We start from the raw sequence: 57,248 nt of genomic DNA, 5'->3' as shown, positions 1-57,248 counted from the left end.
CTTTTAAGCGTGCAACATCGTGATGAATGTAGTTGATGTCTGTTGACGTGCTCTGTGTTGGCAGTGGCTTAGTTTCATAATAGAAAAAGCTTTCTGCTTGAATTTGTTCGGCCACGCTGGGGCGGAAAATTCGGGAAATCCAAATGTATAAAATAATATTCAGACCCAGTGCCCACACCACCCCATGGGTAAGTGCGGCAAAGGATTCAAAACCGAGCAGGGCTTCAGGACGTAACCAGTTAATGCCCATTGGCCCGAAATTGAGAAAGCTTTCGGTAAAGTGTGAATATTCAGCAGGCAAACTGCGCAGTACAGTGGGTAACAGTAGGGTGTAGGCCCACATACCAAAACCAGCCAATAAACCTGCATAGACGCCTTGTTTACTGCCGCCACGCCAGTACAGACCACCTATGAGGGCAGGTGAGAACTGAGCCACCGCACTAAAGGCCAACAAGCCAAAGACTGAAAGTTGGTCAATGTCATTGAAAAAATGGAAGAACAAAAAGCCCAATAACATTACGGCTAAAATACAGACCCGACGGGTAAATTTAAGCACCAAAGGTAAGCGTTTATCGTGGCGGGACAGTAAATTAGTACGCCATAAGGCAGGCATGATCAAGTCATTACTGAGCATGATCGATAGTGCCACTGAAGACACCAACAGCATACCCGTAGAGGCAGAGAAGCCGCCTAAAAAGGCCAATAGGGTTAACCAGTCTTGGCCATAACTTAAAGGTAAAGACAAAACCGCTACATCGGGAATCGCTAAGTAACCTGGCGTTGCATGCAGCGCCCAACTGGCAATCGGGATAATAGCAATGATGGTTAAAACTAAATAGACTGCGAACCAGCGCCGTGCCCCGCGAATATGCTTTTCATCACGCAATTCGACCACAGCGACGTGGAACTGACGCGGTAAGCAAATGATCGCGAGTCCAGCCAACAAGGTTTGAATCCAAAATGTATCGGGCACCCCAATGAGTTGTACTTGATGGAAAGTCTCTGCGACATCTTTGGAAATTTGATGGATGTTTTCAGGTGCAGCAAACACGAAAAAGAGTGCGACACACAGCAAAGCAAACAGTTTGACAAAAGACTCGAAGGCAACCGCCAACATCAGACCACCATGTTGTTCTGTATTGGCAATCTGTCTGGTCCCGAAAATCATGGCTAAAATGGCCAAAATACCAGTGAGGAATAACACACCGTTGGTGGTTGAGGCGATACTGCCTGCGGTGGGCTCTAAAATCACCGCAGCACTGAGTGCAATAGCGCGTAACTGCAGGGCTAAGTAAGGAATAATCGCAATGACGGCGAGGATAGTCACCATTGAGGCCAAAGGCCCACTTTTACCATAGCGTGCAGCGACAAAATCGGCAATCGATGAAATAGCATGGTGCTGACGGACGCGGCCTAAACGACGCCAAATGTCATAGCCCAGTGCGACGAAAAGTAGTGGGCCAAGGTAGATCGGCAGAAAGATAATGCCTTCACGAACTGCTGCACCTGTTGCGCCATAAAAGGTCCAAGATGAACAGTAGACCCCTAAAGTTAAACTAAACAATAGCATGCGCCCACGCGTGCTCAGGCGGCTGGCGTGTTTCTCACCAAAAAAGGCGCAGATAAAGAGTAAGACGATATAGAGGGCCAATACCCCGATAATGAGCCAGCTGTTCATTTTACCTAAAGTTTTTCCATCATCTCGGCCATCATAGCGCATCTGGGATAGAGGCTGCTGAGCTTGTTTAAGATTTACAGACCAAAGTCTAAATTACAACCAATACAGAAGCTTGCTACTTTAGCAAATGTAATAATTCGAATTAAAAAATTGTATCTACGGTTGGATACAGACAGGAGTATGGTTATGGATGAGAGACAAGTAGAACAGATTCTACAAAATCCCAAATTCAAGGAAATGGTTAGTCGTAAAAGTAAACTGAGCTGGACACTGACAACCATTATGTTGGTTGTATACGTTGGTTTCATGTTGTTGGTCGGCTACAACAAAGAATTTTTAATGACTTCAGTCAGTGGTGGGGTGACCACGATTGGCATGCCATTGGGTCTAAGCATTATTGTATTGTCTTTTGTTTTGTGTGGTGTTTATTCGTATATCTCGAATAACAAACTCGACGCATTAAATGAAGAAGCAATGCGTGAAGTCGAAGCCATTGCGCAAGAGAAAGGACAGCACTAATGAAATGGAATTCATTGAAAGCGCTTGCAGTCGCTGCTACAGCACTGTTGGCTTCGAGCCTAGCACTTGCAGGCCCAGATTTGGGTGAGGCTCAACAGCAAGCTACAAACTGGCATGCAATTATCATGTTCGGTATCTTTGTCGGATTTACTTTGCTCATCACCAAATGGGCAGCAAAACAAACCACCAATACTGCTGACTTCTATACAGCGGGTGGCGGGATCTCAGGTTTCCAAAATGGTTTAGCGATTGCGGGTGACTATATGTCCGCAGCGTCATTCTTGGGTATTTCCGCAATGGTTTTCAGTTCAGGCTTCGACGGCTTGCTGTATTCATTGGGTTTCATGGTCGGTTGGCCAATCGTATTGTTCTTGGTGGCTGAACGTCTACGTAACTTAGGTAAGTTCAACTTATCTGACGTAGTGTCATTCCGTTTAGCAGAAAAACCAGTACGTACGCTTGCAGCAGTAAGTTCATTGGTTGTCGTTGCATTCTATCTGATCGCTCAGATGGTGGGTGCAGGTCAGCTGATCAAACTGTTATTTGGTTTGAACTACAACATTGCTGTAGTGATTGTCGGCCTTCTGATGATGGCTTACGTGATCTTCGGTGGAATGTTGGCAACAACTTGGGTACAGATTATTAAAGCTGTGATGCTTTTGTCTGGCGCGACATTCATGGCTTTCATGGTGATGAAAGGCGTAGGCTTCAGCTTCTCTGAAATGTTCACACAGTCAATTCAAGTTTTCTCTAAAGTACATGACATTTCTTTAGCAGAAGCGGGCAATATCATGGGCCCAGGTAAACTTGCAGCGAACCCAATTGATGCCATTTCTTTAGGTTTGGCTTTAATGTTCGGTACAGCGGGTCTACCACACATCTTAATGCGTTTCTTTACCGTTAAAGATGCTAAAGAAGCACGTAAATCAGTGGTTGTAGCAACGGGTTTCATTGGTTACTTCTACCTTTTAACTTTCATCATTGGTTTTGGTGCGATCCTTTATGTATCGAACAATCCACAGTTCCTTGATGTCGCGAAAATGGCAGTAACTGGCAAGCTAGAGCTTGTTGGTGGTAACAACATGGCAGCGGTTCACTTGTCTGATGCATTGGGCGGTGACTTGTTCATGGGCTTCATTTCAGCAGTGGCGTTCGCAACGATTCTTGCTGTTGTTGCAGGTCTGACCTTGTCAGGTGCTTCAGCAATCTCACATGACTTGTACGCAAACGTGTTCAAGAAAGGTCAAACGACTCCTGAATCTGAACTTCGTATGTCTAAAATCGCGACTTTAGGTCTTGCTATTTTTGCAATGATTTTAGGGATTCTGTTCGAGAAACAAAACGTTGCCTTCATGGTCGGTTTAGCATTCTCTGTAGCAGCATGTGCCAACTTCCCAGTGCTTGTACTGTCAATGTTCTGGAAAGGTTTAACCACACGTGGTGCGGTGATTGGTGGTGTGATTGGTCTAGTGACTGCAGTAACACTAATTATCTTATCTAAAGCCGTTTGGGTCGATACATTGGGTATTTCTGAAACGCCAGTGAACCCATTCAATGGTCCAGCAATCTTTGCAATGCCATTGGCGTTCTTCTGCTGCTGGTTGTTCTCTGTGACTGATAACTCAGCACGTGCACAAGCAGAACGTAAAGCATTTGATGCGCAGTATGTACGTTCGCAAACAGGTATTGGTATTTCAGGCGCTTCAGATCACTAATCTGAACCTGAAATAAAAAAAGCCCCATTCATTGGGGCTTTTTTTATGGTGTTGACGCTCCTAACTGTGTTGGCTTTGAATGCTGAAAGACCTAGATTGTGATATTCAGTACTCAAGCAGTACTCAAATTGTTGGGCAAAATGAATCGACTGACACGAATAAAAAGCATCGGTTTCAGTGGCTATTCATGCTAAGTTTAAAAAGCGAGAACAAGAACCAATCAAACTTGGCTTTAAAAATAACAGGCTGCATATGCAAGTATTTGTCGAATTTTGGAAAGGCTTCCGTCTACTGCCTTCAGCATGGTTACTGCTGTTGCAATTTATTATGCTGATTTTGGCGCTGTTGAGCGGCCATAGCTTGTCCTTACGTGTATTGGTTTGGGGCTTAGGTGTTTTGGTCCTGTTACTCATTGCCAAGGTCATTCGTCAAACTCCCGTGTTTACCATCCTCGGCTTGAGTTTTGTTGGTGGGGCATTGTTCTTTTCCTTACTGATTTTGCTGGGTGCGCGAGATCCGATGCTGTTGGTGATTAGCCATGCCTTTGAGGCGATGGCCTATTTTATTGCGGCCTATGGCTTGCTGCGCTATATGTTTGCAGACCGTTATTTGACCAAAGATGAGCTATTTGCTGCAGGGGCAGTGTTTACGCTTATTGCATGGGGTTTTGCATTTTTATATAGCATTTGCCAGATTTTAGAACCCAATAGCTTTTTAAATCCCAATGTGGCGGGCGCACAGTCATGGCTCGATTTACTTTTTTTAAGCTTTAGTTTGCAGTCGGCGACAGGTTTGTCCGATTTAATGCCATTAACACCGCTGGCTCGTATGATTGCGATGTTACAGATGTTTTGTGGGGTGATGTATTTGGCTTTAGTCGTCTCACGCTTGATTGCCTTGCAGTATATTCAGCATCGACCCAATGATCATAAAGAAAATTAAACTGTTACAGGATTCGCACTGCCTTATTTTTAAACATAAATTATGATAGAACAGAATCGTTAAATTTTAAGCTATTCATTCTTCACTCTTTATTAGACTCGTCTAATTAACCATTTTGGTTATATCTTTGTACTAAAAATAATTTTCTGGGGGAATTATGCCTTCCATAAAGCCATCGCTGTTTGCAAACATCAAACGGAATGTATTTCTCAGCACTGTCGTGATTCTGGTGCTTTTTCTGGCCTTGATTCTTTTTGACCCAAGTGGTTTTGAGGCTTTAACTAAACATTTAAATCAATGGATTATTGACTCATTTAGCTGGTTTTACGTTTTATCTGTCGCGTTATTTCTGATCTTACTGATCTTTATTGCACTCTCCGATATGGGGAAAATCAAACTCGGCCCCGATCATAGTCTGCCTGAATATAGCAGTGGCTCTTGGTTCGCCATGCTGTTTACTGCAGGGATGGGGATTGGTTTGATGTTCTTCGGTGTCGCTGAACCCGTGATGCACTATGTCAACCCGCCCACGGGAGACGGGCAAACCGTAGATGCCGCACAACAAGCGATGCGGATCACCTTTTTCCACTGGGGATTACATGCATGGGCCATTTATGCGCTTGTGGGATTGTCACTGGCCTATTTCTCTTTCCGACATAATTTGCCTTTAAAGGTTCGCTCCGCTTTATATCCTTTGGTGGGCAAAAAAATCTATGGTGCAACGGGAGATGCGGTCGATACCTTTGCAACCTTAGGCACCATTTTCGGGGTTGCGACCACACTTGGTTTTGGGGTGACCCAAATTAATTCGGGACTGAATTATTTATTTGGTATCCAGCAAAGTATTGGTATTCAGGTCGGGCTGATTATTTTTGTCACTTTTTTAGCTTCGCTCTCAGTCGGGTTTGGTTTGGACAAAGGTATTAAACGGCTATCTGAATTGAACTTGGTGCTGGCAGTGGTTTTACTGCTATTTGTGTTTTTTGCCAGTTCTTCTATTTATATCTTACAAACCAGCATTCAAAATGCAGGGCAATACGTATCCAATCTGTTCACGATGACCTTCAACCTCTATGCCTATCAACCCAATGGTTGGATTGGCGGTTGGACCATTATGTATTGGGCTTGGTGGATTTCGTGGTCGCCTTTTGTTGGAATGTTTATTGCCCGAGTGTCTAAAGGTCGAACCATTCGCGAGTTCATTGTCGGGGTGTTATTCATTCCTACAGGTTTTACCCTGATTTGGATGGGCTTCATGGGGAATGCAGCGCTGTTCAGTATTATTCAAGATGGTCATACTTCTTTAATCTCAGCGGTACAACAAGACTCATCCGTCGCACTGTTTGAATTTTTGACCCATTTACCTTTCTCTCAAATATCGAGCCTGATTGCGACCGTTCTGGTGGTGCTATTCTTTGTGACTTCAGCCGACTCAGGCTCATTGGTGATTGATTACTTAACCGCAGAAACAGAAAACTCACCCTTGTGGCAACGGCTATTTTGGACCATTTTGATTGCGTTACTGTCGATTATCTTACTGATGGCAGGCGGACTTTCGGCCTTACAATCGGCTACCATTATGAGTGCCTTGCCCTTTACTTTGATTATGTTGCTGGTCTGTTGGGGCTTACTGAAAGCACTGCGTTTGGATGTCACCAAAATGCGTGCACTACAAGATGCACGAATCACGCCACGTGCGATTCAAAATCCACGCAGTTGGCAACAGCGTCTAGGTCTGATTATGCATTATCCACATACCCAGTCTGAGGTCGAAGAGTTCATTGGTCAGCAAGTACAACATGCATTTTCAGCGGTACAAAAGGAATTTCAGCGCCGTCAGCTAGACGTGACCATTCAACCGATTGAGCATGGCTTGCAGTTACGCGTGGATCACCATAATGAAATTAACTTCATCTATCAGGTGGTTGCCCGTGAAACCCAGCCACCCAGTTTTATGGCAGATCGACTTGAAGAACAGCAGTTTTATCAAGCTGAAGTTTTCTTAAGAGAAGGTGGGCAGAATTATGATGTGATGGATTGGACTTTAGATGATCTATTGCAAGATATTATTGACCAATATGAGCGTCATTTACATTTCTTAAATTTAGTCAGAGCCACAAACTAAAAAAAGGACGCTTTAAGCGTCCTTTTTTTCTATTCAGTTTCTAAATTGAATTAGAAGCGGAATTTAGCGTTTACGCCAACAGTTTGTGTATCGAGATTCTCAGTATTGTCTTTAGCGTTAGCATTTACATAGCTTGCGCCTACAGCAACTGCTGGAGTGATGAAGTAGTTAACGTTTGCACCCCAAGCTGAATCTGGAGTACCAGCAAAGCTTGATTCAACATAAGAAGCGCCAACACTTAACGCAGGAGTTAAGTAAAGGTCAGTTTTAAGTTGGTAAGCGGTGTCTTCACCGTAAACAAGACCAGCTTCTAAGCCGAGCGCCATGTTTGTACCGTCGATGTTACCTACGTATTTAGTACGTGCAGTAACCGCGTCTTGATCTTCACCGATCGTAGCAGCTTCACCAACAGCTTTAACAACACCATTGCCCATTACGTTGAATGCATCAAGCGCAGTTGTGTCAGCAACGCTAGTATAACCGACAGCAACCAAGAAGTTTGGCGCAGCTAAAGCACCCACTTCAAGTGCATAACGGTCGCCATTGTCATCAGGAGTTTCGCTGTTTTTACCATCGAAATGCGTGTGGCTATAAGACGCACTTGCATATGCTGGAACGAATTTAGTAGGAATATACGCTTCAGCTTTAGCGCCGTAGTTGTGTGCGATGAAATCAGTACCGTCAGTGCCTAATTCAGCATAGTTATATGCCAAAGAAACATTTGAAGCTTGGTTTAAAAAAGCAGCTTCAGCTAAAGGACCTTTAGATGAATCAACATCTTTAAAGTAGAAAGTACCTTGTAAACCGCCAGTAAAATCTTTGTCATTTGCATCAGATGCATCGATGTATTCAGATTGACCTTGTACTTCGAATTGGTATGCTTGAGCACCGGTCATGGCTAATAATAAAGCAGTGGCTAAACCGAGTTTTTTCATGATATTTACCAGATTGTTAACATTGGATTAAACTAATGCTATTCTATTGTAACAATTTATTAAGTCAATGAGCTCTAATGGTATTATATTATTGAGTAATTACTCTAGCTATGTTAGAGGTTAAAAATTGCTCAATTGAGTGTATCCATGTCAACCAAAAAAAACTTACAGCAGAACAATAGGGTATACCTATTTAGAAAACAGAGAATGTAGGAAAATGAATTGTACTGAACTTGGGTTTTAATTGGTAAATTAGATTGAATATATGGATATAAACGATAAAAAAGTTAAATAAGGCACCTCAAATATAGGCGTTTTTGTGTCCTAAATCTAAAAAACGCCTAAAATTAGCGCAAAAAGCTCGTTTTTTGCTTGCATAATGTACATATCCTCTGAGTATTTGTGATAATTTTCACGCTAATTATAGCGTTGTGTTAATCCATAGTGCTTTAGTTGGCTTTACAAGTGAACGGATTTATTTCATAATGATTTTAGCGAATCATTTAACAATATTGTTGTTTTCTGAGAAGCTAATTCTCCTCAAACAGTTTTTGTTTATCTGCCCAACTTTCCCCAAGGTTGGGCTTTTTTTTTATTTAAATTTTCGAGATCTTATTTTTTTCTGAATAAAAATATATTGCAATTTAATGCATAATAATGGTGCGAATTTGAGGCTATATTTTTCATTAAAAACTTTTATTTGAGCAAAAAAAAACCAACCTCTAAAAGAGGTTGGTTTTTTCAGCCAAAACTTGTGGGAAAATTAGAATATCTGCTGAGGATATACTCTAATTCGCCCCAATACTGTGCATTATGCACTTAAATGTTGCATGTGTAAATATAGGCACTTTAAAAAATGGGAATTAAAAATATTGAATGAAATTCACACTAAACATGAATATTATTAAGGATGGATTGACTCAGCTTTCATAGGTGCGTGAAAGTTTAGCCATGATTATTTGGGGATGATGAAATCTTAAAACGATGCAAAACAAAGAATTAATCACTTAAATACACGATATACTAGATCTCTTGCGAAAGTCATTATTGCAAGTTTATCCGGTTTACGAGTGCAGCAATTAAGTTAATGCGTAAACCGAATCTTTTCCGTCTATTTCGATAGCGTTCACTTAATATTCTAAATGTTTTCAATTGACTATTAATGTGTTCGATCACAACTCGTATTTTTCCAATCATTTTATTGTACCTTTTCTCAACATCAAATAAGGGTAAATTCTTCTTTTTCTTTATTGGCATCAATAATTTAAAGCCATCTTGCTCTAATCCGTAGTACCCTAAATCGGTCATAACATATTCACAATGTTTGAATTTCTTAACCGTTTTTCTTGCCAATTTAATATCATGCTGACTGCCATTCGATATATCTAGCCCTATGATTTGTTTGCTGTTCGGATGATAGATCACTTGTGCTTTTAGCGTATGTTTCTTCTTTTTACCACTGTAGAACTTACTCTGATTTTTTTTTCGGACGTTCTATTGAACATTCTGTCGCATCAATAATGACCCAGTTAAAGTGTTCGTCTGCTGTGGTAATGCTTCGTTTTGGCAGAGTAAAACGTCTTGATTTCATCAATGCATCTTCAACCTTTTTAATGGTTCGATTCACATTACTTTCAGCGATATGGTAATTTGCCGCTAATTCCAGTTGAGTGCTGTAGTTCCGTAAGTAATTGAGAGTTAATAACAACTGATCCTCTATATCTAAAGTATGAGGACGACCTGATTTCTTTTTGAGTGATTCTGCTTTTTCTAAAACCTCTACCATTTCAGTAAAAACTTGTCGAGGTACGCCAACCAAGCGTTTGAATTCAGAATCTGAAAAACGATTTAATTTCTGATATCTCATGAAATTTATATTGAGGTGGTTTTTACTTTCGCAAGAGATCTACTGTTCGTATAATAAACAGTTAATTTAGTTTTCTTTTATTTAGGAATGGGGGCGTGGTTGAAGTATGCGAGAAATACGCTCTGAGTATTTGAGTCAAAAGCTGTATATTGCAATGAGCATTATTATTTTGTCATTGTGCAGCTTATCCATTCCGTTGATGGTCAAAAGTTATCGCGATTACATCAAAACCAACCAAGCTTTAACTGAAATACAAGCCCTACAAGCTGTTGCAGACTTGGCCAATAAGATTTCACGAGAGCGTGCGCCAGCCAACAAACTCATGTCGAGTAATCAACAAGATTTTGCCCAGCATGTGCTTGAGTTAAAACTGTATCGGCTCACGGTAGATGAGCAGATGCAAAAGACTTTAGAGGTTTTAAAGCATTCGAACCTCCCAAATTTAGATTTAAGTTTATTTGACCGTTTAGATGAAGCTTTAATGCAAGGCAGACAGCAGGTGGATGCTTATGCAGCTCTGCCACGTGAGCAGTGCAATGCAGAAAAAATGGATCAGGCCATTTTAGAAATGTTTAATGCTTGGGAGCATAGTCACGATGTCCTAAAAGATGTGATTGCAGTTTCGGGAGGCAAAGACACCGCGATTTCAAACTTTTATACCCAAATTTTATTATTGGCTGACTTACGCGATCAGGCTGGTCGTGCTGCATCCAATGTGATGGCGCATGTAGCTTTTAAACAACCGATTCCTGAAACCAATTTAGCGCGTTCTTTACAGACTCGGAAGCAAGTGATGTATTTGTGGGCACTCATTGATACCTTACAGCCCGAGCGTGATAAAACCGAAGAATTTAAAGTGCTGCATCAAGCGGTTTATAACGAGTTTTTAGCCAAAGGGCTATTGATTGTTGAGCGCTTGATGAATGAAAGTATTTACCATCGACCGTACTATTTAACGGGGACACAGTTAACTGAAGCAATCGTTGATAAATTTTCGACCGTGGTGGAATTGCAAAATTATTTACTCAAATATAGCGTTGAAAAAGCCATCATTGAAAAGCATAAAGCACAAAATATTTTGCTCATAACGGTGGGTATTTCACTCATTTCAATTTTTGCCGCACTGTTTACCATGATCTATGCGCGTAAGAGAGTGTTTAGTCCACTCATTCAAGCGCGTGAAATTCTGTTTGATTTATCCCATTCCAGTATTCGCCCCAACCCGATGGATACCAAAGATCAACCCGCCAATATGTATTCTTTATTTACAGCAATTCAGCAGTTAAAACAGACGCTTCAGCAGCGAGATGCGTTGGAGTTTCGACTCAAGAATATTGCGCATTTGGATTCATTAACCGGGGTTGCAAACCGTTATGCGTTGAATGAATACATTAAACTTTTGGAAAATCAGCCGACTCAGTTTTCGGAGACTTGTTTAATGGTGATCGACATTGATCATTTTAAACAGGTCAACGATGTGTATGGGCACCTGATGGGGGATCAGGTGATTCAGTTTGTGGCTGAAAAATTAAAAGAAAATATTCGGACATCTGACTTGTTGGTACGTTACGGTGGCGATGAATTTATAGTACTGATTGAAAATGTTGGAATGGAGCGCGCTTTAAAAATTGCAGAAAAGATTCGTTCTGAGATTTATGAAGCGAAGTCAGTTGATAATGTACGCTGCCCTGATTTGAAAGTTAGTATTAGTATTGGGGTGGCAATTGGTGCGACCAGTTGGATGGCACTGATAGAAAAAGCCGATCGTGCTTTGTTTCAAGCTAAAGAGCAGGGGAAAAATAAGGTTGTGGCTTATTCAGTCGATGAAGTGAATGAGTCATATTATATTTGAAAGAATTAGATCAAAATAAATAAGTAAATTAACCTGAGTTCGATGAAATCCACTTAACCTTTTAGCATATTTTGGAAAGTTGGCTTATTGGGGTTCAAACAATAAGCCACTACAGCAGCCATGATATTCACCATGAAGTTATTTACCGAACGATGACGTGAATGTTCAAGTTGATGTAAATTTTTTAATTGATCATTCACGGTTTCGATCAATCCTCTTCTGCAAAGTAATTGTTTTTCTTCTTCAGTTTGGATGGGTTTATTTTTCATATTCCGACGTGATGGGGTCAATATTTTCAGTCCTCTTGCTGCTAAAGCTTCGGCTTTTGCTTTGCTCAAATAGCCTTTGTCTCCGAGTAGGATCCCTTTTAATTCTTGAGTTAAAGATTCTAATATAGCAACATCATGAACATTTCCCGATGTCAGCTTGAGATTAATAATTTCACCTAAATTATTGATAACGAGATGTAATTTAAAACCATAAAACCAACCCGTACTACTTTTTCCACGACCGGCCAAGCCTTTAAATACACGATGCCTTTTAATCCGAAGATTATGGCAAACTACCAATTTAGTGGAGTCAATGATACTGATTCCCGTATCTTTTCCTTTCACCTGATGGAAGAAACTACTCAGAGCTTGCAAACAACGGGGCATGATTTCAATAAATCGGTTGTAGCTAAGCAGTTTAGGAAAAGCAGATTTCCAGTATGGAACGATCATTTGGCAATAAAAATATTTGAAGAATCTAAAGCCGGATTGATGAAATAAAATGACAATGGTCATTGCTTCAGACAAGCTTAAAGCTGACTTTTTCAACCTGGTTTTTTGATTAGAAATTAAAGCTTTCTCTAAAGATTCATTAAATATTTTGCAGAAATCATCCAAAATACAAAATAATTCGGTAATATGATCCATTGAGAAGCCTTGTTTTATAACATTTTGTCTTGAGAACCAATATGTTACAAAAACAGGGCTTTTTTTCTACTCTTTTTTTATATCGAACTCAGGTTAAATTAAATAACAGTACAAAAGAATAAATGAAGGGCAAATGCGAACAGACTGTATTTTTTGTCAGATGACACGAAATGAAAGACCTTGCCATATTATTGATAGTAATGATGAATTTATGGCATTTCTCACGATATTCCCCAATACTTTGGGTGCAACAGTGGTGATCCCCAAAAAACATTATTCAAGTTATGCATTTGATTTAGATGATGAAGTTTTAACTGGATTGATGCTATATACCAAGAAAGTTGCGAAAAAGTTAGATGAATTCTTTGATGATGTTGGTCGGACTGCTATGGTATTTGAAGGTTTTGGTGATCTACCATCAACTGTAAGGTTTGGTTTAAATTTTGTTGCACACTTGAATATGGATCTGTTTTTCCTACTAACTCTTTGAGGCATTTAAGGCTTTATAATAATCTTTCTTAGCATGCTTAGCGTGCATTAATTGAACTTTTTTATTAAAGGTCCAAGAGCTTCTTCTTTCAAGCTCTTGCTCGATCTTAGTTATTTTATTCCAATATTGCTCAGAATAACCTTTCAATGGAGATTGATTGGCTAAAAAGAGTAATTCACCTAATGTTGTAAACGCTGAAAGCCAAATATCGATATCAACAATGGTAATTTTCTCGATTTTTGCGCTAGTTTCATGTGTTAAAGCACTATTGTGTTTGTTAAATGTACAAGTCCATTGGCCGTGTGCAATTTTATTACGTAATTCAGAGGGTTCTTGAAGATAGCGGTTGATAATTTGTTCAATCTTTTTTCGACTATTTGGTAAAAAATTTGACTTTTTACCAATACTTTTTCTTGTACTAATTATCAAAGTCTCTTTCCAAGCTTGAATAATAGATTGACGTTTTTGAACAGTAAAAATTTGATCAATTTCTTGTTTTGTGAATCCACATGGAGTGTATATAAGTTTTAAAAATATTGCTTCCGAGTATGCAGTATAAACAGGAATTGCTAATTTTGTGAGTAACTTAATTTTTGATAAAGTCTCAGAATCAAGAGAACCCTCATTAAGAGGTTTTTTAGTTATTAATTTATTAATTTCATTATGTATTAATTTATATGCAGCTTTGGTAGAGCTTACATTTTGGCAAGCTGCCTTAAAAAAATCATGATTGTGATGTTGTATAAATGGAGTCATATATAGATTTTATGAAATAAAAAATTTTAACCGCTTGGAATCGAACCAAGAGCTCTAGTAAAAGATTACTAGCATGTTGACCATACTTACACCACAGTTTCGCCAACATAATACATAAGAAGAATACTAAATAAAATATTAATAAATTTTTTTTATTAAATAAATATAGATCTTTATTTTGACTAAGTGAAAAACCCCCTTCTTATTTAAGAAGGGGGAATTAATCACTTCAACATCGGCTTCAAAAACTTCGCAGTATGTGAAACTTTATTCTTCGCAACCTGTTCAGGCGTTCCTTCTGCAATAATCATCCCGCCACCTGCGCCCCCTTCTGGGCCTAAATCAATTACCCAGTCAGCAGTTTTGATCACATCCAAATTATGCTCAATCACCACAATAGTATTGCCCTTATTGCGTAGCTCATGAAGGATATCTAACAGTTTAGCAATGTCATGGAAATGTAGACCAGTAGTGGGTTCATCCAAGATATACAACGTTTTACCCGTATCACGTTTTGCTAATTCACGTGCCAATTTCACACGTTGCGCTTCACCACCTGATAGAGTCGTTGCTGACTGACCTAAACGAATATAGCCTAAACCCACTTGATTCAGCGTTTCTAAACGACGATGAATGACAGGAATAGCATCAAAGAAATGCATAGCATCTTCAACCGTCATATTCAGTACATCTGAAATATTTTTGCCTTTATAACCGACTTCTAAAGTTTCACGGTTATAACGTTCACCATGACAGTTATCACAAGGCACATACATATCAGGTAAGAAGTGCATCGCAACTTTGATCATGCCGTCACCTTCGCAGGCTTCACAACGACCACCTTTTACGTTAAACGAGAAGCGACCCACAGCATAACCACGTGCTTTGGCTTCAGATGTTTGCGCAAACAATTCACGAATTGGGGTAAACAAACCCGTATACGTTGCAGGGTTGGAGCGAGGTGTACGACCAATCGGGCTTTGATCAATATCAACAACCTTATCAAGGAATTGCAGACCATCAATCGAGTCAAATTTCTCAGCCGTTAATGTCGTTGCACCATTAAGCTGTGTCGCTGCTAAAGGCAATAAAGTACGGTTAATCAGCGTAGATTTACCTGAACCAGACACACCCGTGACACAGGTCATCACACCCAAAGGAATGGTTAAATCCACATTCTGTAGGTTATGACCCGCAGCACCCATCAATTTAATTTGTTCTTCAGGCTTTGGTGGTGTAGTACGTTTTTTCGGTACTTCAATTTTCAGTTTGCCTGATAAATATTGACCCGTGAGAGATTCACTATTCGCAAGAATTTCATTATACGTCCCTTCAGCAATCACATGACCACCATGAATACCAGCACCAGGACCAATATCGATAATATGATCAGCTGCACGAATCGCATCTTCATCATGCTCAACGACTAAAACGGTATTCCCCAAATCACGTAAGCGGACTAAGGTTTCCAATAGGCGATCATTATCACGTTGATGCAGACCAATCGATGGTTCATCGAGGACATACATCACCCCCATCAAACCTGCGCCGATTTGCGAAGCCAAACGAATACGTTGCGCTTCACCACCAGACAATGTTTCTGCTGAACGAGAAAGACTTAAATAATTCAAACCCACTGATACTAAGAAATGTAAGCGCTCTCGGATTTCTTTAAAAATCTTATCGGCAATTTCGCCTTTTGCGCCATCAAGATTTAAATCTTGATAATAACTTTCCGCATCACCAATCGACATTTTGGTAATTTGAGCAATAGTTTTGTCTTTAACTCGAACATGGCGTGATATTTCATTCAGACGTGATCCACCGCAGGCATCACATGCTGCATTAGACAGGTACTGTGCTAAATCATCACGAACATAGTTACTCTCAGTTTCACGATAGCGACGTTCTAAATGTGGCAAAACTCCTTCAAAAGGTTGCACACGATTATGCTTACGACCACGCTCATCGATATAACTTAAATCAACTTTTTCTTTGCCTGTACCGTAGAGAAATTTCTTTTTGGTGTCGGCATCCAGTTCATTCCAAGGCGTATCCAAAGAAAAGCCAAAATGTTCAGCCACTTTTTCAATCATGCTGTAGTAGTACGGGCGTTGTCTGTCCCAACCACGAATCGCGCCTTGGCTAATCGAAACCTCAGGACTTGGAATGAGTTTTTCGGCACTAAAATGGCTACGGGTCCCTAAACCATCACAGGTTGGGCAGGCACCAAAGGGATTGTTAAATGAAAATAAACGGGGCTCAAGTTCCGCAACAGCACGGTCACATTCAGGACATGAGTGTTTAGCCGAAAAAACCCGATCTGGGTGTTCACCGTTCATCCACGAAAGAATGGCAATATCACCGCCCAAACGTAGAGCCGTTTCAAAAGATTCTGCAATGCGGTTGCCGAGGTCATCACGAACTTTAAAACGATCGACGACCACTTCAATGGTGTGTTTTTTCTTTTTATCGAGTTCTGGAATTGGGTCTAGATCAACAATCTCACCATCGACACGCGCCCGTACAAAACCTTGACTTTGTAGCTGTTCAAACAGGTTGGAATATTCGCCTTTACGCTCACGCACCACAGGTGCAAGCAGCATCAGCGCTGTTCCTTCATCCAATCCTTTTACCGCATCAACCATTTCCGATACGGTCTGTGCCACCATCGGCAAATCATGCTCTGGGCAAAATGGCGTACCGACACGTGCGTAGAGTAGACGTAAATAGTCATAAATTTCGGTAATGGTGCCCACCGTAGAGCGTGGGTTATGGCTGGTTGACTTCTGTTCAATCGCAATCGCAGGACTTAAGCCTTCAATTGAATCAACTTCAGGTTTTTCCATTTGTGATAAGAACTGGCGCGCATAGGCCGAGAGCGATTCGACATAACGACGCTGGCCTTCGGCGTACAGCGTATCAAATGCAAGCGATGACTTACCTGAACCAGAAAGTCCCGTGATCACCACGAATTTGTCGCGGGGAATATCAAGGTTCACATTTTTTAAGTTATGGGTACGTGCGCCTCGAATACGGATATGACTTTGGCTCATAAAACTATCTCGAAATTGTGCAGATGAAGGAGGTATATGATAACGACTTATGCTTTATTCAAGTGTTAAACATGATTTTATAGCGACAAATCATGTCGGCCAAAAGAAAAGTGATGCTGCTAAACTGTAGCTAGATTTCAGTGTTGAAACAAGTCTCAAGCTATCGATATTGGCTGCGACTGAAGATAGAAAGATGTTTACGCATTGCGTAAAAAAGAGTGGATCTCCCATTCGGCGTAGCGCAAAAGTTGAATCATGGCTGTCTATTTTTTGTTTGCCGTACGCCTTCAGGGATAGAGTATTGTCATGGTTGCAGTATTTAGCATGCTAGCGCATAACGACGTTCAAAGATTGAATCGACCGTCTCAAAAGCAAAGGGACGGATAATGTCATGATGGAGACGGGCATAGAAATTGACTTTATGCTCAAGAGTTTGTAAGAAGGCATCGTAGTCATCTTCAAAGTCTGGCAGGTCGAGTAAGTCTTGTTCTCGACTTAAAACACAATGATATTTTTTAATAAAAGCCAACATCAATTTTTGAATATGTGGATTGGTATAATAAATGAGGTAGGTCGCGGCAGAACCGCAGTGTAAACAGCCTTTTTCAAGGTATATTTCTTCGTTATTTAGCCAGCAGCATTGTACGGTAAAAAATGCACGAATGGCTTCAGTACCTAGAGTATCAGGATGCATGAGAACGGCCCTCGAAAGTTAATTGTGTAAATGATAATTATTATTATTATTAAAGTTTAGTTTTAAATGCTTAAAATAGCAATCGCGCCATCTGAAAAATACGAGATTTGGTCAATAAAAAGCCCTGAAGAGTTCAGGGCTTTTTGGATCATTTTCGCTTTTAAGCGTGGTCTAAACCGAGCCATTGTTGCTGTTTATAAGCGCTGTCCCAGAACAACCATTCGAGTTCAGCCCCTTTACGGTAGGCTTTATGCATTTTCTCAATGGTGTCTGCATCGCAACGCGCAGCCACTTTATCGATGGTTGCAATCACATTACGCACAGCTTGGTTGAACTCTTCACCTGCGTAAGTATCGATCCAGGCTTGGTATGGATTGTTGGCGATAGAGTTACCCACAATGTCTTTACCGACTTCAGCATAAATCCAAAAACAAGGTAAGAGCGCTGCTAACACCACAGGGTAGCTTTCAGACCATGCTGTTGCCGTTAGAAATGAAGTGTAATGGTGACATGCCAAAGTCAGAGGTGTTTCTTCAAACTGTTGTTTTGAAATATCAAAATTTTTCATAAAGCCATCATGCAAACTGCGTTCCACCACAATTGCTTCTTTAGCCCCTTGGCTAAACTGAATAATGTCGTCAGCCTCATACGCTTTGGCACCACACACCGCTAAAGCACGACCATAAGCCACCAAGTAGTGCGCATCTTGAATCACATAATGACAAAATGCTTCTTTATTAAGTGTGCCTGAAGCCAATTCTTGGTTAAAAGGTAAAGCCAGTGTTTTTTGATATAAGTCGACATTACGCTGCCAAACGTCTTGAGAAAAAGCCATGATTAGATCCTAAGGGAAGCCAAAATATGGGCAAGACTATAACAACAGTTTACGCAGAACAACAAACCATCTCCGTACATCGGTGAGATAAGTAAAAATTAACGAAGATGTTTTGGTTTCAGGCGCAAAAAGCGTCATAATTGCGGCCATAAAACTCAACCTGTTTTTTAAGTTTTCGTTCATCTCCAAATTTTTTATAGGTCGATCTGTCATGATGAAACATTTTGGTTTCTCTATCATTTTTACGATCGTGTGTCTTGCGTTGTCTGCGTACTGGGGTTTTACCCATGGACCAGAAGCGGGCTTAAAGACCATGTTTACTGCTTTGACCATCACTGCAATTTTAGCAGTGATGGAAGTCTCTTTATCTTTCGATAATGCCGTGGTCAATGCATCTGTTTTACGTGGTTGGGATCATTTCTGGAAAACGTTGTTCCTGACTGTGGGTATTTTAGTCGCTGTATTTGGTATGCGTTTAATCTTCCCTGTTGCAATTGTGGCTGTAACTGCAGATATGGGCTTTGTTGAAGTCGTACAACTGGCTTTGAATGATCCAAAAACCTACTCGCAACGTCTGATGGATCATCACCCTGAAATTGCTGCGTTTGGTGGTGCATTCTTGTTGCTCGTGTTCTTAAACTTCTTCTTAGATGAAGAGAAAGATACACACTGGTTCCGCTGGTTAGAACGCCGTTTGACCAACTTAGCCAATGTTCCTGCAATGTCAGTCTTCCTTGCACTGATTGCACTTTTGGTGATGGCGGCTAATGTCGATGAAGCCAAACGTCTGGTGGTGACCATGGCGGGAATCTGGGGCATCGTGGTTTATATTGGCGTACAAGTCTTGAGTCATTTGTTGGGTGGTGAACCTGAAGTTGATGAAGATGGCAATGCAGTTACGCATGATGCCAATGGCGCAACCACAGGTGTGGTCAAAGCAGGTATTGGTGGTTTCTTATACCTAGAAGTACTTGATGCATCGTTCAGTTTTGATGGCGTAATTGGCGCGTTTGCCATTACTTCCGATGTCGTGATTATTATGTTGGGTCTCGCGATTGGTGCGATTTTCGTGCGTTCGATGACGATTTACTTGGTAGAAAAAGGGACTTTGGATGCCTATGTCTTCCTTGAGCATGGTGCACACTACGCAATTGGTGCTTTAGCATTCATTATGCTGGCAAGTGGCACAGGTCTACATGTACCAGAAGTTGTCACGGGTTTAATTGGTGTGGCCTTTATTGTTTGGGCTGTTATTGCTTCTATTCAATACAAAAAACATCAAGCCGCTTAAAGCAGATTGCTTTAAACCGTGGAAAAGCGCAGCTCAGGCTGCGCTTTTTGTTTTTCAGATCAGGAAGGCTTTTATTAAACATAAAATTCATGCCGCTAGTCGGATTGAATAGCCTATAATCTTGATCCAAGATTAATTCAATACAGTCTGTCCTCGTTTATGATGAATGCTTTAGAACGTCGTTCAACTTTTGCCTTAAGCAGTATTTTTGCCTTACGCATGTTGGGTTTGTTCATGATCATCCCTGTATTTTCTGTGGCAGGGCAGACCTATGAATATGCAACGCCTGCGTTGCTCGGTTTGGCTGTGGGGATTTATGGCTTAACACAGGCCATTTTACAGATTCCTTTCAGCTTGATTGCCGACCGTTATAGCCGTAAGCCTTTGGTGGTTTTTGGGCTACTCCTATTTGCTTTGGGTGGTGCAATTGCAGCGATGTCAGACACCATTTATGGGGTGATTATTGGCCGTGCCATTGCGGGTGGGGGGGCAGTGTCTGCCGTGGTGATGGCACTACTGGCGGATGTGACCCGTGAAGAAAATCGTATGAAAGCCATGGCAACCATGGGCATGAGTATCGGGGTTTCTTTTGCTGTCGCTTTTAGTTTGGGGCCGTGGCTTACCGGTTTAGTGGGGATTTCAGGATTATTCTGGGTAACGACCATCATGGGTTTGGCGGCCATTTCGATGTTATTTTTGGTGCCCAAAGTCACCCGCCATCATCGTAATTATCAGCAAGGTTATTTGGCTCAGCTCAAACAAGTCTTAAAAATGGGCGATTTGAACCGTCTGCATGTGTCGGTGTTTAGCTTACATTTATTGCTGACAGCAATGTTTATTTATGTTCCATCACAGCTTATCGATTTTGCAAAAATTCCACTAAATTCGCATGGCTGGGTGTATTTACCGTTGTTGGTGATTAGCCTATTTTTTGCCTTTCCAAGTATTGTGTTGGCTGAAAAATATCGCAAGATGAGAGGCATCTTTTTAACGGCCATTGGCGGCATTATTTTAGGCTTGGGCATCCTAATTTTTGGCTTTGAGTCGAAGTATATTTTGCTCACTGGTTTGGGCTTATTCTTTATTGCTTTTAATGTCATGGAAGCGCTGTTGCCGTCATGGTTATCGAAAGCTGCACCGATTCAGTCTAAAGCGACTGCCATGGGCGTAAATGCCAGCAGCCAGTTTTTAGGCGCATTCTTTGGTGGTGTCACAGGCGGTCAGTTGCTGCTGTTAAACAATACTGCCTTGGGTTGGAGCATCCTGACTGGACTGGCGATTGTTTGGTTATTGATTAGTTTTGGCTTGGCGCAACCGCGTTATTTGTCTTCGATGGTGTTGCGTTTACCTGAACATAAACAAACGGACGAATGGACTTCACAGCTTTTAGCGATTCGTGGTATTGAAGAGGTCGTGGTGATGTCTGATCAGCAAGTAGCGTATGTAAAAGTCGATAAGCAGCAAATAGATGATGCTACGCGACAAGATTTAACGCAGTTGTTGGGGAAAGAGGTAGCCATTTAAGCATAACTCTTATAAAGTAAATAATAGAAATAGATAGGAAGTAAACATCAGATGCGCGGTGTAAATAAAGTTATTTTAGTGGGCACATTAGGCCGAGATCCAGAGACGAAAACTTTCCCAAACGGTGGTTCGTTGACACAGTTTTCAATTGCAACGAGCGACTCTTGGACAGATAAAAGTACAGGTGAGCGTAAAGAGCAAACCGAATGGCACCGTATTGTGTTACACAACCGTCTAGGTGAAATTGCGCAACAATACCTACGTAAAGGTTCGAAAGTTTATATTGAAGGTTCACTGCGTACTCGTCAGTGGACAGATCAAAATGGTCAAGAACGCTACACCACAGAAATTCGTGGTGAGCAAATGCAGATGCTCGACAATAATCGTCAGCAAGGTGAGCAAATGCAAGGCGGAAATGATGGTTATGCACAACCACGTTTCAACAATAACCAAGGTGGTGGTTATAACAATAATAACAACCAAGGCGGTTATGGTGGCAATCCAGCAGCAGGTAATAGCAACAATCAACAAAGTGGTTATGCGAACAATAACCCAAGCGGTTTTGCACCAAAGGCGGCTCCTCAGTCAGCGCCTGCGGCAGCACCAGCAGATATGGATGATGATCTTCCGTTCTAACTTGTGCAATAAGTAAATGTTGTATTTTTGATAAAGAAAGAATCTGATTTTTATTAGGTTCTTTTTTTTATGACTCGGAAAACTTTGTATTTAAAAAGAACTTTATAGAATAAAAATGTTCAGCTAATACGAGTGACAGAGCATACTTTTCCTCTCTATAAAAAAGGGACCTCTGACGAGATCTCTTTTTAAAAAGACTAAATGCTAATAAATCATGATAAAGATTGCTGAGGATGAACCATATTTTTGATCGATAGCACATCAGCTAAAAGTTGATCAGACAATAGGTTTTCAGCTTTAATTAAAGCCAATACACTTTGACCAGTTTCATTCGCTTGTTTTGCAATACGAGTCGTTGTTTCATAGCCCAAATATGGGTTGAGTGCAGTAATAATGCCAATTGAATTATCGACATTTGCCTGACAGTGTTCAGCATTGGCACGGATGTTTTCAATACATTTATGTTGGAACATTTGCATCGCTTTGCCTAACAAATCGATCGATTCGAACAGTTTAAATGCAATTAATGGCTCCATCGCATTGAGCTGCAGTTGACCTGCTTCGGCCGCCATAGTAATGGCTAAATCATTTGCAATCACTTGAAAACACACTAAATTCATTGCTTCTGGAATAACTGGATTTACTTTACCTGGCATAATTGAGCTGCCCGGTTGACGCGGTTCCAAATGGATTTCATTCAGACCAGTACGAGGGCCACTAGACAGCAAACGCAGGTCATTGGCAATTTTTGAGAGTTTAGTCGCGGTACGTTTTAAGAAGCTCGATAATAAAACGAAATCACCCATATCTGAGGTTGCTTCGATTAAATCAGGTGAACTGCTGATCTGCTTTTGGGTAATTTCAGACAACGCTGCGATAGCATATTCACGATACTTAACTTCGGTATTGATCCCTGTTCCAATTGCTGTTCCGCCCAAATTTACAACACTTAGAGCAGACGGCATGATGTCATTGAGCTTGTTTAAATCATTTTGTAAGGTATTTGCAAATGCGCCAAATTCTTGACCCAAGGTCATTGGAACAGCATCTTGCAATTGGGTACGACCCATTTTTAAGATATGCGAAAACTCATCTGACTTGTTCTTAAAACTTTGAATTAAATTTTGAAACGGGCTGTTCAATTGCTCTATTGCAAAAATTAAACCCACTTTAATTGCCGTTGGATAGACATCATTGGTTGACTGAGACATATTAATATCATTATTTGGATGTAAATATTGATATTCGCCTTTTAAATGATCTAAATGTTCTAATCCAATATTAGCCAGTACTTCATTGATATTCATATTGGTGGATGTTCCCGCACCACCTTGAATCATATCAATTGGAAATTGGTCATGATACTTATAATTAATAACTTGTTCACATGCATATTGAATGGCATTGTATTTATTTTCTTCAAGTTTATTGAGTTTAAAATTGGCTTCTGCGCATGCAGCTTTAACCATTGCAAGGGCATTAATAAAAACAGGGAATTGATTGAGTTTATTTGGACTTAAATTAAAGTTCTCTAAAGCTCTTAAAGTTTGTACGCCATAATAGCAATGAGCAGGAATTTCTTTATGTCCTAATAAATCCTTTTCAACGCGTGTGTTAATCTTAATGTTCATTTAAATAGACTCTAATCTCGAATAAATCGATATTAAAGTGCGCACGGTTTTTTTTCTAATGTAAAAATATATTACTACATGCATTTTTTGCATAATAGATTATAATTGATCAAAGGATGAGTGAAGAATGAGTTATGACTTTAGAAATTCGATGGATTGAAGATTTACTTGCGTTAGAGCAAGAAAAATCGATATCTCAAGCAGCAGCTCTACGACATGTCACACAGTCTGCCTTTACGCGTAGAATTCAAAATATTGAAAACTCACTTGGTTTCCAAATTTTGAAAAGATATAGTAAAAATATTGATTTCACAGAAGCAGGCCAAGTTTTACTGGCTTCGGCAAAAAACATACAAAATCAACTAACTACAACAATAAAGTATTTAGAAAAGAATGTGAAACATGATGAGTTAACCGTCAAGTTTGCAGTGTCACACTCGCTCATTACCCAGTTTTTCCCCCGCTTTATTCATGAGTTAGCGATGGATATGACGGACTTAAAATTGGAAATTATTGCCTCAAATTTCAAACAGGGGATGCGCTTATTAAAAGATGGCTCGTGTGATTTTTTAATCAGTTATTGTGATCAAAAAACATTAGAACAATTCGATCGTTCTTTGTTCGGATTTTATAAAATTGTTGAAATGGAAATCCTCCCTGTGACAGCCTTAGATCATGACGGGACTGCCAAATATTCACTCGATCAGTCTTTTCCTTTGTTGTCTTATAGTAAACAAGCATATTTAAGAAACTGTGTGGATGAAGCGATTGAAAATAAGTTGGATTATAGAACTTTATATGAGACGGATAATGCAGGTGATTTAAAAGAGCTGGTGTTGCAAGGTTTAGGTGTGGCATGGCTGCCGAAATTATTGGTTGAAAGAGAGATTCAAGAAAATAAATTAAAAGTACTGGACGGTAAGCAGTACTATTTATTCCAAGATGTCTATCTGGTTAAGCATGAAATGTCATTTTCAAATCGAATTGATTATATTTGGAATATTTTAATTCAGAAAAATAAATAATTGGATTTTATGGATTATTTTATTTAATCATTGTGAGATATATTTTAATAATAAATAAGGTGATTTTTAAATAGTAAATAAAGGACTTTACTTACTATTTAAAAATCACCTTTTATTTTCTCTATAAATAATTCTAACTGTTATCGGCCAATTGGTTTGCAGGAGGAAGGTTGTTCACCATGATGCCTTCTTGCTCCGTAAACTCATCTTTATTGCCCTCAGTGCGTGCAATCACGGCCGTTGCAATACTATTTCCAATCACATTGGTTGCCGTACGGCCCATATCTAAAAACTGATCAATCGCCAAAATTAATAGAATACCAGCTTCAGGAAGCTTGAACATAGCCAGTGTGGAGGCAATCACCACAATGGATGCTCGTGAAACACCTGTAATCCCTTTACTCGTAATCATGAGGGTAAAGAGTATGAGCGCTTGCTGGGAAAAACTTAAATCAATGTTATAGGCTTGTGCAATAAATAACACGGCAAATGCCATATACATCATCGAGCCGTCGAGGTTGAAAGAATAACCTAAAGGGAGAACGAAACTGGTAATGCGTTTAGGCACACCGAATTTATCCAAAGCTTCCATGGTTTTTGGATAAGCCGATTCGCTACTTGCGGTCGCAAATGCCAACATGGTGGGTTCACGCACGATTCGCATCAATCTAAAAATATCTTTTTTCAAGAAGATATAGCCGAAAGCAATCAGGAGAGTCCAAAGCACCAGTAATCCGACATAGAACTGTCCAATGAAAATACTATAATCGATAATCAGCTTAGGGCCTTGGATAGTAATAGCGGAAGCAATGGCTGCAAAAACGGCGATAGGGGCAAATGCCATGACATAATCTGTAATTCGGAACATTACCTTGCAGAGTTCATCAATAATTTTACCAATGACGGTCACTTCACTTTGATGTTGCACATAGGCAAGTGCAGAACCAAAGAAAATTGAGAAAACCAAAATCTGTAATATCTCATTATTGGCCATGGCTTCAGCAAAACTACGCGGGAAAATATGCGTAATGAAGCTTTCTAAGCTCAGACTTGTCGCACTGACACCGATATCAACCGCTGTTTGAGGAATGGTGAGATTCATCCCAGCGCCAGGTTGGAATAAATTGGCTAAGCCCATGCCCAGTAAAAGTGAAATAAATGATGCACCAATGAACCAACTCATGGCCTTTAAGGTAATTGATCCCAAAGAAGAAGATTTTCCCATCGAGACAAGACCGGAAACGATTGTTGCAAATACTAAGGGTGCAATAATCATTTTAATTAATCTTAAGAATACATCGGTCACAATTTTAAAATAGGCGGCAAGTTCTGTGGTTTGTGCAGTTGTTAAAGTGCTATGAAAAGCCCAACCAATCAGTATTCCTGAGATCATGGCAATCAGAATATATTTCAGTAATTTCTTCTGCTTCATACTTATCGTTCCTTCTTTAATCTTCTTTTCATCAACTTTTGGCCTGATATAGCAAGGCATTGATGACATTCCATGTTGATCAATTTATAGAGGCATTGCTTTAGATATTGAGTGCTAAATCGTCGATTGGGGATTTAACTGTGGCAAGTGTTACTTTTTTTTTAAAAAAACGACAATGCAATTTTTAATTCAGTTATGCAAAAAATGCATGAGATGATTCTTTAGTTTTACTTGATATAGGTGAGCTGTTCTTAATATAAAGACCGAATATTTATTTTTTTAATTCTGATTGGTGATAGGAACGATATTAAATTTCCTGATTCTGTGAGGAAGAGCCAAGGTCAGAAAGCGAAGTCAAAGTTAATGAATGCACGAACTCAAAACCAAGCTTTCGCTCATCATTTTCCCACGGACAAAACCATTGAATTGCCCGTTTTATCTAATATTTTAATAATCAGTTCATGAATTTAAGTTGCTGATATAAATAGATAATTAAAATAGAGAGGTAGCGTGTTGATGACGTTGATTTAGCAATATCATGACTTTTCACAGCTCACGTACAAGGGCTTGATGTTTTCATTCTTTCCTTTCGTACATCCACAAAAAATTATCTATGCGCAATTCATTGTTAAAGCCACAGAAATGCTAAACATGAATTTAGTTCACTTTGGTGTGAGATTAAATCATTTTTATTCATGTGATCATTCAGGTATAAATTAAACCACGCTCTTAACGATAGATCATATTCATCGTTGCTTCTTAGCCTGATGCTCAGAAAAATCTGAGGAGGCTGGAAAGACGATTTGCTAGAAAGATCCAAAAAGAAAATTGGACCCTCTAGAAAGAGCATGAAAGAAATTCAGTTTTATCGCAGAAATATAGGGTAACAGATCGCCATGAGTACAGAGTTTGCATGTTCAATTAAACGCATTCGTTTTGATGAAAACTATCAACCAGCAGATAACACACGTCTAACGACGAACTTTGCTAACTTGGCGCGTGGTGAAAGCCGTGAGCAGAACCTACGTAATACACTTCGTATGATTAATAATCGTTTCAATGCCTTAGCACAAACAGATAACCCGAATGGTGATCGTTATTCGCTTGAAATCGATATTATTTCTGCAAATTTAGACATTGAAGGGAATGGTCAAACTTTCCCAATTATTGAAATGCTGAAAAGCACGATTAATGATCATCATACCCATCAACGTATTGAAGGCATGATTGGCAATAGCTTCTCGTCTTATGTACGTGACTACGATTTTAGCGTGGTGCTGAAAGAACATAATAAAGAGAATTCGACGTCGTATGCACCTGAAGGTTTTGGTGATCTACATGGCAAACTGTATCAATACTTGGTGAACTCAGAGACTTTTAAAGCAGAGTTTAATCAACAGCCTGTGATTTGTTTGAGTGTTTCAACAGCGAAGAAGTATCACCGTACTGCCAATGAGCATCCTGTTTTAGGTGTTGAGTATAAACAAGATGAATATTCACGTACCGATGAGTATTTCCATAAAATGGGCTTACAGGTTCGCTTCTTTATGCCAAAAGGGAGCGCAGCACCTTTAGCATTTTATTTTGCGGGTGATTTACTGCGGGACTACACCGATCTTGAGTTGATCAGTGCGATTAGCACCATGGAAACCTTCCAAAAGATTTATCGCCCTGAAATTTACAATGCAAATTCATCAGCGTCCCAAGTCTATCAAGCCAGCCTAGAGTATCCAGATTACTCATTAACACAAATTGTCTATGACCGTGTTGAACGTGGTCAGTTAGCAGTTAAACAAGGTAAATGGACGGAAGAGAACTTTATTAAACCTTATCAAGACATCCTTGAACAATGGGCTGCGAATTATACCGTAAACAGCAACGCTGCTTAATTTAACTGAAATAGAATATTGAAATAGAGATTTAAAATGGCCATTTTATTACCAACATCAACTGCGGGCAGTTTGCCGAAACCTTCTTGGCTTGCTGAGCCTGAGAAACTTTGGTCACCTTGGAAACTCGAGGGTGAGGCATTACTCGAAGCGAAACAAGATGCCTTACGTTTGTCATTGCAAGAACAACTCCATGCAGGCATTGATATCGTTAGTGATGGCGAACAAACCCGCCAACATTTTGTGACGACGTTTATTGAACATCTGGATGGCGTTGATTTTGAGAAACGCGAAACGGTTCGTATCCGTAATCGTTATGATGCGAGTGTACCTTCAGTGGTAGGTGCAGTAAGCCGTCAAAAGCCTGTTTTTGTTGAAGATGCTAAGTTTTTACGTAGCCAAACAAATCAGCCGATTAAGTGGGCGCTTCCTGGTCCAATGACCATGATTGATACGCTGTATGATGGTCACTATAAAAGCCGTGAAAAACTGGCTTGGGAATTTGCCAAAATTCTGAATCAAGAAGCGCGTGAGTTAGAAGCTGCTGGCGTGGACATCATTCAGTTCGATGAACCTGCATTTAATGTATTCTTTGATGAAGTGAATGATTGGGGTGTTGCAACGCTTGAACGAGCACTTGAAGGTCTGAAATGTGAAACTGCGGTTCATATTTGCTATGGCTATGGCATCAAAGCCAATACCGATTGGAAAAAGACCTTGGGTTCAGAGTGGCGTCAATACGAAGAAGCATTCCCTAAACTGCAACAATCTAAAATCGATATTATCTCACTTGAATGCCAAAACTCACGTGTGCCGATGGATCTGATTGAACTGATTCGTGGTAAAAAAGTCATGGTCGGTGCGATTGATGTCGCAACCAACACCATTGAAACACCTGAAGAAGTTGCGAATACACTACGTAAAGCACTTCAGTTTGTCGATGCAGATAAACTCTATCCTTCAACCAACTGTGGCATGGCCCCTTTAGCACGTGAAGTCGCACGTGGTAAGCTGAATGCGTTAAGCGCAGGTGCAGAAATTATTCGTAAAGAACTTTCGGCTTCATTCGCAGCAAGCGCGTGATGTGAAAGGGCTATCTATTTGATCAGAAATGGGTAGCTCGTATTCCATTTAAAAGCATGTGTCCGTTCTACTGAGGAATAAAATGATGATTGAAGCAACAGACTTTAGAGATGCAATGTCTTTGTTAACCAGTGCAGTGAGTGTCGTAACTACGGCAGGCATGGCTGATCGTCATGGATTCACAGCATCTGCCGTATGCAGTGTGACGGATACACCACCGACATTATTGGTCTGTATGAATAAAGCATCGCGCTCACATGCACATTTTGTCGACAATAAAATTTTATCGGTGAATGTGTTAGGTGCACAACATCAGCATATTTCGAATGTCTTCGCATCTAAAATGACGTCTGAAGAGCGTTTTAAACATGGTGTGTGGACAGAGCTAGAAACGGGCGCACCTGTTTTAAAGGATGCTTTAGTCAATTTTGACTGTGAAATTGATGACATTCAAGAAGTGGGAACACATACGGTTTTTATGTGCCGTATTGTCGCGATTCAACAAAGCCAGCATGAGCAAAGTTTGGTTTATTTTAATCGTGCTTATCATCAGGTGGGGCAGACCGAAACGGCTTAAATTCACTTTTTTATTGAACATCAAAGCTCTGAAATGGCTTCCCAAATCATAGATTTTCCACTGCTTGACTCTGGATTTGACTGTATTGAGCTCATTTGAAAAATCGAAAGGTTTTCATTGAGACCACAAAATGGTGAAAATCGGGCAACAGCGTGAGGGGGAAATATTTAATCTAAAATTTCGATAAAAATAATAAAAACTTACTGTTTTACCAATTTTTGGTTTGTGCGTATTCTTGCTTCATCACTTAAGCACTCTCACAAATCTTTTGAGGACGAATACATGAGTTTAATCAATACTGAAGTTAAGGCGTTTAATGCAACAGCTTACCAAAATGGTGAATTCATTGAGTTGTCTGAGCAAAACTTGAAAGGCGCATGGTCGGTCGTATTTTTCTATCCTGCTGATTTCACCTTTGTGTGTCCAACAGAATTGGGCGACTTAGCCGATCACTATGCTGAATTTCAAAAACTCGGTGTGGAGATTTACGGCGTATCGACTGATACTCATTTTACCCATAAAGCATGGCACGACACTTCAGATGTGATCGGTAAAATTCAGTATCCATTGATTGGCGATCCAACTTGGAAGTTGTCTAAAAACTTTGACGTGCTGATTGAAACAGAAGGTCTCGCAGACCGTGGTACTTTTGTGATTGATCCTGAAGGTAAAATCCAAATTATTGAAATTAATGCTGGCGGTATTGGTCGCGATGCGTCTGAACTATTACGCAAAGTGAAAGCAGCACAATATGTGCATGCACACCCAGGCGAAGTATGTCCTGCAAAATGGAAAGAAGGTGAAGCAACGCTTGCACCGTCAATCGACTTGGTTGGTAAAATCTAAGCTGACCTCGATGGTTGCATTGTGTTGAGTCATGAGCATGATGCCTGTAAAAAATCAGCCCAAGTGGCTGATTTTTTATGCGGGATTCTTTTCGGTTCTAGAGATGATAACCCTTGCTGGTGCTGGCAAAGTCTCTTAAACCCTGAATCAAATGCTCAATCAGTTTTTCCATGACCAAACGTTGTCCTTTACGTGAAGCATAGACCAACTGTACGGTTCCAATATTGGAACACCAGTCGGGCAAAATGTGAATGAGGCGACCTGAAGCAATATCTGCCTCTACCGTTAAGTAAGGCAGGTTGGCAATGCCGAGTCCATCCAGAGCCGAGTAATACACGCCTGCGACATCATTACTTTTGACCCGTGGTTCTAAAGGAATCACGATCTGTTCATCACTCTGGGTATGATGCAATAACCATTGATAATCGGATTTTTGGACTCCCAGTGCGAGTGTTGGAAAATCATTCAGCTCGGTGGCAAATTGAATTTCACGGCCTTGTAGCAGATCAGGACTGGCCACCAAACAATGCGTGGTTTTGACCACATCACGGACCACAATGCTCGAGTCTTCATTGGCGCTAAAATTGGTCCGAATGGCAAGATCAATGTCATCATGCAAGACATCGACACGACGGCTGGTCAGTTCCATTTCCACTTGGACTTTGGGATATTGTTTTAAAAAATGATTGAGTAAGTTTCGTACTTGATAGCGCATCATCACAGAAGGGCAGCTGATCTTGATTAAACCTTGCGGTTCACTTTTCTGTTTCAGTAAAACATTGTGTGCACTTTCGACTTGCTGAATGATTTGACGACATTCTTCAAACAGCTCTTGTCCCAAAGGTGTGACTTTAAAATGTCGTGTTGAACGCTGAATCAGGGTCACGTTGTACTTGGCTTCAAGGTCTAAAATGCGGCGACTAAGCTTAGACTTGGTGATGTTCGAGGCATCACTTGCAGCACTGAAACCGCCGTGCTTGACCACAAGATAAAAATAATAATAGTCGTCAAATGAATGCATGATGGGTTCAAGCCTGTATTGATTTGTGGCCGAAGGCAGTCTGCGATGGATGATCTGATACTGTATCATTGCTAACGATTGCACACGACAAAAAAGCGATCCGAAGATCGCTTTTACTGAGGTCTGATTATTTTTGAGCCGTATTTTTGCTATAGCTTTGAATCAGGTTTTTATAGTCTGGAATATGCGCTGCAAAGAGTGAACCGAGGCCTTCAATATCATTACGCCAGTCGCGGTGTAATTCACATGCTGCACCAAACCATGACATCAGCTGCGCGCCTGCCTGAGACATGCGATCCCATGCTGCATCACGTGTGATGGGGTTAAAGGTTCCCGATGCATCGGTAATCACAAAGACGTCAAACTCTTCTTCAAGTGCCGACAGTGCAGGGAAGGCCACACAGACTTCAGTTACTACACCCGCAATAATCAATTGTTTTTTACCTGTGGCTTTTACGGCTTGAACAAAGTCTTCATTGTCCCATGCATTGATTTGCCCTGGGTGTGCAATATAGGGTGCATCGGGGAACATTTCGACCAATTCAGGGATCAAAGGACCGTTTGGACCATCTTCAAAACTGGTGGTCAGAATGGTGGGAAGATTAAAATATTTCGCGGCAGCAGCCAGTGCCAGCACATTGTTTTTAAATTTGTCTAGGTCAATGTCACGGACCAGTGAAAGTAGACCCGCTTGGTGGTCAACCAAAAGAACCACTGCATTATCTTTGTCTAAACGAATATAAGGTTTCGCCATTTTTCTGTCCTCGTTGTGATTATCAGGCGAGTCTCAAGGCAATCAGTAAGAAGGTTACGGCCTTGAGCTTGAACATCATCATAGGTAGGAAAATGAGACAATAAAATAAGCCAAACGAGATGCTTAATCTTAAAAATAGGAAAATTTGAGCAAAATATGCCATAAAAACAAAGGATGGCTTTGTTTTTAAATTGGTTTTTATGTAGGTGAGATAATTCTAACAAGATTGTCCTATCTGTGTGATTGTGTGTACTAGCACAGTGCTATAAGACGGCTGAGGAAAGGGGTAGTATAGATTGCATATTCATCCTATCGATATAGGAGTTCCAAGATGAAAAAAGTAATTGGTGTTTATCGTAATCAAGACATGCATTGGGTTGGTGATGGTTTTCCTGTCAAAAACCTCTTTTCATATGACCGCTTAGGACAAGCAATCAGTCCGTTTCTACTTTTGGACTATGCTGCACCTTATAAATTTGATCCAACCACATCGCAACGTGGTGTGGGTTCACACCCGCATCGTGGCTTTGAAACGGTTACCATCGCCTATAGCGGTGAAGTGACACACAAAGATTCTAGCGGCGGCGGTGGTACCATCAATACTGGCGATGTACAGTGGATGACTGCGGGTTCTGGTGTGGTGCATGAAGAGTTTCATTCTCCAGCCTTTGCTGAGCATGGTGGCCTGTTTGAAATGGTGCAACTTTGGGTGAATTTGCCAGCCAAAGACAAAATGACCACACCGCGTTATCAAGCCTTGACCGTGGCAGATATCCCGCGCATCGAAATGGATGATAATGCTGGACACATACGCGTGATTGCGGGTGAGTTTGGTGGTCATCATGGCCCTGCTCAAACGTATAGCCCCGTCAATGTTTGGGATGGTGAATTAAAAGCAGAGTACGAAACTTTTATCCATGTGCCCGTCACGCATAACACGATTGTGGTGGTGCTCAGTGGTGAAGTGCTGATTAATGGCACGCAAAAAGTGGTGGATAGTTCGATTGTGATGTTTGCTCAAGATGGCGAAGCTGCAATTCAACTACAAGCGCTGCAAGACACTAAATTCTTGGTGTTGACCGGTGAACCACTGAATGAACCGATTCAAGGTTATGGTCCATTTGTGATGAATAGCAAAGCGGAAATTGTGCAAGCCTTTGACGATTTTAATCGTGGCAAGTTTGGTGAAATCCCTGTTGCTGTGGTGGACTAAAATCTTGTCGCTAAAAAGAAGAAATCCCTACTCGGTCAAGGGTAGGGATTTTTTAGGCGCTGTAGTCTTCTTGTTTTGCATAGTTGGTCATGAATTATTATGTGATGTAATTATCGTTTTTATGCGGGGCGAATATTAGCGCTTTTTCGCTGGTTTGTAAAACGGAAGTTATAAAAATAGTTAATTTATATACTTTGTTTTTAAAGGGTTTATATTTTTATTTAAAATAAAATGTATAAAAAACCTGTGTTTATTTAAGTGACTTTTTAGTGTAATGAAATGTAATTTAAGCAAATATCGTCCTACCAGTGCGGCACATGAAAAAATGTGATTCTGGTATTTTTTAATAGCCCTATTTTTTCGACATTGGGTCATAATTTCAGTCAATATAAGTCAGACTGACGGATCATAATTTTGGATATTGCAGTTATTGGTAGCGGCATGGCCGGTCTTGCTACCGCAAGAATTCTAAAGGATGCTGGGCATAATATTACTATTTTCGAAGCACTGACTGGGCGAGGGATGGACAGCCACAGTACAGAGTTTGAAGGTGGTCTGATTGATGCTCCGTTACGTGTCATGAACCCACACTTATGGAAAAACACCTTAAGTCTTGCGACTTATTTAGGCATTAAAACGTATCCAGTACGCACCTACATGGCGTGTAGTTGGTTGTTTGAAGACCGTACAGAAACATGGTTAACCACTACCCGTAGCCGCATTGGCAATTTCCCGATTATCAATAACCGTAAGGGCCTGCAGCAGTATGGATGGCGCTTGGTTAAAGGTATGTTGCAGCTTAAAACCGCGATTGCTAAATTCTTCAAATCTAAAGATCAAGACATTACCTTGGCTGAATTTATCAACCAGCATGACATTGAAGAGGTATTTTGGCATGGCGCAGTGATGCCTGTGCTCTACACCATCTGTACCTGTAATCCAAAAACCATCGGCGAATGGCCAGCGAAACCGCTGTTGATCTTTTTACGTCAGTTGACGGATGGTGATGCTTTATTGCGTATACAAGGTGGAACACCGGCCTTGGTCGATAAATTGATTGAAAACATCAATATCCAAAGCGGATCTGCTATTAGCAAAGTCACTGAACAAGGTGACAAGGTTTTAGTTGAAAATAATAAGGGCGAACAGCAACTGTTTGACCGTGTGGTGGTGGCAACGCCAACCACAAAAATTGAAGAGTTTTTAGATCCTGTTCAGTTTGCAGATGATATTGCTCTGTTAAAACAATTCCGTTTTGAGCAAGGTCAGCTGGTGATCCATACTGATCCTTCCGTGATGCCACCTAAGCGTAAAGACTGGTCGGTACTGAGCTATATGATGGACCGTAAGTTTACCCGTCAACAGTTCACGGTTTGGCTCAATTCAGTCGAACCAAGTCTGGTCGGTAAAAACGCCGTGTTCCAAACGTGGCAGCCTGTGACGGAGATTGACCCGAAAAAAGTGATTTCAACAGTAACTTTGACCCGTGCGGTGGTGGACTCGCAAACTGTGGCTTTGAATAAAGAGTTACAACAACGCCATAAGAGTGCCAACCGAAAAGTCTTCTTCTGTGGTTCATGGTCGTGCGATGGTCTGCCTATTTTAGAGTCTGCCGTAACTTCAGCAATGCATATTGCAGAAATTTTCGGTGCACCATTGCCGTTTGTTGGATTAAAACCTAAAGTTGAGGTTGCCCCACAACTCGGCTACTAAAGCATGAAATGGCTCCAAACCTTACAGCGACATCTGCCCAAACATAAATATGCAATTGATGCAAAACAATTGGGAGATCACGCTGTATTGGCTTGGAGCAATCTTGGCTATTGGGATGATGCAAGGTCATCCTATCCTGAGGCTTGCCAAACACTGGCAATACACCTTGCTGATCGATTACAGCTAAAATCAAATGACCGTGTTTTAGACTTGGGTTGTGGGCAGGGCGCGAGTCTATTGCTGTGGCAGCAGCATTACCATGTTCAGCAACTTTGTGCGGTTGAGTTACAAGCCGAATGTGTTCAGCGTATACAACACACTTTAAATTCAAAGATACACATCATTCAAACGTCATTTTTAAATTTAAATTCAAAGCTATTTTCAGTACCTTTTAATGTGGTGTTGTGCCTTGATGCCGCTTATCACAGTGATTTAAATTCATTTCTAAGATCAACCCATTCTGTTTTAAATTCAAAAGGTCGGATTGGTTTTCACTATCTGATGCTGAGTAATGCATTTTTGAATTTAAATCGTTTTGAGAAACTTCAACTGAAAATGCTGTTAAAGGCAGCCGATGTTCATTTGGAACATCTTCAGTTAGAGACGAATTTGCAGCATTCGATAGAAGCACAAGGCTATCAGCAGGTTGCTATTGAAGATTTATCAGATGCAGTTTTGGCTGGTTTTTCTCGTTATTATCATGTGCATTTAGCACAGCAGGTCGCTCAAAGTTTAGATCATTTCAAAATTAAAATGACCGCTAAGCTCTGCCAGAAATTATTTGAACAGGGCATCGTGCGCTATGTTCAAATTACGGCAATGAAAGACATTTAAAATGAAATAAAAAACCAAAAGGCCAGAAACAACAAAGCCTCACTAAAAAGCGAGGCTAAGTATAAAATGGTGCCGGCACACGGATTCGAACTGTGGACCTACTGATTACAAGTCAGTTGCTCTACCAACTGAGCTATGCCGGCAACGTGGTGAGAATAATAGCGGATTTTCTTGAAAACGCAAGCCAAAAAGTGAGCGATTGAAATGCACATGATTTTTTGTGCAAACTTCACCCACCAAAGGGTGGGTGAAAGCTAAGAATAAAATTCGGGGGCTGTGATGAAACTGTTTTTAAATAGGGTTAAGTGAAAACATGGAACTTATTTGCTCCTTAAAATTTGATCGAGGTCTTGGGCACACTCTTCCAACGTAAAAGCCATGTCGAGTTGCATTTGAGGTTTGAGTTCATTGGCCAGCGTTCTCCATTGTTCAATCAGACGAATTGCTTTTTGAATTTTGTGTTTGTTGACATCCTTTGCAAGGGTTGGGGTATAACCGCCTCGTTTAGCGTTTTTAATTTGTTTGACATAATTGGTGCTGTTATTCATTCTGACTCCCGAATAGCAGTTTTATTGGTCAATTTAGTGTTTCGCTAGTTATATACCGCAAATGAATTGTGCTTCATAAACATTGCATCTAGATGATCATTGATGATTTATTTTAACCTCCCTTAGAAATTGTTTTAGCTCAAGTTTGAATCAGGTTCAAGCGTTTATTTTTGAATAAATATTTCACTTTGTGGTGCAAATTATCCTGTTTTGTGAAGAGTCGTTTTTATGAAGCAGACTTTGTGCCAAGTCTAAATAATAATGTTCAGCATAAAAAAAGACCTTAATCTTTCGATTAAGGTCTTTAAAATTTTGGCGGTGAAAGAGGGATTCGAACCCTCGAAACGCTATAAACGTTTACACACTTTCCAGGCGTGCTCCTTCAGCCACTCGGACACTTCACCATGGCGGAGGATAATATCGAAAAACATAGCCATCGACAAGGTGAAACAATTGAATTCGAGCAAAAGTTTTAGCTCAATGATATGATTCGCAAAAATAGTGTCGATAATTGAAGACAAGCTTATGCAAAGTACTGCAAAAAAAGCCGCCTTGCCTGCGATGACCTTGGCAGCATTAGGGGTCGTGTTTGGGGATATTGGAACCAGTCCACTCTATGCATTGAAAGAATCCTTCCACGCTGCACATGGCTTGGGCATCACCCCTGCAAACGTATTAGGTATTTTGTCCATTATCTTCTGGACCATGACCATGGTCATTACCATTAAATATTCTGCAATTGTCATGCGTGCAGATAACAATGGTGAAGGTGGGATTATGGCTTTGCTTGCACTCAATTTGCGCAATACCAATTTTAGCCATCGGAAAAAATTACTGTTAATTTCGATTGGCTTTATTGGGGCTTCACTATTTTTTGGGGATGGGATCATCACCCCAGCCATTTCAGTCTTATCTGCCGTAGAAGGCTTATCCATCGCAACCGATGCACTTGACCCTTATATTGTGCCGATTGCAATTAGTATCGTCACTGCTGTATTTGTCATGCAAAAGTATGGGACAGCCTTTGTTGGTAAGTTCTTTGGCCCACTGACTTTATTGTGGTTCTTCTCTCTGGGTATTCTTGGGATCTCGAGCATTATTCAAACGCCTTTGGTTTTGGGCATGTTGAGCCCACATTGGGCATTTCAGTTTATCGTGACCAACCCTTTAATGGCCTTTTTCATTATGGGTGCGGTAGTGTTGACCGTCACAGGTGGCGAAGCACTGTATGCCGATATGGGCCATTTTGGTCCTGTGCCGATTCGTTTGGCATGGTTTATTGTGGTTTTGCCGTGCTTACTGCTCAATTATGCAGGACAAGGTGCATTGCTGTTGCGTGATCCGACTGCGATCGAAAATCCATTTTACCTGTTGGTGCCGGAGTGGGGCTTGTACCCAATGATCTTCTTGGCCACTATGGCTGCCGTTATTGCTTCACAGGCCGTAATTTCAGGCGTCTTCTCTTTAGCGCGTCAGGCCATTCAATTGGGCTATTTACCACGTTTAAATGTGAAACATACTTCAGACTCGGAACAGGGGCAGATTTATGTACCTTTACTGAACTGGATATTGTTGGCATCGATTATTGTCTTAATTTTAATCTTCCAAACCAGCTCACAGCTTTCGCATGCCTATGGTCTGGCGGTCACCATGACCATGTTGTGCGACACCTTATTGATTGCGGTATTTATTCGTTATACATGGAAATGGAGCATGCCAAAATTGGTGCTGCTGATTATTCCATTCCTTGTTTTAGATTTGGTCTTGGTGAGTGCGACCTCTCTTAAAGTGTTATCGGGCGGTTGGGTTCCATTGCTGATTGGCGGTATTGCATTCATGTTATTAATGACATGGAAACAAGGTCGCGAGTTAACCTTTGCCAAGCTTCAGCAAGATACCTTGCCACTCGATTTATTTGTACAAAGTATTGGTGAACAAGCCAATTGGGTTGAAGGCGAGGCCGTCTTTTTAACAGGAACGCCGACCGTTGTGCCACATGCCATGTTGCACAATATGAAGCACAATAAAGTACTGCATCAAAAGAACATTATTCTCACCGTTAAAATTCAAGATGTCCCTTATGTGGAAGAGTCCAATCGCTTCCATGTCGAAACCATGAATCAGCATTTTTATCGTCTTGAATTGTACTATGGCTTTAAAGATGAAATGAACATTCCACAAGCACTTGAAGCGGTGTATCAAGCGATTGATTTGGAATATAACTTAATGCAGATCAGCTTCTTTGTATCGCGTGAACGGATTATCAGTACCGTGGGTGATGGTATGGCGCCGTGGCGTGAAAAGCTCTTTATCTCGATGCAAAGGAATACCAGTCCTGTGAGTGACTTCTATCAGATTCCACCTAACCGTGTGGTTGAGCTCGGTAGTCAGATCGAGATTTAAAACCTCAATAAAAAAACCAGCGCATATGCTGGTTTTTTTTGGAGGATAAATCAGCTGAAGTCTTAGTTCATTGGGTCATTTACAGGTGCTTCAGGCATCGCTTGGACAGGCTGTTCTGCTGAAGCGTCAGGAAGTGCCTGTGCAGGGGCATCAGGTAATGGTAGTGAATCAGGCTCAACCGCATTGACAGGTGCTTCTGCTGATGAATCTAATTGAGGTGCAGCAGCAGGGGCAGCATTCAGGTCTGCATTTGCCGTGGGTGCGACAGCATCATTTAACGCCGCTTCAGCTTGTTGTGCTGAGAGTTCTACATTTGGTACCAGCGGATGTTGCTCTGTTGGAGTCGCAGCGACTTGTTGTTGCGCTGTGGTATTAGGTGCGGCCTGTTGAACAGGAGCTTCACTCTGTGGTGCTGTTGGCATCACTGCTTGGTCATTGGGTACACCTTGGCCCGCTGGGCTGATAGCTGCTGCATTTGGATCAAGCAATTTAATTTGCCCTGAGCTTACGAGTTCTTGAATAGAACCCGGTTGACCATTAACAGTAGTCGTGACTTTGGCTTGAGAGAGACTTTCTAAGGTGTCACCCGGTTGGATAGGTGGCTCGGCGAAGGCTGAAGCACTTATCACTGTGCCGATTAAACCAAGAGAAGCTAAAATCTTAGAATGCATAAGAACTCCGTAAATTGCATGTATTATTTCGTTCGATTCTTTTTTACCTTGGCATATTTTTTGAAGCGACAGCAATCAAAGATACGCAATCGCATCACGTTGCCGTAGAAAAACTCTACAAAAAAGACATTTTGTTACATGCAAAATCATCTAAATATGGCGTTTTGTTTAATTGTTATGCGAATAGAACTCGAGCGATATACTTCGTATACGCTGATTGTTAAGCTCGTGAAAAACCGATGTTTATTGTAGTTGTGATGGCGAAGAAGAAAAGTAGTTCAGGTAAGTCAGTCTTTAACATGTTTAATCAAAATGGCCTGAAAGTGATTTTAGGATTGGTGGCAACGGGAAGTTTTGCGATTGCCTTTGGTCAAGAAAAAATTCAGCAATACGTGTCTTTAAGCCCAAGCTCAAATTCAGCCTGTTTAGAACAATTTTATCGGGAAATTCCGCCTTATTTACTCAAAGAAAGTTTAAGTAAACACAGCTATGCACTGTGCTTTAACGGTTTTAATGTGATGTATTCGGGTGTTTCGAAAACCCCCCTCTGGGTTGCGGAGGCTCTGACGCCACAGCGCCTGAGCCAAAAAATTCCACGTGAAGATAGTTTTCACGAAGAAAATAATGTTGCAACCGAACATCGAGCGACATTGTCGGACTACCGTGGTTCAGGCTATGACCGTGGACATATGGCACCGAATGCTGATATGCCCAACAAAGCCGCACAATTCGACAGTTTTTCTTTGGCCAACATGGTGCCACAGGCCCCTAAAAATAATCAGCAAGTGTGGCGTGAATTGGAAGAAGCCACACGGGCGCTTGTGACCAAGCAAAAGCTAGATGTTTTTGTGGTGACTGGGCCAGTGTTTCAGGGCAAAAAGCTCAAGACTATTGGTCAGGGAGTGATTGTTCCGAGTGCGGTTTACAAAGCGATCTATATGCCAAAAACGGGTGCAATTGGCGCTTATTACGCACCGAATGATAATTCACAGCAGGTAAAAATTGTCAGTGTCTGCTATTTGGAAGAGCAGTTGGGTGTGAATTTATTTCCGCAACTGACAGAAGAGCAAAAACGTAACACCTATAAACTACCGTTGACAGCAACGGCGGTAAAAGCCAATAGCGCAATTCAATACTCACATTGGGATGCGGAAAGTCAGTGTGCTGAGGAGGTTTCATCCGAGCAGCTCAAAGCCTTACAAAAAAACTTTAAATCGGGCTCTACTCAGTCGAGTAGTGGTAGCACCGTCACAAAGGGCACGGGTATTGGTGCGGCGGATCAAGATGCGATTGTTAAACAATTAGTCGACGTCTTATTGCAATATATTTTGCAGCTGTTACGTTAAAGTTCTAGGCAGTTGGATGTATAGACATTCGACTGCAGTGCCCAATGCCTGAAAAATAAATACGAGAAAAAATAAAATGTTTAAACCTTTTGTACAAGGCAACGAGTCTCATGCCATTCATGATTTGACCCTTGAAAATGACACAGACTGCGTCAGTATTTATGGCAATTTACAACTCACCAAAGACCAAGCTGGCCTAGCTGCGGCCAAAGCATTGCAGGCGTATCTGAATGCCATTGTGCAACAGCTTGAAAGTGAAGCTCAGCTTCCTGAGAAAATTGAACGTCCGCAGTCGGATGAAATTGACAATCCATTTTTATAACATAAGTCTATCTATGTTCCATGTGGAACAATAACAAACCCTACAGATTGTAGGCTTTGTTATTAATGGGGAGAGAAAAAATTAATCCTCGCCAGAGATATGTCTAAGTGCAAAGGCACCCGTTAAAACGGTTAAACCAAAGGCAAGTGCAACGCCAAGAAAGCCGATGCGCAACTCGGGAAAAGCTGCTGCAAAAATGGCACTGCCACAGCCTCCGAAGACCAACCAAAACGTTCCGATGAATTCAGCAAGATATTTATTCATAATGCGCTTTTTGTAGTTATTGATGTTTTATTCGCATAGAACTTTATATCTAACGAGAAAATACTCGTTTTTCAATCAATTTAACAAAAAAAGCATGACATCCTGATGACGTGGATTAAACAGGTCAGATTTTAGTGAAAATGCTGAATACGCCACTGCTGAGGTGTGACTTGTGTCCAGTGTTTAAAGGCACGTTGAAAAGCACTTTGTTCAGAGTAACTCAGCAACAGTGCAATTTCCTGTAAGCTGAGGTGTGGATCTTTTAAGTATTGCTCCGCCAAAATACGTCGAACTTCTTGCATCCGCTGTTGGTAGGTCGTGCCTTGTTGTTGTAAGTAACGTTGCAGCTGTCGGACTGAAAAATTCAGTTGCCGAGCAATATGTTCAATTTGATATTGGTTTTTTTGTAGCCCCGTTAAAATCGCATGCTGTAAGCGCTGGTCGATGTGGGTGGAGTTGGGAAGTTTTTCCAGTAAGGCTTCGGCCTGCTGTAAGAGCAGTTTTTGCAGGGTTTGATCACCTTGCTGAAAGGGCATGGATAATTCGCTGAGGGGAATCATCATCATAGGTCGGCTTTGAGAGAAGCGAACTTTACAATTAAAGTACTGCTCATACAGTGCCGTATTTTTCGGGGCAGGGTGAGTAAAATGAACCTCGCTGAGCTGGATGTCATCATGGGCGACAAAGTGCTTCATAAACTGAATGATCAGCGCCATTGCCACTTCATTGCTGAGTTGTGTGGTCAGTTCAATTGGCATCTCCACCCAACCAAAGCATAGATTTTCACCTTCAACTGCAACATATAGCGAGCTGCCATCATAAATGAGACGGTGAAAGTCATGATAACGGGTGAGCGCTTCGCCTAAATTTTCGCAGGACAGCGCAATATAGCCCAAAATGCCTAAATGCTTGGGCTGTACATACTTTGCAATCTCGAGTCCGAGCGCAGGGATATGCAGATGGCTGTCAAGATCATTCAGTAACTCTAACCACAGTGCATAATCAAAACGTTCTAAGTTCTGTGCTTTTTCAAGCTGTTCAGAAATGGGGTAGCCCACAGCTTGGCAATAGGCATAGAGTAAATGCCCCAGTCCACCGTAGACAGAACCTGTGTAGTCTTTGAAATGTTGCATTGATTAGCTCTATTGTTCTTGTCGTAATTTGTCAATGAATTTGAATGCTAGGGTCAATATTTAGCATAGTTTCCACATTATATTCAATCTGAATATAGGAGGAATTTGCCATGTGGAAGGGTTTTGTCGCAGGACTGGTGGTTGCCAATGCGTTTGAGTGGGTTGCACATAAATATATTTTGCATGGAACACACCGTGCTGGAAAGCCACGCTATAGCCCTGTGCCTGACAGCATGAAATCGCATTGGGAGCATCACCGAGAAGTACGGAAAACTACGTTTCACGATCATGGTTATGTTGAAGGTTGGAGCAACTGGCGTACCAAAAATGAAATCGTGTCACTCGCTGTCGTGGCGGGTGTGTTTGGGACATTATTTTATCCTGTCTCCAAAGGCATGACATTGTCTGTGTTGTACAGTGCAGGAAATTATTATTACATCCACCGCCGTGCGCACTTAGAGCCAGACTGGGCAATGCGTAAGATTCCTTGGCATTATGATCATCATATGAACTCCAATCAGGATGCTAACTGGTGTGTGACCAAGCCATGGTTTGATTATATTTTAGGAACGCGGGTCATTTCCTCATTGGATTTGCAAGAGCAAAATCCGCTGGGTATTGCTTTACCCCAAGTGGTGTCGAATAAGCTCACCCAGTGGGTCAATCAGGTCTTCCCTGCAAAATGGGTTAAGGCACCTGAAGCGATTCCACTGAACTCAGCGCAGACGACTGAAACGGTTGCAGGATAACTGAATGGGTATTTTGTCGTGATTTGTCAATAATATTGGTGTGTATTGTCAATATTTCGTCATTTGAACATTCTATAGTAAAGCTGTTGATGAGGTGAGATCATCTCATGAGCACTAGTACGTCATTTTTCATTTTCCAGTTTAACAAGACAATGTTGTCGTTATTCTAGGTTTATAGGGAGTCGCAAGACTCCCTTTTTTTATCTCAAAAATTGAGAGCATAATTGTGGTCAAGAGCCAGCGAGCATTCTAAGCTTTAACATCTACTGCATAATCGATAGTACTGTTCAACTCAGCGTTAGCTCAGCTGTGCCGAAGTACAGCGTAATTGAGTCTTTTAATTCGCCTGCTTTTTAAAGTCCGTTAAAATATAGCGATCCATTTCATCGGTATAGTCAGGGGAAAACTGAAAGCACACATGCTCGTTGATGTTTAAGGTTTTGAGATCAGGGAAGCTTTGTCTGGCACGTGGACTATTGCTAAATAAAAAAGCTTGTCGATCACTCTGAAAGTAAAACACTTTTTCAGTGCTGATGTTGTGCCGTCGGTAATGGGTGACCTCTGACCATTGTGTAAAAATACCACAAGCCCGAATTTGATCAGGTGCAATCAACGCTTTTTCATAATACTGTTTAAACTGATATTTGCAGAAGCTGATATAGCTAAACAGGCATAAACCAAGGAGTAACAGTACAGCCAGCATACCGAAAGGGCGGTCAGCATATTTCTTCATCAAAAGGATGAAAACAAAACAGATCAATAGACCACAAATAAATAAGATTAGCTCTAAGTGATACATTTTTTCTCATCTTTAAAATGATAAAAAAGAGTACTCGAAAGTACTCTTTTCATAGGTTTTACGGTTATGGTCTGTTTATAGACGCATTTCAATACCTTGCTCTGCAAGGTATTTTTTCGCTTCAGGAATGGTGTGTTGTCCAAAGTGGAAAATCGAAGCAGCCAGTACAGCGTCTGCACCACCTTTTAAAATACCATCGGCCAAGTGTTGTAAGTTTCCGACACCGCCCGAAGCAATGGTTGGAATGGTGACGCGGTCATTGATTTGACGCATCAGCTCAAGGTCATAACCTGCTTTGGTGCCATCGGCATCCATCGAAGTAATCAGCAGTTCACCTGCACCAAAGTCGGCCATTTTCACGGACCATTCAATTGCATCAATACCCGTTGGTTTACGGCCGCCATGGGTAAAAATTTCCCATTTATTCTCGCCTGTTTTTTTTGCGTCAATGGCAACCACAATACACTGTGCGCCAAAGCGTTGCGATGCTTCTTGTACAAATTCTGGGTTAAACACCGCTGCTGAGTTAATGCTGACTTTGTCCGCACCAGCATTGAGTAAGAGACGAATGTCTTCAACTTTGCGAACGCCACCACCGACCGTTAAGGGAACAAAAACCGTTTCAGCCATGCGTTCAACCGTACGATAAGTCGTGTCACGACCATTCGAAGTTGCGGTAATGTCTAAGAAGGTAATTTCATCAGCACCTTGTTCGTTATATCGACGTGCTACTTCTACTGGGTCACCTGCATCACGAATATCAAGGAATTGAACACCTTTCACTACACGACCGTTGTCTACGTCGAGGCAAGGAATAATACGTTTAGCTAGCATAATTTTTTCCAAAAATAACAGCCGATTATGAAACTTCGCGACTTAGATGCTACACCTTAATAGTCGGAGCGGGTATTCTATCAAACTTATGTAAGTTTTTTTGCAGGTTTTATATGTCGGTTTATACCACTTTGACTTTACAGGAAGTTCAGGCGTTTGCAGCACCTTATGGACTTGAGGTAATCGATCTGATCCCAATTCAAGGCGGTATTCAAAATACGAACTATTTTATTGTGTGTGAAAATGCTGTGCAGTATGTATTGACTGTATTTGAAGAAATGGATGAACAGGGCGCAGGCGAGTTGGTTCCTGTGCTTGAGCATTTAGGTCAGGCTGGTTTAGTGGTTCCTGTACCTTTAAGTCACTCAGGCAAAGCCATTCATAGTTTAAAAGATAAACCTGCCCAAATTGCCCCACGGATGATGGGCAAACATCCCATGCCTGCGACCCTTGAGCAAGCCGAGGCGATTGCGGTTGCACAAGCGCAAATGCACGTCGCACTGCAAGATTTTCCATTGGAGCGTGCAGAATACCGTGACCATGATTACTGGCTCGCTGTAGCGTTACAAATGAAACCGACATTAAGTGAGGCGGATCAAGCACTACTCAATAAGTTATTGGGGTTATATGACGCATTAGCGGCGGTTTATCCGAATCGTCCAAAGGGCTTTATCCACTCAGATTTATTCCGTGACAACACTTTGTTTGAGGGCAATCAGCTCAAAGGCATTTTAGACTTTTATGAACTGAATAAAGATGAGTTCTTGTTTGATATTGCGATTACCCTGAATGATTTCTGTACCGAATATCCAAGTGTGCATTTAAATGAAGACAAAGCCATTGCATTCTTAAACGCCTATGAAAGCATTCGTCCTTTGACTGCCGATGAAAAATCTTGTCTCGAGTTGTATCTTGCAATGGCCGCTGCGCGTTTTTGGATGATGCGTCTACAAGTGGCACAAAAAAATGCTGAACAAGGCCGTACGGGGGATGACATTTTGCAGAAAAATCCTGCCGAAATGCGTAATATGGTGATTGACCGCCTAAAATTTGTAACTGCTTAAATAGGAAAGAAAAATGCGTGACCAAGGACGACTCGTTGAATGGTTTGATGAAAAAGGCTATGGCTTTATTCAGCCCAACGATGACAGCAAAGATCGCGTGTTTTTACATATCAAGGACTTTGCTCGGCAAGGTCCTCGTCCTATTTTAGGCTGTGCGTTGGAATACAACGTGCTTGTGGATGCGCAAGGGCGTTATCGTGCACAGCAAGTTAGTTATTTAAAAGCATCACAAACCCAAAAGAGCCGTACCTCAAAAGTCTCATCGATAAAGACCGAACAGGGTCAACGCTGGAGTCCAATGCAAATTACGTCGGTGGCATACATCGTGTTTTTGGTGCTATTGGTATTGCTGGGGCGTTTGAGTGGATTGGTGCTGCTGTTGATTAGTGTGATGAATGCGGCCAGTTATTGGTTCTATGCGCAAGATAAAGAAGCTGCGCAAAATGGACAGCGCCGTGTACCTGAAAATACATTACATCTCCTTTCATTTTTGGGCGGTTGGCCTGCAGCATGGTTAGCGCAGCAAAAGCTACGACATAAAACACAAAAACAACCCTTTAGAAAGATTTACTTTTGTACAATTCTATTCAATATTCTTTTAATTTTATGGCTTATTTCTCCTTTCAATAGTTTGCCTATTTAAAGTTCAAGCCCACTTCATGAGGGACAATATGAATTATTCAGTCGATCAAGATCCGAATCGTAGTCTGACTTTTATTCTTTATATTTTGTATATCGTTGCGATTTTTTCCGCAGGGATTTTAGCCATTATTGCTTTAGTGATTAATTATGTGAAGCGTGGCTCTGTGCGTGGTTCCATTTTTGAGAGCCATTTTACTTGGCAGATTCGCACCTTTTGGTGGTATTTGATTTGGAACGTGATTGCCTTTGTGCCATTTATTTTCTTATTCTTTACGGGTGAAAATGCCACCGCTTTCGCAGGTGTCGCACTCGGTGCTTCAACCTTCTGCGTGTCTGTGATTGGGTTGTCATGGGTGTGGATTGTATATCGTGCCATTAAAGGCATTATTCGTTTAAACGACAATCAACCCATGTATCAATAACAAGTGATGGGATTTAAAAAAGGGCAGTGTGCCCTTTTTTTAGGTCTGTATCTTTTGGGATGAGATTTATGCACCGAGATGAACCCAGCTGATGCAGCAGTGTCTCTATTTTTGCGCAGGCTTTTAAAAAGCACCTTACTAAATTGAATTTAAATATTTACCTTTTTATATTAATAAATTTACTTTTTTAATATTTATAACTTACATTTTTATTTATAAATAATTACTTTTTTAATAATAATAACTTACATTTTTAATAAATTAACTTTACATTAATGTACAGTTATTTATATGAATATATGCGTAGAGAATATTATAAAAGATAGTCCTTTTTTGACTAAGCGTAGAATCTTCCTCGACGACGTTTTAGTCCCAAAACATGGATGGCACGAACCAAAACTGCATAAGAAACAGAATAGCCAAAGTGTTGTTCAAAAAGTGGAACTAAATCGCTAATATTTTGAAATTTTGTATTTTTAACAAATACTTAAAATGCACTCCAGTCTTTTATATGGCTGGGTGCTCCACGGCTTTTGGCTACTTTTGGAGACAAGCCGCCTGTTTCTTCTTCGAGCTTAATCCATGCGTCTAAGGTCACACGAGAGATGTTGAATTCCTTGCAAACGGCAACCTTATAATCCGTGAGTTTATAGCGTTGAATCGCTGCTTTTCGGGTTTCTAAATCGTACTTTGGCATTTAATTCAATATTTTTAAAATAGCGAAGCTGTTATTATATGGCATAGTTGTTGCAAAAACCAAAATCACTAGATTAAAAATGAAAGATGGTGATTTCGGTGAAAAATGCAGATTTTTCTTTAAAGAAAATGTCACTATGGCAAGTGGTCATTATTGGTGTGGCCTATATGACCCCGATGGTCGTGTTTGATACCTTTGGGATTGTGTCTGGGATCACCGATGGGCGTGTGCCATTGGCTTATATTTTGGCGTTGGTTGCAATGTTACTGACCGCATTTAGTTATGCACGTTTTAGCCGAATCAGTGGTGACTCAGGTTCTGCCTATAACTACACGGCACAGTCGTGTGGAGCTAAAGCAGGCTTTTTTGTCGGCTGGTGTTCACTGCTAGATTATATTTTGTTGCCCTTGGTGAATGCCTTACTGGCAAGTATTTACTTAGAAGCTGTGATCCCGAGTGTGCCGTATTGGCTATGGGTAGTTCTATTCACGGGTTTGGTTACGCTGATTAACTGTTTCCGAATCAATATTTTGGCAAATTTAAGTCTGTTGTTTGTACTTTTACCCTTACTGCTGATGGTCTTATTTATCTATCTAGTCATTCAAGGCGTGGGTTCTGAACAAGGCTATGATCATGTACTGACTTTAGCCCCGCTATTTAATGGAGACAGTTCTGTTTTGCCTTTGATTGCGGGTGCATCGATTTTATGTTTTTCATTTTTGGGTTTTGATGCGGTCACGACCATGTCCCATGAAACTAAAGATCCGCAAAAGAATATTCCACGTGCCGTGCTGCTTACCACGTTGCTCGGGGGCGGAATTTTTATTAGTGCCTCATGGTTTATCCAGCTGTATTTTCCAAGCAATGTGCGTTTTAACAACCCTGACGAAGCCTTACCTGAAATTGTCCTCTATGTGGGGGGAGCACTTTTCCAAGCCGTATTTTTATGTGCCCAAATCATGAATACCTTCGCTTCAGGTTTAGCCACCCATGCCAGCGCTTCACGTCTGATTCATATTATGGCGAAGGATGGCATTTTCCCCAAAGCAACCTTTGGGCAGCTCCATGCAAAATTAGGTACGCCACTTTATGCCGTCTTAAGTATTGGCCTGATTTCGCTATCGGCCATTTTTCTAGATCTTGCGACTGTGGTCAGCATGATTAGCTTCGGTGCTTTGATTGCCTTTACTGCGGTGAATTTCTCGGTTTTTGTGAAGTTCTATCTGTTGGAAAAACAAACCCAAGGCATTAAAAACAAATGCCTCAATTTGATTCTTCCCTTGTTATCTGTATTGGTGATGCTTTGCCTCTGGGTCAATTTAGAACGAAATGCATTGATTTTTGGTTGCTCTTGGTTGGCGATAGGCATTGGTCTATTTATTTATAAGAAATTGAAAAGACAAAACATTGTGATTGGAAATGCATATTAAAACCTGCATGAAAATGAGATAGATATTGAGTGTGAATGAAATGAAGATGAATAAACCGACATTTTTAGATGACGTTGAATACAAAGCTAGTTCTACAATGCAAAGTGGTAAAGAGTGGAATTGGTTGAACCCGCAGTGTGCTGCGTTTAGTCATCCAGCCAATTACTACGAAAGCTCGTTACAAGCATGGCATGAGTTTGAGCCTTTAAATGCGGATATCGAATGTGACGTGGTCGTGATAGGCGGTGGCTTACTGGGAGCATCGGCTGCACTGCATTTGTCGGAGCAGGGTGTCGATACGGTCTTGGTTGAAAAAAACCGAGTGGGCAGTGCTGCCTCAGGGCGCAATGGTGGGCAACTCACACCGGGGTTGGCACGTTGGGAAGCCGAAACCATGATTGAGCATTTCAGCTTTGAAGAAGCTAAAAAGTTATGGCACTTTACCTCAACGGAAGCGATGGCTTTGATTGATAGCATCACTGAAAAATATGACTTAGATGTGCAACGTAAACATGGACACTTGACGGCAGCGGTACACTCTGGACATTTAGATGCACTGCGTGAAGGTATGCAGGCGCGTCACTATTTAGATGAAAAAAATACCTCAATGTTGACCCAAGATGAATTACGTGAGCATGTGCAATCCGACAACTATTTTGGCGGTCAGTTGGATCAGCTCGGGGGACATATTCATCCTTTAGCCTTGACGCGTGGTTTGGCTTATGGCTTTTGCCAAAACGGTGGCACGATTTATGAACAGACGGAAGTACAGTCAATTCAGGAGCGTACAGATGGTATTTATGTGACCACAGCCCAAGGCGTGATTAAAGCACGTAAAAGTGTGGTGATGGGCGTACATCATGCCTCATTTAAACTCTTAGAAGAACGCAATCAAACCACCATTCCTTTTTATACTTATGTGTGTACCACTGCGCCTTTAGCACTGGATTTGAAAGAGCTATTGCCGACGGATCTGCCTGTATACGACACCCAGTTTCAAATTGACTACTACCGCGGGGTCTCGAAAAACCGATTGTTATTTGGCGGTGAAGGCACGGGTTCGTGTTGGAGTCCTGAACAAACCCATGACTATTTGCTAGGACGTATTCAACACGTATTTCCTCAGTTAGAGCAGGTCCAGCTTGATTTTGTGTGGAGTGGCACGACCGATTTAACCGTTAATGGTGCCGCAGATAGTCGCAAATTTGGCAGCCAATACCCAATCTATGCTGTTCAGGGGTGGAGTGGACATGGTGTTGCGCAAACAGTGCGTATTGGTAAAGCCATTGCGGATGATTTCTGCGGTCAGAGTGATGACTTTAATATGTTGACCTGTATTCAACATCAGAACATTCCTTTTGGCCGTGCACTGGCGCCGTTGGTCATTCCAATAGCCAAAAGCATGTATGGACTCGGAGCAATGATTAATCCGGGCAAGATGGTGTCATTCTAATCACCTGACCATACTGCTGAATTGGTGGCCATTGATCACTTGATTCAGCAGTTTTTGCGTTTCGGAGATAGGCTAAAGTTGTTCGACATTCTTTTTCGACTTCAGCAGTTTCGGTTTCCATTCACTGATCATAATGCCAAACACCACCAAAAGTCCGCCCAACAAAGCCAGTGGTGCCAAACGTTCTCCTGCAAGTCGCCCAAACAATGCCGCCCATACAGGCTCTCCTGCATAAATAATTGCCGCTTGAGATGGATTGACTGAGCGCTGTGCCCAATTCATTACATATTGAATCACGGCACTGGCAAGACCCAAGCCGAGTGCGATACTTAGTAAAGGCCATGAAAAGTCTGGAATGCGGTGTTCACCTGCCAATGGCATGGCTGCAAAGGCGAGCACAGAGGCAACTGCAAGTTGAATCACCGTTACTCGACCAATATCGACTGTTGGGGCAAAATAGCCAATCAGGATAATTTCCATCGCTATAGCGATTGCACCGAGTAGGGTTAAGGTCTGGCCAAAATTCAGTGAAATTGAATTCAGACTATTGCCTGTGAGTAAGACTAAGCCCATAAACGCACAGAGCGCACCGATCCAAATCATAAAATGGGGCACTTTACGAAAGATCAGCCACAATAATACAGGTACCAAAGGCACATATAGTGCAGTTAAAAAGGCAGATTCACTGCTACTGACCGTTTGTAGTCCGACTGTTTGTGTGCCATAGCCAATAGTGACCATACAGCCAATCAATGCACCTGCCCACAGGTCTTGTCGGGTAATGTGTTTTAAATGTTGATAGGAAAATAAGCCAATAATTGTCGCGGCGCAGGCGAAACGACAGCCCACAAAGAACATGGGGGAGCTGAAATTTAAGGCATATTTCACGGCCAAGAAGGTACCACCCCAAATAAAGGTAATTAGAATCAGTGCAATGACAGGCGCTTTAGAACCGAGCTGAGTATTCAACATAAAAGAACTGGTGTGCAATATATTGCACATAGCTTGTCATGCTTTGTTTTTGTGTGCAATATATTGCTCAATATTTTTTTGATTGAACTTTATGAAGTCTCCTGCGGTACTACAACACGTCAGTCAAAATGTGCGTCATTATCGAAGCTTAAAAGGCCTGAGCCAGCAACAACTAGCGGATTTGGCTGGTTTAAGCCGACGTATGGTGGCTGGGGTTGAATCAGGGCAGGACAATATTAGTTTGGCAAAACTCAGCTTGATTGCCGATGTGCTTGAGGTCGATTTTGTACAGATGATTGCTGCACCTGAACAGCAAGGTCAAGCGGTCGTCAACGTTCTGGCTTGGCAGGGTACACAAGCACACAGTGAAGCAAAATTATTGGCCTCGGCGGCAGCAACACAAAAAGTTGAATTGTGGACATGGGTGCTTGCCCCAAATGAGCACTATAGTGCAGAACCTGACCCAGTCGGTTGGCGTGAGATGCTCTATGTGATGGAGGGGGAGTTAACTTTGGATTTGGCAGGCGACATGAAAGTCTTGGGTGTAGGAGAGTCGATTGTTTTTTCCAGTGCCATCGAATACCAATATATCAACCGTGGAACTGTACCGTTAAAGTTTATTCGTAATGCGATTTATTAAATAAGATGCAGATCTTACACACTGATATTTAGCGCATAAAAAAAGAGGTCCATAGACCTCTTTTTTAAATTCTACAGTTAGAACGATTGTTCATCTAATAGCAATTGTGCTTCACGTAGGTTTAAACTGCCTTCATAAATCGCACGACCGGTAATTGCACCCAAAATACCCGGTTGACCTTTGAGGTTACGTACGTCATCAAGGTTGGTCACACCACCTGATGCAATTACAGGTAAGCCAGAGTATTGTGCCAGTTGAACAGTTTGCTCAACGTTCACACCCTGCATCATCCCATCACGTGCAATGTCGGTATAGACAATGCTCGATACGCCTGCATCGGCAAAACGTTTGGCCAAATCGGTTGCTTTCACATCGGTCACATTGGCCCAGCCATCGGTGGCCACCATGCCATTCATGGCATCAATGCCGACAATGATATGACCTGCAAATTTCTTACAAGCTTCTTCAACAAACTCAGGATTTTGAACTGCTTTGGTGCCAATAATGACAAAAGACACACCCGCTTCTAAGTAGTGTTCAATGGTTTCTAGTGAGCGAATACCGCCGCCGATTTGAATGGGCAGCTCAGGTTGCGCGCGAGCAATGGCTTCAACCACAGGTTTATGAATTGGCGTACCAGCGAAAGCACCATTTAAATCGACCAAATGTAAGCGACGCGCGCCTTCATTTACCCAGTGCTGTGCAGTTGCAACAGGATCATCAGAAAAAACCGTATCGTCTTCCATACGACCTTGTTTTAAACGAACACATTTGCCATCTTTCAGGTCAATTGCAGGGATGATCAGCATGCTTTCGCTCCTAGCCAAATCTTAAATAAAATCAATGTCCGTCATCTTAGCAAAGTATTGGCAATTTTCTAAGCATCTGTTACAGCTTTTCATGACGACAAGGTTTTGTTGTTTTCTCTAATTCTTTGGAAATATCTTTTGGGAGTCGCTCTAAACGCCGCAATTCTTCAAAAACCAACAGCGCCGCATAGGCATCCGCAGCGGCATAGTCAACTTGTTCAGGCGTGAGTATTTTCCTCGCCCAATTTGAAGTGCTGACTTTTTTGCTTTTGGGGAAGTTGAGTTGAAACAGCAGGGCGATGGCATTTTTAATGCCGACAGGGTTGGTCAAACCAAAGCTGGCAAAGCATTTTGACAGCTCAACCACACCCTTGAGTTCAAAACCCTTTTTACGGAACAGATGGGCATCATTTTTTAAACCAAAGCCCACTTTGAGCTGGTCTGGATTCGCCAAAAATGGTGCAAGGAAGCTCCAAATGGGTGGACTCATTTGAAACAAATAAGCATGCTCGATGCTGACCAGTTGAATTAAATGCGGACCCGTGGAGACTTCTCCCACTTGAAAGGTCGGTTTGGACTCGCTGTCAAAACCGAAGATGGCAACCTGTTCCAGTTCAGCGCGGATTGCTTCACACTGTTCTAAGTTTTGAATGACATGAATTGCTTGTTTTGGCAAATTTTGAAAACGAGGAAATTTTTGAATTTCGACTTTGCTGGGAAGGATGTGTTGAAAAGAAGAATCCATCATGCTTTGACTATGCCACTGTTGCTTAAGCCTAAAGCTTTTGCGTTGATTTAGCAAAACAGCCGACCTAGGCAGGCTGTTTTGCACAGGTGATTTTAGGACATAAAACCAGTCGCAATACCGCCGATAATCGCTAAAACGAAAATCAGGATGTAAATCCATGCCAAAACGGCTTCCCAGCCTGCGGTTGGGCGTGGTGAGCCATAGCTGTTGCTACGATCATCGCCTGGTGCGAAAATCAGGTAAAGCATTAGGATCACGTTGGCAAGAGGCACCAACATCAACAGTGATAACCAGCCCGTATGGTTGCGGTCATGTAGGCGACGAATAGTAAATACAAACGTGAAGTACATCAGCGCAACATAGATCAGGATGATAAAAATCATGCCGCCACCGAAGTTGCCTGTTTCCAAGTTCACGAATGTATTAGGAAAGATGGCGAAGAAAATACCAAGAATAATTGACGCTACAATGGCAAGTAGACAGTTCCATGCTAGGTATGAAAAACGTCCGAAACGACCTGCGGCATTCAGCGCAGTTTCTTGTGCATATTGAGTCATAGTGACTTACCTTATCGTTGTAAATTAAGTTTTTTATAAATAAAAATGTCTAAAAAGCAGGCAAAGCATAATCAAATTTGGTGACAATGAAAAGGCATTGTAATTATTTGGTGTGTAGTAGTGTGCTGTAAAGCAAAGATTTTATACATTGAAAGGCACAGGAGTGAGGTCACACGCCTCATTTACTTAAGCTGTTTCTGATTTATTTTAGTCTAGATGCATCAATTTTGGATAAACAAAAGCCCAACCGAAGTTGAGCTTTTTCAATCAAACAGAAGCTGGAATAAATTAAATTTTCCATTCCACAAAGTTTTTCAGCAGTTGCAAACCTGCGGTATGACTTTTTTCAGGGTGAAACTGTGTCGCAAACAAATTTTCTTGATGAATTGCGGTGCAGAACTCTAAACCATAGTCACAGGTCGCCGCCACAATGCCAGGGTTCTTCGGTTCAACATAAAAGCTATGCACAAAGTAAAAACGTGCATCTTGTTCAATGTCTTTCCACATCGGATGGCTCGGATCGGCTTGATGAACTTGGTTCCAACCCATATGTGGGACTTTCAAGCCGTCTACATCAGGAAAGCGTTTCACGCTGCCTTCAAAAATACCGAGAGCATCGACTCCGCCATTTTCTTCAGAGCGTTGCATCAGCGCTTGCATACCCACACAAATCGCTAATACAGGCTTATTAAATGCCGCATGACGAACGACTTCATCAATCCCTGCCTCATGCATGCCTTGCATACAGTCACGCATAGCACCTACGCCGGGGAACACAATTTTATCAGCTTGAGCCACTAACTTGGGATCATTGGTCACATCGACCGTTGCACCAACATGCTCAAGCGCTTTTGCTGCTGAGTGTAGGTTACCCATACCATAGTCAAGAAGGGCAATACGGGTCATTACAAACTACCTTTGGTTGAAGCAATGGTGTTGGTTGCACGTGGATCAATTTCACAGGCCATACGAAGTGCACGCGCAAACGCTTTAAACACACTTTCAATTTGGTGGTGACTATTTTTCCCTTTGAGGTTGTCAATGTGTACTGTCATGAGTGCATGGTTCACAAAGCCTTGGAAAAACTCAGAGAATAGATCCACATCAAAACGACCAATCATGGCGCGGGTAAATGGAATATCCATAAACAAACCCGGACGGCCTGATAAGTCCACGACAGCACGGCTTAAAGATTCATCTAACGGTGCATAAAAATGACCATAACGACGTAAACCTTTTTTGTCACCTAAAGCTTTGGCAAAAGCCTGTCCAAGCGTGATACCACAGTCTTCAACCGTGTGGTGATCATCAATTTCCAAGTCACCATCACATTCAATATCAATATCAAATAAGCCATGTCGCTTGATTTGATCAATCATATGATCTAAAAAGGGAATACCTGTGTTGAGCGTGCCTTGACCCGTACCATCGAGGTTTACACGAACTCGAATTTTGGTTTCGTTGGTATTTCTTACCACTTCACTGATACGTTCTGTCATAGACACGTTCCTCAAAGACGTCAAATAATTGATGTAAAATGTTTCGCCGTAACGAAGTCACCGCATATTAGATTGCTCAGGAGGGTTTATCAATGCCTATTACCGTACACGCTTATACTTCACTGGAAAAAGAAGAGTTGCGCAGCCAGCTAGAGCGACTGTACGACACCAGTCCTGAATTTGGCGATGGGCATGATGCCGTAGAACAACTTGAGCAAAATCTAGCTCAGTATACCTTACTTTACACCGCAGAATTTAATACTAAAGTCATTGGTGCCATTTGGTGTAATGGGCAGGGTGAAAATAAAACCTTAGAATACATCGTAGTACATCCTGCAAACCGTGGACGAGGGGTTGCGGAGCGACTGGTTGAAGAAGTCTGTCGTATGGAAGAATCCAAAGGTGTGAAAGTGTTCGAGCCGGGCTGTGGTGCGATTCACCGTTGCTTAGAGCACATTGGTAAAATTTAAGCTTTTTTAAAGCAGTCTTTGGGCTGCTTTTTTTCATGAATAGGGATGGTGACGTGCTTTAAGTGCAAAGAATGACTCAAAAAATGTACGAAGGGTGTTGGGTTTGCTGTAAAAGTAAACACTCAAATGATTTTTTTGAAAACGGACTTGACGCTGCTTCGCTTAAACTGTTTAATACGCGACATCGGCGTGATAGCTCAGTAGGTAGAGCAACGGATTGAAAATCCGTGTGTCCCCAGTTCGATCCTGGGTCTCGCCACCATATTCAAAATCTTATTTAAAGATTTCAATCCCTGATCCCATCAGGGATTTTTTTTGCCTGAAATTTATTCGATCAAATAAAAAAAGTGATGATTTTTATTGACTATTCATCCGAGATGCGGCTTAATACACGGCATCGGCGTGATAGCTCAGTAGGTAGAGCAACGGATTGAAAATCCGTGTGTCCCCAGTTCGATCCTGGGTCTCGCCACCATATTTAAAAAAGCCTCAAACAATGTTTGGGGCTTTTTTTTTGTCTTATGAAAAGTAGGATTGTATAAGATGTTGGACAACATCATGCTTTGGTTAATGGAAAATGTGCTAATTTTGAGTCAAAAATAAGACTGAGAATGGCTTATGAAGGACCGCTTTTCATCGGGAAGTCAGCTTTATCAACTCGCACGTCCGAGTTATCCAGCGAGTTTGATTCAAGAAATACTCAAGCATGTAGTAACTCCTCAATTTGCGTGGGACTGTGGTGCAGGATCGGGGCAATTAACTCAATTGTTGGCGCCGCATTTTGATGCCGTGGTGGCGACAGATATCAGTGTGCATCAGTTACAACATGCACCTTATTTTGAAAATGTTAGTTATCAAGTTCAGTCTGCAGAGCACACCAGTTTTGCCGAGCAGAGTTTTGATTTAATCACGGTGGCTCAAGCCAT

51 protein-coding genes, 4 tRNA genes and 3 pseudogenes (2 of these 58 only partly in view) are annotated in these 57,248 nt (G+C 41.4%); 31 read left to right on the top strand and 27 right to left on the bottom strand.

Features of this window, described 5'->3' with window-relative positions; all coding sequences use genetic code 11:
• On the bottom strand, window positions 1-1,678 hold the beginning of the coding sequence (locus AC4CVD_RS15955; protein WP_062032089.1) for a hybrid sensor histidine kinase/response regulator. Its footprint begins 1,820 nt before the window's first position; the window shows 1,678 of its 3,498 coding nt (coding positions 1-1,678); its start codon is at window positions 1,676-1,678; its stop codon lies off the left edge, out of view.
• A gap of 186 nt (window positions 1,679-1,864) precedes the next feature.
• On the opposite strand from AC4CVD_RS15955, the gene AC4CVD_RS15950 reads away from it, so the two are divergent.
• From AC4CVD_RS15950 to AC4CVD_RS15935, 4 genes are all read left to right on the top strand, one after another.
• Window positions 1,865-2,197: a DUF485 domain-containing protein gene (locus tag AC4CVD_RS15950; protein ID WP_004691685.1), complete on the top strand. Its 333-nt coding sequence runs from the start codon at window positions 1,865-1,867 to the stop codon at window positions 2,195-2,197.
• On the top strand, window positions 2,197-3,912 hold the full coding sequence (locus AC4CVD_RS15945) for a cation acetate symporter (protein WP_005401536.1): 1,716 nt from the start codon (window positions 2,197-2,199) through the stop codon (window positions 3,910-3,912). Before AC4CVD_RS15950 ends, AC4CVD_RS15945 begins: the two co-directional genes overlap by 1 nt.
• Window positions 3,913-4,164: 252 nt before the next feature.
• On the top strand, window positions 4,165-4,854 hold the full coding sequence (locus AC4CVD_RS15940) for an ion channel (protein ID WP_004691682.1): 690 nt from the start codon (window positions 4,165-4,167) through the stop codon (window positions 4,852-4,854).
• A 157-nt stretch (window positions 4,855-5,011) separates the two neighbouring features.
• Window positions 5,012-6,979 (top strand): glycine betaine transporter, encoded by a 1,968-nt coding sequence (locus tag AC4CVD_RS15935; protein ID WP_062032021.1) that lies wholly within the window; start codon window positions 5,012-5,014, stop codon window positions 6,977-6,979.
• A 50-nt stretch (window positions 6,980-7,029) separates the two neighbouring features.
• Here the strand turns inward: AC4CVD_RS15935 and omp33-36 are convergent, their stop codons facing one another.
• Together omp33-36 and AC4CVD_RS15925 are read right to left on the bottom strand one after the other, a co-directional pair.
• On the bottom strand, window positions 7,030-7,914 hold the full coding sequence (gene omp33-36, locus AC4CVD_RS15930) for a porin Omp33-36 (protein WP_236770430.1): 885 nt from the start codon (window positions 7,912-7,914) through the stop codon (window positions 7,030-7,032).
• 1,044 nt (window positions 7,915-8,958) lie between these two features.
• A protein-coding gene (locus tag AC4CVD_RS15925; RefSeq protein WP_087554504.1) for an IS5 family transposase occupies window positions 8,959-9,781 on the bottom strand; the annotation gives its coding sequence in 2 pieces (ribosomal slippage) (window positions 8,959-9,399 and window positions 9,401-9,781; 822 coding nt in all).
• Between the two features lie 106 nt (window positions 9,782-9,887).
• Between AC4CVD_RS15925 and AC4CVD_RS15920 the strand changes: the two genes are divergently transcribed.
• Complete coding sequence (locus AC4CVD_RS15920; RefSeq protein ID WP_490753425.1) at window positions 9,888-11,633, top strand: GGDEF domain-containing protein; 1,746 nt, start codon at window positions 9,888-9,890, stop codon at window positions 11,631-11,633.
• 53 nt (window positions 11,634-11,686) lie between these two features.
• Here the strand turns inward: AC4CVD_RS15920 and AC4CVD_RS15915 are convergent, their stop codons facing one another.
• On the bottom strand, window positions 11,687-12,550 hold the full coding sequence (locus AC4CVD_RS15915; RefSeq protein WP_490753424.1) for an IS982 family transposase: 864 nt from the start codon (window positions 12,548-12,550) through the stop codon (window positions 11,687-11,689).
• A 133-nt stretch (window positions 12,551-12,683) separates the two neighbouring features.
• Between AC4CVD_RS15915 and AC4CVD_RS15910 the strand changes: the two are divergent.
• Window positions 12,684-12,959 (top strand): annotated as a pseudogene (locus AC4CVD_RS15910) (HIT family protein); the annotation flags it as partial.
• A gap of 69 nt (window positions 12,960-13,028) precedes the next feature.
• Here the strand turns inward: AC4CVD_RS15910 and AC4CVD_RS15905 are convergent.
• From AC4CVD_RS15905 to tenA, 4 genes are all read right to left on the bottom strand, one after another.
• A complete protein-coding gene (locus AC4CVD_RS15905) occupies window positions 13,029-13,796 on the bottom strand; it encodes a hypothetical protein (protein ID WP_490753423.1) in 768 nt (255 codons plus the stop codon).
• A 224-nt stretch (window positions 13,797-14,020) separates the two neighbouring features.
• A complete protein-coding gene (gene uvrA / locus AC4CVD_RS15900) occupies window positions 14,021-16,852 on the bottom strand; it encodes an excinuclease ABC subunit UvrA (protein ID WP_490753422.1) in 2,832 nt (943 codons plus the stop codon).
• 319 nt (window positions 16,853-17,171) lie between these two features.
• Entirely contained in the window at window positions 17,172-17,546 is a 375-nt protein-coding gene (locus AC4CVD_RS15895; RefSeq protein ID WP_490753421.1) for a hypothetical protein, read from the bottom strand.
• 160 nt (window positions 17,547-17,706) lie between these two features.
• Window positions 17,707-18,381 carry a thiaminase II gene (gene tenA, locus AC4CVD_RS15890; RefSeq protein WP_004691671.1) on the bottom strand — a complete coding sequence of 225 codons (675 nt, stop codon included), beginning with the start codon at window positions 18,379-18,381 and terminating at the stop codon, window positions 17,707-17,709.
• Between the two features lie 211 nt (window positions 18,382-18,592).
• Between tenA and AC4CVD_RS15885 the strand changes: the two genes are divergently transcribed.
• The 3 genes from AC4CVD_RS15885 to ssb all read left to right on the top strand — a co-directional run bounded on the left by AC4CVD_RS15885 (window position 18,593) and on the right by ssb (window position 21,832).
• On the top strand, window positions 18,593-19,672 hold the full coding sequence (locus AC4CVD_RS15885) for a DUF475 domain-containing protein (RefSeq protein ID WP_058870674.1): 1,080 nt from the start codon (window positions 18,593-18,595) through the stop codon (window positions 19,670-19,672).
• Window positions 19,673-19,831: 159 nt separating this feature from the next.
• Window positions 19,832-21,196, top strand: coding sequence for an MFS transporter (locus tag AC4CVD_RS15880; protein WP_004978200.1), 1,365 nt, complete (start codon window positions 19,832-19,834; stop codon window positions 21,194-21,196).
• 51 nt (window positions 21,197-21,247) lie between these two features.
• Window positions 21,248-21,832: a single-stranded DNA-binding protein gene (gene ssb, locus AC4CVD_RS15875; protein ID WP_004691666.1), complete on the top strand. Its 585-nt coding sequence runs from the start codon at window positions 21,248-21,250 to the stop codon at window positions 21,830-21,832.
• 212 nt (window positions 21,833-22,044) lie between these two features.
• On the opposite strand, the gene AC4CVD_RS15870 is transcribed toward ssb, so the two are convergent.
• The gene (locus AC4CVD_RS15870; RefSeq protein WP_490753420.1) at window positions 22,045-23,463 is read right to left on the bottom strand and encodes an aspartate ammonia-lyase; all 1,419 of its coding nucleotides are present in this window, start codon (window positions 23,461-23,463) and stop codon (window positions 22,045-22,047) included.
• A 134-nt stretch (window positions 23,464-23,597) separates the two neighbouring features.
• Here AC4CVD_RS15870 and AC4CVD_RS15865 point away from each other — a divergent pair, with 134 nt between their 5' ends.
• Window positions 23,598-24,488, top strand: coding sequence for a LysR substrate-binding domain-containing protein (locus AC4CVD_RS15865; RefSeq protein ID WP_490753419.1), 891 nt, complete (start codon window positions 23,598-23,600; stop codon window positions 24,486-24,488).
• Between the two features lie 133 nt (window positions 24,489-24,621).
• Here AC4CVD_RS15865 and AC4CVD_RS15860 read toward each other — a convergent pair whose 3' ends face one another.
• Entirely contained in the window at window positions 24,622-25,920 is a 1,299-nt protein-coding gene (locus tag AC4CVD_RS15860) for a dicarboxylate/amino acid:cation symporter (protein WP_490753418.1), read from the bottom strand.
• Window positions 25,921-26,816: 896 nt separating this feature from the next.
• Here AC4CVD_RS15860 and AC4CVD_RS15855 point away from each other — a divergent pair.
• From AC4CVD_RS15855 to ahpC, 4 genes are all read left to right on the top strand, one after another.
• A complete protein-coding gene (locus tag AC4CVD_RS15855; protein WP_078390304.1) occupies window positions 26,817-27,809 on the top strand; it encodes a DUF1852 domain-containing protein in 993 nt (330 codons plus the stop codon).
• A 36-nt stretch (window positions 27,810-27,845) separates the two neighbouring features.
• Complete coding sequence (locus AC4CVD_RS15850; RefSeq protein ID WP_490753417.1) at window positions 27,846-28,892, top strand: methionine synthase; 1,047 nt, start codon at window positions 27,846-27,848, stop codon at window positions 28,890-28,892.
• 85 nt (window positions 28,893-28,977) lie between these two features.
• Window positions 28,978-29,469: a flavin reductase gene (locus AC4CVD_RS15845; RefSeq protein ID WP_017396908.1), complete on the top strand. Its 492-nt coding sequence runs from the start codon at window positions 28,978-28,980 to the stop codon at window positions 29,467-29,469.
• Window positions 29,470-29,751: 282 nt separating this feature from the next.
• Window positions 29,752-30,315 carry an alkyl hydroperoxide reductase subunit C gene (gene ahpC / locus AC4CVD_RS15840; protein ID WP_490753416.1) on the top strand — a complete coding sequence of 188 codons (564 nt, stop codon included), beginning with the start codon at window positions 29,752-29,754 and terminating at the stop codon, window positions 30,313-30,315.
• A 97-nt stretch (window positions 30,316-30,412) separates the two neighbouring features.
• On the opposite strand, the gene AC4CVD_RS15835 is transcribed toward ahpC, so the two are convergent.
• Together AC4CVD_RS15835 and ycaC are read right to left on the bottom strand one after the other, a co-directional pair.
• Window positions 30,413-31,336, bottom strand: a complete 924-nt coding sequence (locus AC4CVD_RS15835; RefSeq protein WP_428870606.1) for a LysR substrate-binding domain-containing protein — start codon at window positions 31,334-31,336, stop codon at window positions 30,413-30,415.
• A gap of 127 nt (window positions 31,337-31,463) precedes the next feature.
• A complete protein-coding gene (ycaC, locus tag AC4CVD_RS15830; protein WP_490753415.1) occupies window positions 31,464-32,090 on the bottom strand; it encodes an isochorismate family cysteine hydrolase YcaC in 627 nt (208 codons plus the stop codon).
• Between the two features lie 331 nt (window positions 32,091-32,421).
• On the opposite strand from ycaC, the gene AC4CVD_RS15825 reads away from it, so the two are divergent.
• From AC4CVD_RS15825 to AC4CVD_RS15815, 3 genes are all read left to right on the top strand, one after another.
• Window positions 32,422-33,303, top strand: a complete 882-nt coding sequence (locus AC4CVD_RS15825) for a pirin family protein (RefSeq protein ID WP_087526727.1) — start codon at window positions 32,422-32,424, stop codon at window positions 33,301-33,303.
• A 414-nt stretch (window positions 33,304-33,717) separates the two neighbouring features.
• Window positions 33,718-35,016, top strand: a complete 1,299-nt coding sequence (locus AC4CVD_RS15820) for an FAD-dependent oxidoreductase (protein WP_004978178.1) — start codon at window positions 33,718-33,720, stop codon at window positions 35,014-35,016.
• A gap of 3 nt (window positions 35,017-35,019) precedes the next feature.
• The gene (locus AC4CVD_RS15815; RefSeq protein ID WP_291389822.1) at window positions 35,020-35,850 is read left to right on the top strand and encodes an SAM-dependent methyltransferase; all 831 of its coding nucleotides are present in this window, start codon (window positions 35,020-35,022) and stop codon (window positions 35,848-35,850) included.
• Window positions 35,851-35,917: 67 nt separating this feature from the next.
• Here the strand turns inward: AC4CVD_RS15815 and AC4CVD_RS15810 are convergent.
• The 3 genes from AC4CVD_RS15810 to AC4CVD_RS15800 form a co-directional block, all read right to left on the bottom strand.
• A tRNA-Thr gene (locus tag AC4CVD_RS15810) sits at window positions 35,918-35,993 on the bottom strand.
• A 177-nt stretch (window positions 35,994-36,170) separates the two neighbouring features.
• Complete coding sequence (locus AC4CVD_RS15805) at window positions 36,171-36,398, bottom strand: hypothetical protein (RefSeq protein ID WP_004691623.1); 228 nt, start codon at window positions 36,396-36,398, stop codon at window positions 36,171-36,173.
• Between the two features lie 313 nt (window positions 36,399-36,711).
• Window positions 36,712-36,802: transfer RNA gene (locus tag AC4CVD_RS15800), tRNA-Ser, on the bottom strand.
• A 121-nt stretch (window positions 36,803-36,923) separates the two neighbouring features.
• On the opposite strand from AC4CVD_RS15800, the gene AC4CVD_RS15795 reads away from it, so the two are divergent.
• Complete coding sequence (locus AC4CVD_RS15795) at window positions 36,924-38,801, top strand: potassium transporter Kup (protein WP_205667478.1); 1,878 nt, start codon at window positions 36,924-36,926, stop codon at window positions 38,799-38,801.
• A 62-nt stretch (window positions 38,802-38,863) separates the two neighbouring features.
• On the opposite strand, the gene AC4CVD_RS15790 is transcribed toward AC4CVD_RS15795, so the two are convergent.
• Window positions 38,864-39,472 (bottom strand): hypothetical protein, encoded by a 609-nt coding sequence (locus AC4CVD_RS15790; RefSeq protein WP_490753414.1) that lies wholly within the window; start codon window positions 39,470-39,472, stop codon window positions 38,864-38,866.
• Between the two features lie 257 nt (window positions 39,473-39,729).
• Between AC4CVD_RS15790 and AC4CVD_RS15785 the strand changes: the two genes are divergently transcribed.
• Both AC4CVD_RS15785 and AC4CVD_RS15780 read left to right on the top strand, forming a co-directional pair.
• Complete coding sequence (locus tag AC4CVD_RS15785) at window positions 39,730-40,818, top strand: DNA/RNA non-specific endonuclease (protein ID WP_291390545.1); 1,089 nt, start codon at window positions 39,730-39,732, stop codon at window positions 40,816-40,818.
• A gap of 76 nt (window positions 40,819-40,894) precedes the next feature.
• Complete coding sequence (locus AC4CVD_RS15780; RefSeq protein ID WP_078389518.1) at window positions 40,895-41,140, top strand: hypothetical protein; 246 nt, start codon at window positions 40,895-40,897, stop codon at window positions 41,138-41,140.
• Window positions 41,141-41,230: 90 nt separating this feature from the next.
• Here the strand turns inward: AC4CVD_RS15780 and AC4CVD_RS15775 are convergent.
• Window positions 41,231-41,404 (bottom strand): annotated as a pseudogene (locus AC4CVD_RS15775) (aquaporin); the annotation flags it as partial.
• A 131-nt stretch (window positions 41,405-41,535) separates the two neighbouring features.
• Window positions 41,536-42,537, bottom strand: coding sequence for an AraC family transcriptional regulator (locus AC4CVD_RS15770; protein WP_114836350.1), 1,002 nt, complete (start codon window positions 42,535-42,537; stop codon window positions 41,536-41,538).
• Between the two features lie 110 nt (window positions 42,538-42,647).
• On the opposite strand from AC4CVD_RS15770, the gene AC4CVD_RS15765 reads away from it, so the two are divergent.
• Entirely contained in the window at window positions 42,648-43,286 is a 639-nt protein-coding gene (locus tag AC4CVD_RS15765) for a hypothetical protein (RefSeq protein ID WP_201952735.1), read from the top strand.
• Between the two features lie 337 nt (window positions 43,287-43,623).
• Here the strand turns inward: AC4CVD_RS15765 and AC4CVD_RS15760 are convergent, their stop codons facing one another.
• Both AC4CVD_RS15760 and hisF read right to left on the bottom strand, forming a co-directional pair.
• Window positions 43,624-44,019, bottom strand: a complete 396-nt coding sequence (locus AC4CVD_RS15760; protein ID WP_227518519.1) for a hypothetical protein — start codon at window positions 44,017-44,019, stop codon at window positions 43,624-43,626.
• A 141-nt stretch (window positions 44,020-44,160) separates the two neighbouring features.
• Window positions 44,161-44,919: an imidazole glycerol phosphate synthase subunit HisF gene (gene hisF / locus AC4CVD_RS15755; RefSeq protein ID WP_004691571.1), complete on the bottom strand. Its 759-nt coding sequence runs from the start codon at window positions 44,917-44,919 to the stop codon at window positions 44,161-44,163.
• A 113-nt stretch (window positions 44,920-45,032) separates the two neighbouring features.
• On the opposite strand from hisF, the gene AC4CVD_RS15750 reads away from it, so the two are divergent.
• From AC4CVD_RS15750 to AC4CVD_RS15740, 3 genes are read left to right on the top strand one after another with little or no spacing between them, the layout of a single operon-like run.
• On the top strand, window positions 45,033-45,983 hold the full coding sequence (locus tag AC4CVD_RS15750; protein WP_291390103.1) for a homoserine kinase: 951 nt from the start codon (window positions 45,033-45,035) through the stop codon (window positions 45,981-45,983).
• Window positions 45,984-45,996: 13 nt separating this feature from the next.
• Entirely contained in the window at window positions 45,997-46,626 is a 630-nt protein-coding gene (locus AC4CVD_RS15745; RefSeq protein WP_004978150.1) for a DUF1294 domain-containing protein, read from the top strand.
• Window positions 46,627-46,654: 28 nt separating this feature from the next.
• Window positions 46,655-47,047: a DUF4870 family protein gene (locus AC4CVD_RS15740; protein ID WP_004691561.1), complete on the top strand. Its 393-nt coding sequence runs from the start codon at window positions 46,655-46,657 to the stop codon at window positions 47,045-47,047.
• A 337-nt stretch (window positions 47,048-47,384) separates the two neighbouring features.
• Here the strand turns inward: AC4CVD_RS15740 and AC4CVD_RS15735 are convergent.
• Window positions 47,385-47,744: pseudogene (locus tag AC4CVD_RS15735) on the bottom strand (helix-turn-helix domain-containing protein).
• A 128-nt stretch (window positions 47,745-47,872) separates the two neighbouring features.
• On the opposite strand from AC4CVD_RS15735, the gene AC4CVD_RS15730 reads away from it, so the two are divergent.
• A complete protein-coding gene (locus AC4CVD_RS15730) occupies window positions 47,873-49,174 on the top strand; it encodes an APC family permease (RefSeq protein ID WP_407637057.1) in 1,302 nt (433 codons plus the stop codon).
• 40 nt (window positions 49,175-49,214) lie between these two features.
• A complete protein-coding gene (locus tag AC4CVD_RS15725) occupies window positions 49,215-50,627 on the top strand; it encodes an NAD(P)/FAD-dependent oxidoreductase (protein WP_490753534.1) in 1,413 nt (470 codons plus the stop codon).
• 72 nt (window positions 50,628-50,699) lie between these two features.
• Here AC4CVD_RS15725 and AC4CVD_RS15720 read toward each other — a convergent pair whose 3' ends face one another.
• Window positions 50,700-51,599 carry a DMT family transporter gene (locus tag AC4CVD_RS15720; protein ID WP_005401386.1) on the bottom strand — a complete coding sequence of 300 codons (900 nt, stop codon included), beginning with the start codon at window positions 51,597-51,599 and terminating at the stop codon, window positions 50,700-50,702.
• Window positions 51,600-51,690: 91 nt separating this feature from the next.
• Between AC4CVD_RS15720 and AC4CVD_RS15715 the strand changes: the two genes are divergently transcribed.
• Complete coding sequence (locus tag AC4CVD_RS15715; RefSeq protein ID WP_490753413.1) at window positions 51,691-52,239, top strand: helix-turn-helix domain-containing protein; 549 nt, start codon at window positions 51,691-51,693, stop codon at window positions 52,237-52,239.
• Between the two features lie 77 nt (window positions 52,240-52,316).
• Here the strand turns inward: AC4CVD_RS15715 and hisA are convergent, their stop codons facing one another.
• The 5 genes from hisA to hisB form a co-directional block, all read right to left on the bottom strand.
• Window positions 52,317-53,048: a 1-(5-phosphoribosyl)-5-[(5-phosphoribosylamino)methylideneamino]imidazole-4-carboxamide isomerase gene (gene hisA / locus AC4CVD_RS15710; protein WP_490753412.1), complete on the bottom strand. Its 732-nt coding sequence runs from the start codon at window positions 53,046-53,048 to the stop codon at window positions 52,317-52,319.
• Between the two features lie 79 nt (window positions 53,049-53,127).
• Window positions 53,128-53,796 carry a 3'-5' exonuclease gene (locus AC4CVD_RS15705; protein ID WP_490753411.1) on the bottom strand — a complete coding sequence of 223 codons (669 nt, stop codon included), beginning with the start codon at window positions 53,794-53,796 and terminating at the stop codon, window positions 53,128-53,130.
• 92 nt (window positions 53,797-53,888) lie between these two features.
• Complete coding sequence (locus tag AC4CVD_RS15700) at window positions 53,889-54,353, bottom strand: DUF805 domain-containing protein (RefSeq protein WP_490753410.1); 465 nt, start codon at window positions 54,351-54,353, stop codon at window positions 53,889-53,891.
• 288 nt (window positions 54,354-54,641) lie between these two features.
• A complete protein-coding gene (gene hisH, locus AC4CVD_RS15695; RefSeq protein WP_058951611.1) occupies window positions 54,642-55,259 on the bottom strand; it encodes an imidazole glycerol phosphate synthase subunit HisH in 618 nt (205 codons plus the stop codon).
• Window positions 55,259-55,852 carry an imidazoleglycerol-phosphate dehydratase HisB gene (gene hisB, locus AC4CVD_RS15690; RefSeq protein ID WP_004691554.1) on the bottom strand — a complete coding sequence of 198 codons (594 nt, stop codon included), beginning with the start codon at window positions 55,850-55,852 and terminating at the stop codon, window positions 55,259-55,261. The genes hisH and hisB overlap by 1 nt, the downstream gene beginning before the upstream one ends.
• Window positions 55,853-55,944: 92 nt before the next feature.
• Here hisB and AC4CVD_RS15685 point away from each other — a divergent pair, with 92 nt between their 5' ends.
• The 4 genes from AC4CVD_RS15685 to AC4CVD_RS15670 form a co-directional block, all read left to right on the top strand.
• On the top strand, window positions 55,945-56,322 hold the full coding sequence (locus tag AC4CVD_RS15685) for a GNAT family N-acetyltransferase (protein ID WP_490753409.1): 378 nt from the start codon (window positions 55,945-55,947) through the stop codon (window positions 56,320-56,322).
• Between the two features lie 186 nt (window positions 56,323-56,508).
• Window positions 56,509-56,584 (top strand) — tRNA-Phe (locus AC4CVD_RS15680).
• 137 nt (window positions 56,585-56,721) lie between these two features.
• Window positions 56,722-56,797 (top strand) — tRNA-Phe (locus AC4CVD_RS15675).
• 143 nt (window positions 56,798-56,940) lie between these two features.
• Window positions 56,941-57,248, top strand: partial view of a class I SAM-dependent methyltransferase gene (locus AC4CVD_RS15670; RefSeq protein WP_490753408.1) — the beginning only. 445 nt of this gene lie beyond the right edge of the window; only the first 308 of its 753 coding nucleotides appear in the window; the start codon lies at window positions 56,941-56,943; its stop codon lies off the right edge, out of view.

This window comes from Acinetobacter sp. LipI_23, from assembly GCF_058243045.1.
Note: the sequence above shows the minus strand (reverse complement) of the source record. Positions and strands in the feature narration are given on the sequence as shown.

What these genes read in the sequence shown, in the direction of transcription:
- AC4CVD_RS15730 (WP_407637057.1), top strand. Translation starts at nt 47,873, where the DNA reads ATGTCACTATGGCAAGTGGTCATTATTGGTGTGGCCTATATGACCCCG.
- AC4CVD_RS15905 (WP_490753423.1), bottom strand. Translation starts at nt 13,796, where the DNA reads ATGACTCCATTTATACAACATCACAATCATGATTTTTTTAAGGCAGCT.
- AC4CVD_RS15835 (WP_428870606.1), bottom strand. Translation starts at nt 31,336, where the DNA reads ATGCATTCATTTGACGACTATTATTATTTTTATCTTGTGGTCAAGCAC.
- AC4CVD_RS15725 (WP_490753534.1), top strand. Translation starts at nt 49,215, where the DNA reads ATGAAGATGAATAAACCGACATTTTTAGATGACGTTGAATACAAAGCT.
- AC4CVD_RS15740 (WP_004691561.1), top strand. Translation starts at nt 46,655, where the DNA reads ATGAATTATTCAGTCGATCAAGATCCGAATCGTAGTCTGACTTTTATT.
- omp33-36 (WP_236770430.1), bottom strand. Translation starts at nt 7,914, where the DNA reads ATGAAAAAACTCGGTTTAGCCACTGCTTTATTATTAGCCATGACCGGT.
- AC4CVD_RS15745 (WP_004978150.1), top strand. Translation starts at nt 45,997, where the DNA reads ATGCGTGACCAAGGACGACTCGTTGAATGGTTTGATGAAAAAGGCTAT.
- ssb (WP_004691666.1), top strand. Translation starts at nt 21,248, where the DNA reads ATGCGCGGTGTAAATAAAGTTATTTTAGTGGGCACATTAGGCCGAGAT.
- AC4CVD_RS15760 (WP_227518519.1), bottom strand. Translation starts at nt 44,019, where the DNA reads ATGAAGAAATATGCTGACCGCCCTTTCGGTATGCTGGCTGTACTGTTA.
- AC4CVD_RS15915 (WP_490753424.1), bottom strand. Translation starts at nt 12,550, where the DNA reads ATGGATCATATTACCGAATTATTTTGTATTTTGGATGATTTCTGCAAA.
- AC4CVD_RS15685 (WP_490753409.1), top strand. Translation starts at nt 55,945, where the DNA reads ATGCCTATTACCGTACACGCTTATACTTCACTGGAAAAAGAAGAGTTG.
- AC4CVD_RS15750 (WP_291390103.1), top strand. Translation starts at nt 45,033, where the DNA reads ATGTCGGTTTATACCACTTTGACTTTACAGGAAGTTCAGGCGTTTGCA.
- hisF (WP_004691571.1), bottom strand. Translation starts at nt 44,919, where the DNA reads ATGCTAGCTAAACGTATTATTCCTTGCCTCGACGTAGACAACGGTCGT.
- AC4CVD_RS15845 (WP_017396908.1), top strand. Translation starts at nt 28,978, where the DNA reads ATGATTGAAGCAACAGACTTTAGAGATGCAATGTCTTTGTTAACCAGT.
- AC4CVD_RS15850 (WP_490753417.1), top strand. Translation starts at nt 27,846, where the DNA reads ATGGCCATTTTATTACCAACATCAACTGCGGGCAGTTTGCCGAAACCT.
- hisH (WP_058951611.1), bottom strand. Translation starts at nt 55,259, where the DNA reads ATGACCCGTATTGCCCTTCTTGACTATGGTATGGGTAACCTACACTCA.
- AC4CVD_RS15805 (WP_004691623.1), bottom strand. Translation starts at nt 36,398, where the DNA reads ATGAATAACAGCACCAATTATGTCAAACAAATTAAAAACGCTAAACGA.
- AC4CVD_RS15720 (WP_005401386.1), bottom strand. Translation starts at nt 51,599, where the DNA reads ATGTTGAATACTCAGCTCGGTTCTAAAGCGCCTGTCATTGCACTGATT.
- AC4CVD_RS15880 (WP_004978200.1), top strand. Translation starts at nt 19,832, where the DNA reads ATGATGAATGCTTTAGAACGTCGTTCAACTTTTGCCTTAAGCAGTATT.
- AC4CVD_RS15860 (WP_490753418.1), bottom strand. Translation starts at nt 25,920, where the DNA reads ATGAAGCAGAAGAAATTACTGAAATATATTCTGATTGCCATGATCTCA.
- AC4CVD_RS15795 (WP_205667478.1), top strand. Translation starts at nt 36,924, where the DNA reads ATGCAAAGTACTGCAAAAAAAGCCGCCTTGCCTGCGATGACCTTGGCA.
- ycaC (WP_490753415.1), bottom strand. Translation starts at nt 32,090, where the DNA reads ATGGCGAAACCTTATATTCGTTTAGACAAAGATAATGCAGTGGTTCTT.
- AC4CVD_RS15895 (WP_490753421.1), bottom strand. Translation starts at nt 17,546, where the DNA reads ATGCATCCTGATACTCTAGGTACTGAAGCCATTCGTGCATTTTTTACC.
- AC4CVD_RS15855 (WP_078390304.1), top strand. Translation starts at nt 26,817, where the DNA reads ATGAGTACAGAGTTTGCATGTTCAATTAAACGCATTCGTTTTGATGAA.
- uvrA (WP_490753422.1), bottom strand. Translation starts at nt 16,852, where the DNA reads ATGAGCCAAAGTCATATCCGTATTCGAGGCGCACGTACCCATAACTTA.
- hisA (WP_490753412.1), bottom strand. Translation starts at nt 53,048, where the DNA reads ATGCTGATCATCCCTGCAATTGACCTGAAAGATGGCAAATGTGTTCGT.
- AC4CVD_RS15715 (WP_490753413.1), top strand. Translation starts at nt 51,691, where the DNA reads ATGAAGTCTCCTGCGGTACTACAACACGTCAGTCAAAATGTGCGTCAT.
- tenA (WP_004691671.1), bottom strand. Translation starts at nt 18,381, where the DNA reads ATGGCTTTTTCTCAAGACGTTTGGCAGCGTAATGTCGACTTATATCAA.
- AC4CVD_RS15705 (WP_490753411.1), bottom strand. Translation starts at nt 53,796, where the DNA reads ATGATGGATTCTTCTTTTCAACACATCCTTCCCAGCAAAGTCGAAATT.
- AC4CVD_RS15920 (WP_490753425.1), top strand. Translation starts at nt 9,888, where the DNA reads ATGCGAGAAATACGCTCTGAGTATTTGAGTCAAAAGCTGTATATTGCA.
- hisB (WP_004691554.1), bottom strand. Translation starts at nt 55,852, where the DNA reads ATGACAGAACGTATCAGTGAAGTGGTAAGAAATACCAACGAAACCAAA.
- AC4CVD_RS15815 (WP_291389822.1), top strand. Translation starts at nt 35,020, where the DNA reads ATGAAATGGCTCCAAACCTTACAGCGACATCTGCCCAAACATAAATAT.
- AC4CVD_RS15885 (WP_058870674.1), top strand. Translation starts at nt 18,593, where the DNA reads ATGATGAAACATTTTGGTTTCTCTATCATTTTTACGATCGTGTGTCTT.
- AC4CVD_RS15945 (WP_005401536.1), top strand. Translation starts at nt 2,197, where the DNA reads ATGAAATGGAATTCATTGAAAGCGCTTGCAGTCGCTGCTACAGCACTG.
- AC4CVD_RS15870 (WP_490753420.1), bottom strand. Translation starts at nt 23,463, where the DNA reads ATGAACATTAAGATTAACACACGCGTTGAAAAGGATTTATTAGGACAT.
- AC4CVD_RS15765 (WP_201952735.1), top strand. Translation starts at nt 42,648, where the DNA reads ATGTGGAAGGGTTTTGTCGCAGGACTGGTGGTTGCCAATGCGTTTGAG.
- AC4CVD_RS15790 (WP_490753414.1), bottom strand. Translation starts at nt 39,472, where the DNA reads ATGCATTCTAAGATTTTAGCTTCTCTTGGTTTAATCGGCACAGTGATA.
- AC4CVD_RS15700 (WP_490753410.1), bottom strand. Translation starts at nt 54,353, where the DNA reads ATGACTCAATATGCACAAGAAACTGCGCTGAATGCCGCAGGTCGTTTC.
- AC4CVD_RS15780 (WP_078389518.1), top strand. Translation starts at nt 40,895, where the DNA reads ATGTTTAAACCTTTTGTACAAGGCAACGAGTCTCATGCCATTCATGAT.
- ahpC (WP_490753416.1), top strand. Translation starts at nt 29,752, where the DNA reads ATGAGTTTAATCAATACTGAAGTTAAGGCGTTTAATGCAACAGCTTAC.
- AC4CVD_RS15770 (WP_114836350.1), bottom strand. Translation starts at nt 42,537, where the DNA reads ATGCAACATTTCAAAGACTACACAGGTTCTGTCTACGGTGGACTGGGG.
- AC4CVD_RS15940 (WP_004691682.1), top strand. Translation starts at nt 4,165, where the DNA reads ATGCAAGTATTTGTCGAATTTTGGAAAGGCTTCCGTCTACTGCCTTCA.
- AC4CVD_RS15825 (WP_087526727.1), top strand. Translation starts at nt 32,422, where the DNA reads ATGAAAAAAGTAATTGGTGTTTATCGTAATCAAGACATGCATTGGGTT.
- AC4CVD_RS15950 (WP_004691685.1), top strand. Translation starts at nt 1,865, where the DNA reads ATGGATGAGAGACAAGTAGAACAGATTCTACAAAATCCCAAATTCAAG.
- AC4CVD_RS15865 (WP_490753419.1), top strand. Translation starts at nt 23,598, where the DNA reads ATGACTTTAGAAATTCGATGGATTGAAGATTTACTTGCGTTAGAGCAA.
- AC4CVD_RS15935 (WP_062032021.1), top strand. Translation starts at nt 5,012, where the DNA reads ATGCCTTCCATAAAGCCATCGCTGTTTGCAAACATCAAACGGAATGTA.
- AC4CVD_RS15785 (WP_291390545.1), top strand. Translation starts at nt 39,730, where the DNA reads ATGGCGAAGAAGAAAAGTAGTTCAGGTAAGTCAGTCTTTAACATGTTT.